This window comes from Roseateles puraquae, assembly GCF_002205845.1.
GTDB classification, from domain to species: Bacteria; Pseudomonadota; Gammaproteobacteria; order Burkholderiales; family Burkholderiaceae_C; genus Pelomonas; species Pelomonas puraquae.
Genome location: NZ_NISI01000010.1, coordinates 111679 through 168571 on the forward strand (window position 1 = coordinate 111679; position 56893 = coordinate 168571).

Below are 56893 nucleotides of genomic sequence, written 5' to 3' on the forward strand. Positions count from 1 at the left end.
CTCCCGGATCGTCACCAGGGCGTTCTCGGCCCACTCGCGGAAGTCCTGGAGCTCCCAGTAGGCCACCCTGCCGAGGTGCGGCATGGCGCCGTCTTTGGCATGCTTGGCCGGCGTCACGAGGACCGGATGGATCGATGCCCCGACGGCGGACGGGACGTGCTCACGCATCCAGTCGGGGTGAGATGCCGCCTGCCGGGCTTTGGTGGCATCGATGACGGAGGCATCGCCTTTGGCGTTCGCATGATCCTCGAACACCAACGCAAGGTTTCCAACGATCCACCAAGGATCCGGGGAAGCATCGCTCTCGCGCTTTCCGGCTGAGAAACCCAGATGCTCACCGAGCAGCACTTGCGCCTGCTCGAAGCCTTCGCCGGTCTTGAGGCCGTCGCGGATGTCTTTCTCCCGCGCCGTGAAGAGCCTGTTGTGGACCGTGCCCAGCTTGACCAGCTGAGCCTCCAACTGCTCGACCTGCAGCATCAGCGTGGTGTTGGCTTGGTCCGTCGCTGCCGTTGCAGGGGTGTTCGCCCGTGCCAGGTTGATCAGCCACGGAATGCCCATGGCGGCTTCCTTCGCCTTGCGGTACTGGGCGCGAGCGTGCGCTTCGAAGCCCTGTTCGCCGTCGGCTGCCGCCATGTCGGCCGAAGCCCCGGCGAGGTAGTGCCAAAGGGCCCGGTAGCCCCGCAGGCCGCTGTCGGTCAGGGCGCCGAGCACCTCGCGCGCTGCTTCGTAGGCCTTGACGTAGTCCTGGTTCCACACCGCCGTCTGCCAGGCGATCTCATCGCCAACGATGCTCGCCAGCTGGGTCATGGCCGGGAAGGACGCCTGTGTGGCGCCCTCGCGAGCTTCCAGGATGCTCTGGTTGGCATCTTCCCAGACCTCGTCGTGCCGCAGGAAGATGTCGAAGTTGTCGAGGATGTCCTGGGTCTTGACCCCGGTCGACTGGTCGACCCCGAACTCCAGCTCCGCCTGAAGCTCGGGATGGAAGAAGCTGCGGCGCTTCCGATCGGTAAGGTAGGTCGGCAGATCCTCCCCCGTCACGACGACGGCGGAATAGTCGTTGAGTCCGCGTGTGCATCGGCCGATCGCCTGCATGACGCGTGTCTGGACCCGCTCGTTGAACAGCAGGGCCGCCCCCATGCGGTTCATGAGGAACCGCTCTTGCAGGTTCGTGGCTCGCGGCAGACCCTCAACGAAGAGGAGCCGACAGTCATCGTCGGGGAAGTCGATGCCGTCATAGCGGTTCGCGACCACGGCCACCGCTTGCTTGGCCGTGGTGAACGCGGTCTTGCCAGCTTCGAGCTCGGCGGCCGTGATCACCGGAAACTTTAGGCTCTTCGTGACGTCGGCTGCGATTTCATCGGCGTCAACCTGGCTGGGCGTGAGCACCAAGCTGCGCCCGGCCCGGCGCATCATCTCGTGGCGCAGGTTGAGCACCTCGGATTCCTCCAGCGATTTCTCCGGGAAGATGAAGAACCGCCGACCGATGCCTTGACGCTCCCACCCCTCAGGGATTGGAAGCCGTTTGATCTTGGGCCGGCCGGTCAGCCGCTCGAGGTCGCCGCCGGCGCCAAGCGTTGCCGACATGAAGATCCGCTGCTTCGCGTTGGCGAAAGGGGCATGGGACCACGTCGGAGGAATCAACGGCCTGAGCAGGATCTCCGATGAGGAGACGTAGAGCTGGCATGCGTGGATGTGGCTGCCGAGCATCCGCCAGGCGAAGCGCTGGTCAGCTTCGGCGATGTTTTCCGCGATCGCGGTACGCAGCTCGTCGCTGATCTCCAGCAGCTTGTCGGTCGGGATCTTGTCAACCCACGTCGCATCGTCGACGCTTCGCCAAGTCCCCGTCAGGCGCCCATAGTCAGAGGCTGTCAGACAGGTCTTGAGCACGCTGGCCACCGCATTGAACAGCGTCTCATCCTCTTCTTCGAAGCGAGAAATCCGCAGGGTCCATTGACTGGCGATGTAGTTCTCCGCCGCGTGGGCGTCGTCCACGATGATGATGTCAGGATCTTCGAAGAAGGGGTTGACGTTGAACAGGCTGCTGTACGTTGTGATGGCCACTCGCTCGCCGTCCTGGTAGGCCGTCTTCGCCTCAGGCGTGTAGTTCTTGACCTTGCCCGTGAAGGCCTGAACCGTCAGCCCGTACTTCGCGAGGCCTTCCTCCGCCACCTGGTTGACCAACTGCCGCGTGGGGCAGAGGTAGACCACTCGCTCCTGGAACTTGCGCCTGCGCCACTCAGCCAACAGCAACCCGACCAGCGTCTTGCCACTGCCCGTGGGCAGTTGGAGCGCGACATCCGAGGCGTTCAACGCCTGAGCGACGTAGTTGCGCAAGACCTGCCCTTGATGGTCATACAGGCTGGCATGTTTGCGCCGAGGAAGGTCGCGAAAGAGCCGGTCGGGACTCTCCGGTACGGCGGCGTGTGTCGTGGGCTTCTTGAAGGCCATGTTTTCGGATCGGGTTGGCCGGATCTCTGCCGATGCGGCTGTCGGGCTGCCTCCGCGGCGCGGCGGCAGGGAACTTTGCCACGCGCAGAAGACCAAACGACCGCCCGGACGCCTGCTTGGTGAGGTGAGAAATACCGCCGGAGCGGTGGTGAAAGAGATCTCGGCCGAAGCCGCCAGCACCGTTGGCGGCCGGCTCGGTGCCGGGGACGAAGAAGGGTCTTCGAAGAATGAGCAGCACATGGAGCTGCGTTGGTGCCACTACAGTAGACCTGAGGCAAGGTCATCGATCGCCTACTCTCGAATGACGCCCCCTGTCTTCAGTACCGAACCGCCTCGGACCGGCACCGGCATGGCTACCCGGCTGGCGAAGGACTTCGGCTCGTTCGCGGACCTGTCCGCCGTCTACGAAGTCGACAAGGACTACCGCATCGTCCTGGAACACCGGCCCGCAAGCATGACGGCGGTCATCGCACCGCATGGCGGTGGCATCGAGGCGTACACCTCGGACATCGCCCGGCAGATCGCCGGCCAGGACTTCAGCTACTACCTCTTCGAAGGGCTGCTCAAGGCGGGGAACTTCGCGGCGTTGCATCTGTCGAGCCATCGTTTCGACGAGGCGAGCTGCCTCGAGCTCTTGAGCGGCTGCGACCACGTGGTCGCCATCCATGGCTGTGGGCATGAAGGCGAGCGCGTATTGCTAGGAGGCCGGGATGCGGAGCTGCGCCGAGCGATCGGCGACTCGTTGAGGGAAGCCGGCCTAGTCTGCGAGGATGCCCCTGACGGCCTGGACGCGATGGATGCAAACAACATCTGCAATCGGGGCCGCACCGGGGCCGGTGTGCAGTTCGAGCTGACCTTGGCGCTGCGTCGGTCACCACGGCGCGAGCTCCTCATTCGAGCGGTCCGCAGTGTCCTGCAGCGCGCCTCTTGACGCAGTACTTCAACGAAAAGGATCTGCATGACATAGAGCGACTCGGCGGAATTCTTCGCGTTCCTGAACGAGCGCGATCCGCCTGTGGTGGGGGTGGAAGGCAGCGTCCACGTTTTGTCGTGGCGTGCCGTGAGGACGGCATCCAGCGACCTGCACCTGATGCTGATGCGCGAAGGCGGCGCGGTCCGCAATACCTCGGCAGTGGCTTTCGTGGATGCCGGCCGGCGCGCGCTCGTGACGTCTTCGGGCGCCTATGTGCTGCACGGCCCACCCGAGGCTGAGCCGGTCACCAAGGACATGCTGCTGGCCAACGCCGCTCGGATCGGACTTGCAGATGCCGAGGACGTGAGTGAGGCTCTTTGGTCCGAACTGTGCAGTGCTCGTGCGGTGGGCCGTAGTCCCAGCTGATCAGGAGCCTGCCTACGCCCGGGCTTGAGGGCCCGGTCTACCGGGCCGGCCGGTCCGCTATGCCTTGGCCGTGATGCCAGGCACTGCGGCGCGAGACGACGGAGTCAGGCACTGGTCCGGCGCGGCGAGAGCGCTCGCCAAGGTTTGGGCCAACGCAGCATCGCGATGGCGGACGGTGGCGACATGGGCGCCCCGCATCGGACGGATAAGGCGAGCGGTGCTGCGCATGCGCGCCGCATCGGCAAGCACGATCTGTAGGTTGATGCAGGCGTCGATCGACGTCTGCGGCTCATCGAACCAGATGACCATGAGCCCCGTACTGATCGGTTGGGGGTCCGACGCTCCGTTCCGCGGCAATGGCACCCGCCTCTCAAGATCCACGAGATAGCGGATGTGAGGCCTGCCACTGGAATCGACGGCGCTCAGCCTGACACAGATGCCATGCTTGGTGCGCCGACAGTCCGGGTCGCGGTAAAGCCAAGTGCGAAGCTCTCCGTCCACTTTCGCTGGCAGCTTGAAGACGACGGGTTTGTCGGCGCCGGCCACGCCGGAGTACGGGTCCCAGAAGTCGAGGCTCACTTCGACGTCGCCATCGATGACGATCTTCTTCGGTGAGTGAAGGAGGAGGTCGCGGAATTTCAGCAGCTGGTCGTCAAAGGGTGTCTCCACTTCCTCCGTCCCCGAAGCGTCCGCCCCGGGATCGAGCGTCTCGTCGCCCACGATCTTGCCTTTGATGGCTCCGCCACGGGGAAGTGGCCGCCCCTTGATGGCAGTCCAGGGGCCTCGGGAAATGCGGCGCCTGGTCCGCTTCTTCTGCTCCACCGGATCGCCGTCGATGGGCTTTCGAACCTCGACGTCCAGCAGATTCGGGAAGCGTGCCTTGAGCGCCGCGACGGCCGGAATCTCCGCGGCCCCGGGGCTCCACCCCCCGGGTGTTTCTTTTACCTCGACATCGCCGGTCGGAGCGATGCCGCTGCCGCCGTTCGGGGGCGGCGGTTCCGGCGGCGGCTCGTCCGTGTCGTCGTACTGCGTGACCGTCCTGATGCGGCGTCCACCCTCACGGTAGATTTCCAGGGCGCTCCAGTCCTGTGCGAGGTCGACCGAGAGGATGTGAGTCAACAACAGGTAGTCGCCGACCTGCCGGAAAAGCCCGCTCACCTGCAAAGGTCTGGCGAAAGGCGGCCAGACGTCAAAAGGGATCGGCGCCCGGGGCTGGTGCATCCGGGACGCGGTGATGGCCTTGAAGATCTGCTGTCCGATGTCGATGGCGTCGGGCTCTTTGAGCAGCGCCGCCAGATAAAGGGCCTCGTCATCGGTCCACTGGCGCCGCACCTCGATCCGGACGGGATCTGCGTGCAGGTCGCTGTTTGCCGGGTTGTAGAGGTGCATCTCGGGGTTGTGCAGGTGATCCGAGGTGACAGCGTTGATCAGCGTCGTGGAGATGCCCCAGAAAAACAGGAACAGGGTCGCGGACGGGATCAGAACCTCAGGCATGCCGGCCGTCGCCTTGACCCGGATGAGCTGCGAGTTGTACTCGGGCGTCTGCGCCAGCGTCGCAGTGAACCGAGAGAGGTTCAGGGCCGCCCGGTCGATCCTCGACGTGTTCCCTGGACTGAGATCGAGGGTCACGGTTTGCCGCACCAGCTTGTCTGATGCAGTGGCCGGCCTGATCAACCCGCTGTCTCCATCCATGTGTGCCCCGAGGTGAAGCAGGTGCATGTGCGCCAGCGAAACCAGACGCCGTTCTACGCGCTGCTCCGCTCGAGGCACGTCCGTCAGCAGGAAGTAGGTATGGATGCCCAGTACAGACGCCGCTTCGGCCATTTCCGCGAGCTTGCCAAACCACAGGACCAGCCAGCGGCCGGAAGGAAGATGAAGCGGGAGTCGGTGCGTTCTTGCCAAGGTCCGGTAATGCATGCGCCGACAGCAGGCGCTCCAGTGCGTGCCAACTCTCTCACGCACGATTCGACGATCCGGCCAACAAAATCACGGATGCGCCCGGGCCGCATGCTGACTCGCTCAGAAGTGGCGGTGACGCAACGAGCCGGAGGAATGGCAAGGCGGCGGATCATCGCGCGACAAGACCTGACCCCTAACGCCGACGCTGACAGCCGGCTTGGCCCAACGGCATCGTCAAAAGAAGCACGCCATCGAGCCGATGGGATCGGTGAGCCTCCACAGGTCTAAGTCGCAACTTGACCTGAAGGTCGCAACTGAACGCTCGTTGACCTGTCCGGCGGCGCGCGATTATCGAGAATTACCAACAATTATTGGATCGTTTCCTCGCAAATATTGTTCCCATCTAGCGTTTAACTGACAACTTCGCAAATAGCGAACCTGTTGTCAACCTTCCTTGGGCAGGTCGGCCGGGGCGAGGTTCACGGTGATGCGCTTGTTGGCAGGAAACGAGAGGCCGCTGTTCTGCAGGGCGGCCCGCACCCGCTCGCGGGCTTCCTTGACCTCGGTGTCGGCCAGGCCCACCACGGTAAAGGTCAAGCAATATGTGCCCTGCCATGCGCACGGGTCGATTCGTCGCCCACTAATGGCCCGGCTCACGCCGGGTTTTCCACATTCCAACCAGGGCCGGAGTCGGGGCGCAGTGCATCGGGGTTGCTTACGCCTCGCCTCCGGCGCCGCCTCACGGCGGCTTCCACACCTCCAGGCCCATCTGGATCAGCCGGTTATCCAGGCCTGCAGGGGTGCTTTTGTCGCGCCCGCACGGGTACTGGGCGGCGCAGCGAGTGGGGCCTGCCGTGTACCAAAAGCCAGAGCGCGCTGGAGGTGCAGGCGGAGGGGCGCCGAGGGTGCCGGACGCCCAAGGCCCGCCCGTTACAAGATGTGACAACGCCGAACCCTGCGGTTGTCACCGATGGGGAAGGAGTTTCACCGCCGGTGAAATTGATTCGCTCGAATGGTGAATACTTCTCACCAATAGGAAACTGCTATGGGCGAAGGATATTCACCAGCAGTGAAGAAAGCTCTCCACAGGCGATATTCGGGATGCTCGCGAAGTGCAAGTAACTCTGGGCATGAGGGCCCCTTGAATAAATCGCGTGTTTAGGCGGTGTATACAGGGGGTGCTCGGCGGGCGAGCGATCCGCCAAGTATCAGCTCGAGAATCCACGCAAAGGTTATGCACAGCAGCCCGCGGGGCGATATTCGCCAGCTCAATAGATTCCTTCAATAGTGAAGGTCCTTCCGGCAGTGAGTAGTATGCGCCGGCAGTGTTGGGGCTCCACCCTCGGTGGCGGGCGTCCACCGGCGGTGACGACTCTTCGCCCTCGGTGACGCTTGTGCGCTCCGCGTCCAGGCCCATCACCGCGAGTGAAATCGCAGCGCTCGATCCAGGCCCCACGGCCCGTAATCGCGCACCCTCGGTGCCACGCGCGCGTAGCAAAAGCCAGGCATCCAGGCCCGCGTGTAGCAATGGCCAGGCGCCCCGCAGGCGTGTAGCAAAAGCCAGGGCTCAGCGCTTCAAGTGGACATGGCCGGGCCGGGCCTAGCGGCCCAATGCGTAGGGGTCCTGAGGCTCAGTTTGTGGAGCCGAGCTGGCGCTCCAGCTGCAGGCGGTGTGCGCGTGCGCCGGGGGGGTGGTGGCGGGCACCACTTGGTTCGAGCTGCAGGCCGGGCACATGAGCTTCGCCTTGCCGATGCCCATCCTTCGCCCGATGGAATACAGCAGCCGGATGCCGGCGCTACGCCATGAACGCATAGCGCACACAGCCCAACCCCCCTCCCAGCGCAGAGCCGAGAGGAGTGGACCTCTGGTACACGACAGCCCGGCGGGCAGCGCAGATGGCGCCGCGCCAGCAGCAAAAGCGGCGCCACGCATGAGCCCAGATGGGCTTGCCGGGACCGCCTGCGAGACGCCACCCGAGGGGCTATGCACCGCTTCAGATCGCGGCTGCAAGGGCCTACTGCGCGCGAGATTTGGGCTCCGGCTTGAGGGGCGCAGGGGCTCAAACTGGCGGCTCGAAGAGGCGTCCAGCGGGCCTTGAGGGTGCACATCGGAGAGGTGTCTCAGCTGCGTTTCGAGGGGGCGAAGGGCTCCGACGAGCCGCCGCGAGGGCACCGGGAGAGATGGCTTTGGTTCGATCCAGCAGGGGCAAACCAGGGCGCCGCGCGGATGGTTCAGACACGTAGGTGTGCGGCGTAGCCAGAGTCGCTATGGCGGGACGCGGGGCCTGCCGGGCAAGGGAGATTTTGAAGCTGAGCACGCTTGGCAGCCCGTAGGGTAGTCGACCTCTCCGACGTTTGAGTAGAGTCATTCAGCCTGCCTCAGCTCTCCGACCTCTTGGGCGCGCGCAGATTGACAGTTAGGCAGAAGCCAGGCAATCGCCGGTTTCCGCCCTGATGCTGGCGCTCTGCAGCGCAACGCTGAATGCCTGGTATTCGCTCGATTGCACGACGGCGGCTGGAGCGTTTTTTCTTGCGTGCGGCGCCACCAGCCGTCTTTACTCGCGGCGACGCCGGCAGCTACTCCACATGCTCCACCGGCGTCTCCACCGGCGTGTACGTTGCCTGCTCCATAGGCTGCACCAGCTGGCGCCTACAACTGTGCTCTGTCAGCTGACGTGCATCTACCCGTGGCGGGCTCCGTCGCCGTCGCCATCGCCCGTCGAAATGTCAATACCAACCTGAGGACTGCAACCGCTTCAGTCACCAGCGCCAGACACGCGACATGCGCGAGTTGATGCACGGGTCGATAGCCTGCTGCGCATAACAGGTCAGGCATGCAAGCGTATCGTTCCTACCGGTGGGCACTCGTGGCAAGATTGGTACTTCAGCCAGACGAGTGGCATAGCTGTGGTCTAGGGTTAAGTACCGTTGACCGTCGGCGAAAAACACTGTACATAGATACAGCACTCCCGCGCGTCAGCTGCCAACGCCCCGGCGCGTACAACGCCGATTCGTTGGGGAGGGCGAACACGGGGCGGCGTAAGTGCGTCGTCGGATATGAGAACGAGAAATCTCCGCGCGACGGACATGCAAGCATTCCGATTTGTCGACCTCTTTGCAGGCCTGGGTGGTTTCCATCTGGCGCTCGCCCGCATGGGCGGCCAATGCGTCTTCGCGGCCGAATGGAAAGAACACCTGCGTGACCTGTACCTGAAGAATCACGGCCTAAGGCCCGCAGGCGACATCACGCAGGTTCATCCCAATGAAGTGCCTGACCATGATGTGCTGACGGCTGGGTTCCCCTGCCAGCCGTTTTCGAAGGCTGGCGAGCAACTCGGTTTCGAGTGCACCGAGCAGGGTAATCTGTTCTTCAACGTCGCAGCGATTCTCAAGGCAAAGAAGCCTAGATTCTTCATCCTCGAGAACGTCCCAAACTTGCTTAAGCACGATGAGGGTCGAACCTGGGAGGAAATCCAGAAAATCCTAGGACCTGGGGACGAAGGGCTTGGCTATAACATCCGTGCGGAACGACTGTCGCCTCACCAGTTCGGCATTCCGCAGATTCGGGAGCGCGTTTACATCGTCGGCTCTCTACTGCCGCTTGACGACTTTGCCTGGCCCATTACCAGCAAAGACGAGACCAACATCGACACTGTGCTTGACGAAAGCCCGAGCGATGCCAAGCAGCTGTCGGCACAGGTTAAAGAGTGCCTCGAAGTCTGGGACGAGTTCTTGAAGGCTTGCCCGGAGAACGTCGAGTTACCGTACTTCCCGTTGTGGTCTATGGAATGGGGTGCCACCTACCCCTACGAGACGACCACCCCGCATGCGCTACGGACGATTTACGGCAAGGACGGCCTGGTTGGTTTCAAGGGCAGCCACGGAAGCAAGGTCGGCACGTTCAAAACGCTGGAGGGGCGCTGGGAAGCCCTACCTAGTCATGCGCGGAGCGCAGACATGACCTTTCCCAAGTGGAAGCAGGACTTCATTCGGCAAAACCGACAGTTCTATGAGGACAACAGGGCCTGGATCGACCCCTGGCTACCGAAGATATTGAAGTTCCCATCAAGCCTTCAAAAGTTCGAGTGGAACGTCAAGGGCGGCAACCGCAACATCTGGGACTACGTCATCCAGTTTCGTGCATCCGGCGTGCGCGTAAAGCGGCGCACCACCGCGCCGAGCTTGATCGCCATGACAGACACGCAGGTACCCATCATCGGCTGGCAACGGCGCTACATGACTCCGCGCGAGTGCGCGCGACTTCAAAGCATGGACGGCCTCAAAGCGTTACCGTACTCGCGAGGCCGGTCACGGCCTGCAAGCTACCCATCGGTATGCCCCCATCAACCAATACTTCAGCCAGAGCGCCGGAACGTTGAACGACCGCGACCACTGCTTCTCAGACCGTATCAGCCTGCAGTTGCGTCGATTCGACTTGGGGACGCAGCAACGGACCCAGACGGCCGCCGACATCCATGACGTAACTTGGTTTGCCCTCAATGTGCCCGAGAAGCTGCGCAAGTCACTGCTCATCGAGGAGCGTTGATTGAGCCTGTTCGCTTCATTCCAAGCGTTGCCGTTGGCGACGTCTGCTATCGAATTCTCAGCATTGCCCCTGCCCGGCCCGAGAGGAGACTTCCTGGCCAAGGCAGGCGACGGTGGCCCGGTGTTCCTTTTGAAGGACTCAAGCCCCGCGAGCTACTCGCCAGCCATCGAACTCAAGCACGTCTACGTGCAGTTTCACAGCACATGCCGGGTGACCGCGGACAGCGGCGCGGTCGAAGGCCAATTCGCGGTCATCTCGTGCGATGCCAGCGTTTCTGAACTCCATGAAGTATTCATCCGCTGCCTCGCCGCTGCCATCGAGCAGTTACCCATCAACGCGGCAACGGCGGACCTGCAACGATGCCTTCAGTCGCTCCTTGACCTGTTTCGTGCCCTGGGTCGGCCCAGCAATCGTGAAGTAACGGGCCTCTGGGCCGAACTCTTCGTCATTGCACGGAGCAAGAACATCGCCCAGGCCCTCCGTACCTGGCATGCAGACCAGTTCGAACGCTTCGATTTCTCCTGGCCTTCAGGGTGCCTTGAAGTGAAAGCCGCCGTCAGCGAGTTGCGACAGCACGAGTTCGCACTTGAGCAACTGATGCCGCCACTTGGCGGGGCCGGATATGTCGCCTCAGTGCTCTTGCAGAACCAAAGTGGTGGCGTCGGGGTCGTCGACCTGGCTAACGAGATAGAAGCCGGGGTCGCCGGCGAGCCCCTCCTGCGACAAAAGCTCTGGGAGAGCATCGCCGCCGCGCTCGGGAGCGACTTCTCAGAGCGCCTGGACCGTCGGTTCGACCCGTCGTATGCCGAACGCAGCCTGGTCGTCTTTGCGATGGCTGACCTGCCAGCGCCCGATCAGCCTGGTGACGCCCGCATTACCGCCGTCCGTTTTCGCGCTGACCTTTCGACGGTGGCCAGTTCGCTGGGCAGCAGCGGCAGAGCTGTTCTCGATTCTCTGTTCAACTAGGGGTTGGTAGCAGCATCTGCGGGTTGGCGCATGCAACCTTGCCATCACATGCCTCAAGCAGCGTCAGCTGCGGCCACCAGTTCTGCCACGGACCGCGGGACGCGCGCCCATTCGTCGCTCCACCGACTCGCGCAACGAAGCCCGGGCCGATGTATTCAACTACATCGAGATGTTCTGCAACCCCAGGCCGCGTCACGACACGGCCGGCGACACTTTGCCGGTCGAGTTCAAACGACGTCATTCCCATCGGCTCACGGGTGTCTAGGAAACCCGGGGCGATTCGTTTGGCGTCCGCGCCTTCCATTCCGCTCACTGACAAAGTTTCGGGTTGCACGGCCGCACGAACTCCCGCCTCGGGGGGCGCGGCTGAGGCAGTGGTTCGATTGGGGGCTTAGGCGGAGGCGGTGCAGCAATTCCTTTATCAAGGAATGACACTTGCATACGATCCTCCAGCATGTTTCGCTGCGCAGCGCAAAGCGGGCTATTCGGCGCCTCCACTTTGCAATTAGCGGCTCTAAGTGGCTCGAAGCGATTGTTCAGCGCCCACGTCACTGCGCCTTGCTTGTACTTTGCTAACGCGGCGTGCGAGGCGCCCGAGACAATGTCCTTCCGAAGGTCCGGAGCGTTCATAGAAGCGGCCATCGCGTCTAGTTCGTCTATACCGCCCCTTTCAAGCGGAAAGCTAGACGCCCATTGATAATATTCATCAACGACGCGCTGGTAGTCAACGGCCTCAAGGTAATTGAACAGCGTCGGTGACTTTTTGGAGGGCACCTGATCGGCAACGTCTAGTTGCCCGCGCAGCGCCTGAGCGGGTACTGTGCCAGGACTCAATGCGTCAATATAGGCAGAATACGCCTTGTCGCCGTATTGCAAGGAAGCCGTTCGCCGTATTTTGCTGCCAATTTGCGCTGGGCTAATGTTCTTCGAGTTGCAGCCACTAAAATTGGTGACGCAATCCCGGATGAGCGTGCCAATTGACGACACGCGCAGCGCCATTTGATCATTAACTCTATAAAACTCATTCCAGTCAGCGTAATATATATTGTAATACTTTCCACTCTCTGATATTGCGCGGAGATGCTTTGATTGGAGATCACGCAGTCGATTAAGAAAACCGGACAGCTCCTCAATTTTTGCGGCCGTCGCCCGAATGTCGAATTCTCTTTCGGCCGGCCAATCTGCCAAGTTCGCGTAACTTTGAACCGTCATTGCATAGTAGTATGGTTTGAAATTGGGCGTGCCGCCGTAATCTTGGAAGCGTTTGATAAATTCCGCCACGCTAACAGCAGGCCTTTGTTGAACGTCCGCGCCAATCTCTCTCGAGTTAATGTCAACAGCCTCAGCAGTCGACGCTGCAAGTGTCTTTTCGCTGATAGACAAGGAGCCGGTTGCTAACGCACCCCCTCCGCTGATGCTGGCGTCAAACGCTTTCTTTTCAGACTGAGACGTCCAGTTGTAGTTAATTTTTCCCACTTGGCGACCGCCGGCTTCCATACTCACTATGTATCCGTCGCCGCACATTTGCCTGAAAGACTGCAATCCTTTTTCTCTTAACGTCTTAATAGCTTTTCTGGACAGCCGCACTTCACTGCCTGTCAATACGCCGTCATCCGGCGTATTTATTTGAACGCTATCGTAGTAAAAAGTAACTCGCTTCTCGGCAAGGACATAGCTTCGCTTTCCATCGAAAGAAAACTCTTGACTATAAGAGGCTGATGCATTCGCAGTTGCGGCCAAGCCGTTGTAAGACGCGCTCAAGCTACCACTGAGCATTTGCATCAGCGAATTTGTGTCTTCCACAAGATAATATCGAGCCTGGGATGCAATTGCGCGATCTTCCTTTGTGCGCGTCGATCTAGCATTTTCCAAACATACGCTGGGAACAACAGTTCCTGTAATCAAGTTGTATCCGTAGCCTGGCCGCGCATTGGGGACATAGTCAACGTCAAAACTAGTCCTGACCGCCGTTTGCGCCAAACAACTTGACGCAATTAACAAAGCAGACAATCCAAACATTGATATTTTCAAAGGAACTCCTCTGCTGGCCTGCAGATCGGTCGCGGCCTCGATAGCATTGTTGTGCTGGCAAACCGCGCCAGGCGTTCGGTTTCGCGACGTTCGCAAAAGTGGCGCAAATCCACTGGCGTTGAATTAATGAACGACAACTACGTCAGCGGCACAAGCGAATAAAAGTACCGTCGTCGGCTTGCCGTTCAAACTTGCAGTATGCGAGTACGCCCAAATGAATTTTTGGGCTCCGCTTTTGTCCTTACTAACACGCTCAAACACCGAAACATTGCCGCCCGGCGCAACGGTGCCTGCAATGTTCGCCAACGATAAGCGACCTGCGTCACCCTGCGCGTTCAACAGCTGAATCATCACGTCTGCCGTAATGCCGACCCACGCCTGCGGAACGAAGGCGCCGACAAATGTCGAGAACCAGCCTGGAACGGATTTAGTGGCGTTATCGTTGAGAGCGTTCTTTAAGAATGTCGCCTGAGACGCGTTGAGCACAGATGTTGCAGCCACCAGAGGCTTGTCCACAGTCAGCGATGTCACCTGCGCCGGCGTAAGCCTCTTCGAGAAGTTGCCGTTAGCGACTGTTGAGCCGATCTTTGTTAGCGCGGGGCTGTAGGCTGGCTTAAACATCACCTCGAGGCCCCTTACTTGCTCATCTGTTAGAGGTCCGCCGCAACTGAAGTCGGCGTGCGCGGACGAGACGCAGATAGCTCCAGCGATGAGCATTCCCAGCGATGTTCGGGTCACTCGTCTCTCCTTGAACCTGAATTTTCTTGCCCAACTAGTCGGCGCACGGTCCATGTTGACCACAATAGACCGCGTGCGCAAGTTCTCTCGCAAGGTCGTAGTCAAAGTCAACGCCGATGGGTGACCGGCGAGTCTCAGTGCTACGTTGATCGACACACCGCACTCATGCGGGCACGCCAGCGGGATAGGGAAGATGGCGGCAACACAGGGCCACGGCAATCCAAATTGGACGCGGGATGAAACCATCCTCGCCCTGAATCTGTACCTCAGCGTCGGCGGGCAGGTGCCCGGACCAGACGACCCGAAGGTGATTGCTCTTTCTGAACGGCTGCGAGCCCTTCCCGTACATCGTGAGGCCGTCAAGCGCGATACCTTCAGGAACCCGGCCGGTGTCGCCTTCAAGCTCCAGAACATCCGCCAGGTCGCTACCGGCAGCGGATTGGGCAACGTGTCGGCGATGGACCGGAGCACCTGGGAGGAGTTCGGGGGCTCGCCACTGCTGGTTCAGCGCATGGCGAATGCCATCGCAGATCAGGTGGCATCAGGCGAGGCAGTGGAAGCCGAAATCACGGCAGTGGCCGATGACGAGGAGTTCGCGGAAGGGCGGGTTTTGACGGCGCTGCACCGACGGCGAGAACGGGTGCCGAAGCTCCGCGGCTTGCTCATCACAAAACGCAGGGCTGAGGGTCGGTTGACATGCGAATGCTGCGGCGCTGGGCCATGGTCTGGTCACCCGGAGATGGCGCTGGCGGGTTTTGAGGCCCACCACGTCACGCCCCTCGCGGAATACAAGCCGGGCGCCGTGACCCGATTGCGGGACCTCGCGCTGCTGTGCGCTACCTGCCATCGGCTCATCCATCGCGCCATCAATGTAGAGCGTCGATGGGTGTTCCCGGCTCAACTGAGCGAGATGCTGGGTATGCCTTCGTAGCCGATGCGCCGTGCACTTCTGTTGGTTGCGGCGTTGGCCTGGTCCTTCAACGGGATCGCCCAGGAGGTTGCCGGCCGGGTCGTGGGTGTCCACGATGGCGACACCATCACGCTCCTGACCCCGGACAAGAAGCAATTGCAAGTCCGCCTCGCTGACATCGACGCTCCCGAGCTGGGCCAACCGTTCGGCCAAGCTGCTAAGCGCGAGTTGTCGTCGCTGTGCTTCAACCAGCAGGCAAAAGTGCAGACTCGCGCTGTGGACGTGTACGGGCGGACCGTGGGCTTGTTGTCGTGCCAGGGGCGAGATGCGTCTCGGCTGATGGTTGAACACGGCATGGCCTGGGTATATCGAACCTACCTCAAGCGCCCTGAATTGGTCCCGCTGGAGGAGGCCGCGAAAGGCTCTCACGCTGGCCTTTGGGCCGAGGCAGCAACGCCGCCGTGGGAGTACCGCAAGCAGATCAAGGCTGCGGCAGCAGCAAGCGCGACATCACCAACCGAGAGGCCGGCTCAGACTGTTCACACAGGGCCTCGGGGTGGCAAATACGTCATCAACTCGGCGGGGCACAAGGAGTATTTGTCGGGGCACAGGTAGTTCTGCACGTCCTCGGACAGGCGCCGCTCAACACAGCGACCGCACGGACGCTGCCAAGGGCTGCCTTCAGTGACCTCAAGTAACGCTGGCTTCACTTCAGACACCTTCTCAGGCAACCTGCTCATGAAACCACATTTCGAGAACTACTTCATTGACCGCGCCTCGCTATTGGGCGAGGTATTGTTCTATCACCTAACCCTCGAAGCGTTGTTAACGGAGATAATTAGGCGAAGTCCGAACGCCCCGGCAGAATCCAAGCTAGGCAAGCTAATGTTTGCCAAGAAGGCGGACGAGTGCTTGAGATTGGGGAAGCTGAGTAAAGAGCTCCACACTGCAGTTATGGCGCTGAACAGGGTTCGCAATAAATACGCGCATGAACTTGGGTTCGAAATCTCGTTTGATGCCGCGCTGGCACTTGCCAAACTCTGCGGAGAGGCTGGTGCAGACTTTACTGACGGCGTAGACGGATGCACTGCTGCTGAAGCCAAGACCCTTGGATACGACACTTTCAGCCTTCTGAATGAGACCTTTCGAAACACCTTCTTCGAGGTCGCATGCTATCAAGGCGAAGACGAGTGGCTCGAGTTCACGTCATGACGGAACTGGCTAATGCCATACCCTCGCTCGAGCTGACCCGCTTCGGCAACCCACCTTGACGCGATGAGGGTCAGCGCAGCTTGCGGACGACCGCGGTCCAGGCTAGTCGCTGGCGCCAGCACCCACTGCACTTCACCTACTCTTTACAAAGCAAGATCGGCGCTTGCCACAGGGCGTTTTGCGGAGATGTCAGTTGTCGGGCCCCAAATGGGGCTGCGGCGAGGCTATATCTAAAGATGGGGCCTGCAGTAGTCCCCTGCCGGGGAGGCCCGGCCCTCCCACCCTCTCCAGAATTGTCATGTTGTTCAGGAAGCTCTTTCCGTCGTTCTTCACCGGCGAAACCGGCAGCGCTCTGCGCGTTGCAGGCGGGCCGGATGCATTGCTCGTTGGTGCGTATCTCGTTGCAGGACCGCTAACAAACTACCTTGGCCTGTATCGGTTGCCACTGGCCGTCATTGCCGAGGACTTGAGCCTCACCATGGACCAGGTGCTTGAAGCCATGGCCCACGCGGAAGCCGTGGGCTTTGCACGGTACGACCACGCGGCGCGTGTCGTTTGGGTGGTGAAAATGGCGCAGTACCAAGTCGCCGCATTGACCAAAGAGAGCGATGGCCGAGTGAAGCAAGTCCGAAAGGACTTCGCCGCACTGCCCAAGCACTGCGCATTCCTCGACGAGTTCTACGCCATGTACGGCGAGAGGCTGATGCTGGACCCCGCCGAGCACCAAGCGACCTACGCACCGACAACGACGACGGCAAGGACGGCTGCTCACAGCATGGGGCGCGCCGTGCCACGCAAGCACCTTCAGAAGGCGCCCCGAGCGCCACAGGCAAAGCCTCAAGCTCCGACCAGTTCGCTGGCGGCGGTGGAGTTGCACACCCTCGCGGATGCGGCTGCAACTCCGCCGGATGGACAAGCGCAAGCCCCCGAGCTCCCGAGTGCCTCCGTCGCTCAGGGCCCTGAGAAGGCCACACGCCCTGCCATGCACGGCGTCGCCGAGTACACGCAGGCGCTGAAGATGTTGATGGGGCTACGCGAAGTGTGCCGTGACCAATACCCTGCAACTGGCGATGACCGGGCGAGCGCCTGCGCTGCGTGGATCAGGGGCGAGGCTGGCCCATACAAAGCGGCCGACTTGCTTCATCGCGCCATGGTCGTGGACGACCTGGACCTGTCCGAGGCCTGCGTGATGGTCCACGGCGCGCATCACTTCACCGCTGCTGACGAAGCGGCGTAGCCGCGACCTGCAACTGAGTGCATAGCGCAAGGCTCCTGCACCACTACTGCCAGGACTACAGGCCTTGCTGCGGTTAATTCTCCGAAAGGCGCCGGACACACCTCACGCGGCTGCTTTCGCGAAGCGGCGGAGCTTTGATTCGGCACACCAAGCTGCGGCGCTTGTCGCAGGACGTCGCAGCGTCCTGCATTGGTCGGAAGTAGGGCGGCCTCGTCCCCTCTGCGCCGCGTCGTACGTGAGTGACTGCCCCTGGAAGGCCGCCTGAAGTGGCGCCGCGTCCTGCTCCGTAGGGCGTCCTCTGTCAGCCAAGTTGGAGGTACGGATGTACCTTTGGATGTAGGCCAGCGAGTTCGGGGTGTTTCGCCAGCAGGCGATCCGGCCAGGTGAGGTTCAGAAAGAAGTCTCGCGCTAGCTCCAGGTTGGGGTTTGCTGTCTGACATCGCAGGCCCAGGTCTTCGAGTGCGCTGCACAGAGCGGACGCGCGTTCGATCTTGTCGACCGCTTGTTCGTGGTACAGCGCTTGAATCTCGTCGAGCGCCTGGGACACTGTCAGCCCCGTCCCCGGTACTTTCAACAACAAGATCGCCCGCCTCAGGCGCTCAGCCTCGACCGCACCCGGCAGTTGCGCGCCAGTCACCACAGGCGTAGGCGCATCGACGTTCGATAGCCCACCCTCGATCACTTGGAAAACGCCCGCTTTCCTTGCGGGTTTTGATGTGCTTGAGCTCATGGGGCCAGCTTAACGCGGCGCAGGGCGCTGACTATCAGGCGCCCGCTCGTGCTTGAGTAATTGGCCGCACTACAGGCCTTCCTGTGCTCGCTTCCGAAGACGCGCTGCGTACGCCGCCACGCGGCGGTCGTCGCGAAGCGGGCGGGTTATTGATGGCGCCGCGATACCACACCGCCAGCCCATCCCACTCGAAAAAACACCTCGACGCTGCGGTGCCGAGGGTGCGTGCGAGCAGGCGGCCGGCCTCGCCGTACGGCATCTCGCAAGTCTGCGCATTACCACACCATCGAGCTGACCATTGCCAGGCTTGACAACAAAACGCATACTCACCCTATGCACCCCGACGAATTCACCTCGTTCGACGCCTCATTTCCGACCTACGACGACTGTTTCAACAGCGCCGGCGGCTACCACTACGACCTGCACGACGACTGCGCGGTCGATCCATTTCTTGAGTCGTTCGATTACGGCACAACGGACTTGCAGGCCATTGCCATCAGGAACGCGCGCGAGGCGGGTGAGCAGATACAGGCGCAGGCGCTGGCTGCAATGCAGGTGGACGAGCAGGCGGCCGCGGTGTCGTGGGTGCAGGCCGTGGTGCGGGGTCCAGAGCCTGCCTACTTCGCTGGCGCGCCGGCGGTCATCAAGGGGCCCGAGCGCTGGACGCTGGCGACGCAACTGTCGACTGCGCTTGCGGCGGAGATTGGCTACCAGCTAGACGAAAGGGATGACGACTGCTGGCATCACCCCAGCGACCGCGAGTGGAAGCACCTGCCGACGGATCGCATCTACGCATACAACGCCGCCTACGAGCGCTTCTGCAAGCTGGTGGGCAAGAAGCTGCCGGCAGCCGCCCCGCTCAGCGAGGACGAGCTATACGAGGCCGAAGTGCATGCGCAGATGCTGAGGACTGAGCGCGAGCTTGAGCCGTCTGCGGTAGAGCGGATGTTGGGCTGGGTGCGGCTCAAGCGTGCGCAACTGCTCCACTGATGTTCAGTGGGCGCCGTGGGTGGCGCGCATGTAGTAGACGACCTCAAGGTACTCAGGTCGCGTGCCCGCAAGAGCTAAAGCCACCTGGTACGGCTGCCCATATTTAACGTGGCGGCGCATGGGATCGGCGCCCGCGTCGAGTAGGTCGTAAATCAGTTCAGGGTCGGCCCGCAGCTGCAGCGCGGCGTCGAGCTGACTGATTGAATCAGCGACGATGACGTGCGTGCTGGTGTGGCCCAGGCGCCTGCCCGTTGGGTTGGGCACGAGACGGTAGCCCGTCTCAGCCAAGCGCTCGCGCATCTCTTTCGCTGACCGCAGCTGATGCGGGGGCTTGAGCTCCAGCAGCTCGTCCACGTAATGCAGCAGCGCTCTGCCAGTAGGACACATCGACTCGTCCTCGACCTGCACGAGCACCGTGCCGTCCTCTTCGCGCAGCGTTGTCACCCAGCAGCCGCCGACTCGCTCTTCATGCACCTCGAAGCTGATCAGCCAGGGGAGAGTGCCCAGGTAGGGGCTCTTAGCTGCCTTTTTCGATTGTCCCGGCACGCACAGCGCCGATGAACGCCGCCAGTGCCCCTTGCTTCAGGTTGCGCTGCTTGAAGGCGGACACGCCTAAGTCTCTGAAGTTTTGAGCTGAGAGATGCAGCTTGTTGACCTTGGCGTACCGCTCCGCCATCTCGACCTGGCGACGCAGGCTATCTCCGTGTTGCTGCTTCTTGTTGCTGAAGCGTACGTAGGAATAGGCGGTTGGGCGGGCTGGCTCAATCATCCATGGACCTTCTAAGAAGGTGCCATTATCGCTCCAGCTTTGTGAAGGAGGGCAGCCCGTTGGCCAAATGGACTTCGACGGTCACCGGCGCGGCGGCGAGGCCGTCGAGCGCACGGGAATGGACGGTGGCAAGGCTCATCGCCGCACGGTAGGCGTGCCTGCGGAGGGCCGTCCAGCGGCCACCTGCAGCCCTCCCGCGTGCGGTTTTCACGCCCTGCACTGCGGCGGTGCGCGGCCGCCGAGATTGGTGCGCCAGATTGGTGCATTGGGTTCCGGGCTGGCTGCCGCCGGCCCAGATTCGTGCAAACGCCGGCCCGGGCGCTTGGCACGGAAGCTGCAATTCCCCGGCAGACCGTCCTTTTCCAACACTTGATTGAGGAGATTCGCCATGAAGTTGTCCCCTTCGCTGCTCGTTCTGGCCATGGCTGCCGTCGTCCTGCCGGCCGCTGCCGACGAGCCGGCGCCGGACCCGCTGTCGTTCAACATCGGCGCGGTGTCTGAGTACCGCTACCGTGGCATCTCCCAAACGCGCCTGAAGCCGGCCCTGCAAGGCGGCATCGACTACGCCGACCCGAGCGGCTTCTACGTCGGCACCTGGGCCTCGACGATCAAGTGGATCAAGGACGCCGGTGGCGACGCCCAGGTCGAGATCGACCTGTACGGCGGCTACAAGACCGAGATCTCCAAGGGCCTGACCCTGGACGTCGGCCTGCTGCAGTACTACTACCCCAGCAACAAGCTCAACCCCAGCGCGAACACGCTGGAGGTGTACGGCGCCCTGAGCTTTGGCCCCGTGACGGCCAAGTATTCGCAGAGCACGACCAACCTGTTCGGCTTTGCCGACAGCAAGAACTCGGGCTACTTCGACGTGACGGCCAACTTCGACCTCGGCGACGGCATGACCCTGACGCCGCACGTCGGTCACCAGACTGTCAAGCGCAACTCGGCCGCGTCCTACACCGACTACTCGCTGACCCTGGCCAAGGACTTTTCCGGCCTGGTGGTCAGCGGCGCCGTCATCGGCACCGATGCCAGCAAGACGGCCTATGCCAGCCCGGTCAACGGCAAGTTCATGGGCAAGACCATGCTGGTCGTCGGCCTGAAGAAGACCTTCTAAAGCGCACTGGAGTTCGTCATGAAATTGATCACTGCCGTCATCAAGCCCTTCAAGCTCGACGAGGTGCGTGAGGCCCTCAGCGCCATCGGCGTGCAGGGGCTGACGGTCACCGAGGTCAAGGGCTTCGGTCGTCAGAAGGGCCACACCGAGCTGTACCGCGGTGCCGAGTACGTCGTGGACTTCCTGCCCAAGGTCAAGATCGAGGCGGCGGTCAATGACGACGTGGTCGAGCGCGTCATCGAAGCCATCGAGTCCTCCGCGCGCACCGGCAAGATCGGCGATGGCAAGGTGTTCGTGTCGCCGCTGGACCAGGTCGTTCGCATCCGCACCGGCGAGACCGGCAACGACGCGCTCTGAAGCGCGCTCATAACAACCGTTTGGAGAAACCTCAAATGAAGAAACTCCTCGCCGGCCTTGCGCTCGCCGCCGGCCTGCTCGCGCCAGCCGCCTGGGCCCAGGACCCAGCCTCGGCGCCGGCCTCCGCCGCTGTCACGGCCGTGGCTGACGCGCCCGCTTCCGCTCCGGCGGCTGACGCCGCAGCCTCGGCCCCGGCTGAGGCCGCCTCGGCCGCCGCCCCGGCCGTGCAGCCCAACAAGGGCGACACCTCCTGGATGATGCTGTCCACCCTGCTGGTCATCCTGATGACGGTGCCGGGTCTGGCCCTGTTCTACGGCGGCCTGGTGCGCAGCAAGAACATGCTGTCGGTGCTGATGCAGGTCATGGTCGGCTTCTCGCTGATCGTCGTGCTGTGGTTCCTGTACGGCTACAGCTTCGCGTTCACCGAAGGGGGAGCAGCGACCGGGAAGTTCATCGGCGGGACCGATCGTCTCTTCATGAAGGGCATCTGGGACAACGTCGCCGGTACCTTCGCCCTCGGCGCCACCTTCAGCAAGGGTGTGCCGATGTACGAGATCGTGTTCGCGGCCTTCCAGGCGACCTTCGCCGGCATCACTGCTTGCCTTATCGTCGGCGCCTTCGCCGAGCGCATCAAGTTCTCGGCCGTGCTTGCCTTCCTGACGCTGTGGTTCACCTTCAGCTACCTGCCCATCGCCCACATGGTGTGGTTCTGGGCCGGCCCGGATGCCTACACGGCTGCCGCCGTGGTGGATGAGACCAACGCCAAGGCGGGTCTGATCTGGCAGTGGGGCGCGCTGGACTTCGCGGGCGGTACCGTGGTGCACATCAACGCCGCCGTCGCCGGCCTCGTGGGTGCCTTCATGGTGGGCAAGCGCGTGGGCTACGGCAAGGAAGCCTTCACGCCGCACAGCCTGACGCTGACCATGGTCGGTGCCTCGCTGCTGTGGGTGGGCTGGTTCGGCTTCAACGCCGGCTCCGCCCTGGAAGCCAACGGCTTCGCCGCCCTGGCCTTCATCAACACCTTCGCCGCCACGGCCGCTGCCGTGCTGGCCTGGTGCATCGGTGAAGCCCTGCTCAAGGGCAAGGCCTCGATGCTGGGTGCTGCTTCGGGTGCCGTTGCCGGCCTCGTGGCGATCACCCCCGCTGCCGGCAACGTCGGCATCGGTGGTGGCCTGGTCATCGGCTTCATCGCCGGCTTCGCCTGCCTGTGGGGCGTGTCCGGCCTGAAGAAGCTGCTGGGTGCTGACGACTCGCTGGATGTCTTCGGCGTCCACGGCGTGGGCGGCATCATCGGCGCGCTGCTGACCGGCGTGTTCAACAGCCCCAACCTGGGCGGCCCGAGCGCCGTGGGTGACTGGGTCACGGCCGCCATGGTCGCCCCGGACGCCTACTCCATCGCCAGCCAGGTCTGGATCCAGGCCAAGGCGGTGCTGGTGACCATCGTCTGGTCGGGCGTGGTCTCGGTGGTGGCCTACAAGCTGGTCGACCTGACCATCGGCCTGCGCGTCACCGAAGAGGAAGAACGCGAAGGCCTGGACATCTCGTCGCACGGCGAGACGGCCTATCACAAGTGATCTGACGTGAGCGGCCGGCGCCTGCCGGTCCTCTTTCACGCAAAGCCGCCCCGCGCCACCTGGCCGGGGCGGCTTTTTCATGGGCGGGCGAGGCAGGCCGTTATGCTGGCCCGCCATGGATGTGATCACCCTGCTGTCGGCGGTGCTGGTCAATGCGCTGCTGATGCTGCTGGCGCTGGCGGTCAGCGTTGGCATCCGCGCCCGCGGTGGATTGCAGGCCTGGCAGCTGATGTTGCTCGGCCAGGCGCTCGGCTTCGGTCTGCTGATCGCGGCGACCCAGGTCTGGCCGCTGGTGATGGCCACGCTGGGGGTGATGGCGCTGAGCGGTTCGGCGTCGGCCATGGTGCTGACCTCCGCCCGTTTCCTGAGCCAGCCCGTGCCTCGTCGCGGCTTGTGGCTGCCGCCGCTGCTGCTGGGCATCGTGCACGTGTTCCTGTTCCCGGACCTGAAGCAGACCACCGGCGTCACCAATCTCACCATCAGCCTGCAGATCGGCTGGGCGAGCTGGCTGCTGCTCAACGGGGCGGGGCGGGTGCGCTGGCGCTGGCTGTGCGGCGTGGCGGCCCTGGCCAATGCGGTGTTGACCTTCGCCCGCGGCGTGCTGGTGCTGGGCTGGCCGGAGATCTACCCGCGCTTCCTGGTGCCGCACCCCATCAACATCTCCCACCTCATGCTGCTCAATGCCAGCCTGGTGCTGGGCACCATGGGCTTCTTGCTGGCGCACCGCGATGCCGCCGAGCAGGCGCTGGTGCGACTCGCCTCACTGGACACCCTCACCGGCCTGCTGAACCGGCGCGAATGGATGCAGCGCGCCGGCCGGGCGCTCGGCACCGCCTCCGAGGGGGCCGTGTTGCTGATGCTGGACCTGGACCATTTCAAGCGCATCAACGACGAGCGCGGTCATCCGGTGGGTGACGAGGTGCTCAAGCTGGCGGGGGAGGTGCTGCGCGGCGAATTGCGCGCCACCGACCTGATCGGCCGCTACGGCGGGGAGGAGTTCTGCCTGCTGCTGCGGCACTGTGACCCCGAGGCCTTTGGCCGGCTGGACGCCCGGCTGCACCAGGCCCTGCGGCGGCGCTGCGAGGCCAGCCTCGGCTTTGCCGTGGATTTCAGTGCCGGCGCAGTGCGGGTGCCACCAGGCGAGACCCTGTCCTCGGCCATCCAGCGCGCCGATGACCAGCTCTACCGCGCCAAGCATGCCGGCCGGGCCCAGACCTGCTGTGCCCCAGGCGTCTTGTGATCCTTTCGGCCGCCCCCAAGTGGGCGGTCGCCCAAGTTTGAGATCATTCGGTCATGGTTCCCCATCTGATCACCGCCCTGAACGGCCCCATCAATGAGCTGGAAGCTCGCGTCCTGGAATCCATGCCTGCTACCGAGCGCTGGTTCCGCCTCGAATGGATGGAGCACACGCCCACCTTCTACGCGTCGGTGGACCTGCGCAACGCCGGTTTCAAGCTGGCCCCCGTGGACACCAACCTCTTCCCCGGCGGCTTCAACCACCTGACCGCCCAGATGCTGCCCCAGGCCGTGCAGGCGGCCATGGCGGCCATCGAGAAGATCTGCCCCGAGGCGCGCAACCTGCTGGTCATTCCCGAAACCGGCGCGCGCTGCAGCTTCTACCTGGACAACCTCGCCACGCTGGCCCGCATCTTCACGCAGGCCGGCCTGAACGTGCGCTTCGGGACGCTGGACACCGCGATCACCGAGCCCACCGAGATGCCGCTGGCCAATGGCGAGCGCATCACGCTGGAGCCCCTGGTGCGCAAGCGCGGCCGCCTGATGCTCAAGGGCTTCGACCCTTGCACCATCCTGCTCAACAACGACCTCGCCGCCGGCACGCCGCCGCAGCTGATGGGCCTGCATGAGCAATACCTGCTGCCGCCGCTGCACGCCGGCTGGACGGTGCGCCGCAAGAGCCAGCACTTCCGCGCCTACGACGAAGTGGCCAAGCGCTTCGGCAAGCTGCTGGGCATGGACCCCTGGCTGATCACGCCGATGTTCCAGAGCGTCGACCTGAACGGCAAGTCCGGCCTGGAGGCGCTCCAGACCGCAGCCGACGCGCAGCTCACCAAGGTGCGCCGCAAGTACAAGGAATACGGCATCAACGAAAAGCCCTTCGTCATCATCAAGAGCGACGTGGGCAGTTACGGCCGGGGCGTATTGACGGTGCGTGACGCCAAGGACATTGAAAGCTTGGCCACCTCGCTGCCGGAGAACATCGGCCACGAGATCATCGTGCAGGAAGGCGTGCCCACGCACGAGCGGGTGCACGAGGCGGTGGCTGAGCCGGTCGTTTACACCATGGACCGCTACGTGGTCGGCGGCTACTACCGCGTGCATGCTCACCGCGGCATCGACGAGAACCTGAACGCCCCGGGTGCCAGCTATGTGCCCTTGGCCTTCGCCGAGTCGCCTCATCTGCCCCGCCCGGGCGAAAAGCCGGGTGTGAGCGCGCCCAACCGCTTCTACATGTACGGCGTCATCGGCCGGCTGGCGATGCTGGCGGCCAGCTACGAGCTCGAGGCGACCGACCCGCAGGCCGAAGCCGAGGCGGCCTGAGCACCGGCCGGCGCCCGCCGGCCGGTGCTCAGGGCTCGCCGGCGTTGGCTACGCGCGTCATCGCGCGGCGTCAAGCCTCGCTTACGTGGTTTTGCTGCACCGCACAAAACACCAAAACCGGGCGCAAAATCCCCACTTTCGATAACGCCACCCCAAGCCGGTGGCCACTGTGAAGTGAGTTCTTCCCACGCGGCCCGCAGCCCTTCGGCGATGGCGGGCTTGACCCTCGGGGCTCTGGGGGTCGTCTATGGCGACATCGGCACCAGCCCGCTGTACGCCCTCAAAGAAGTCTTCCATGGCGGGCATGTCGCCACGACGCCCGACAACATCCTCGGGGTGCTCTCCCTGCTGTTCTGGACGATGACGGTCATCGTCTCGATCAAGTACGTGCTGCTCATCCTGCGCGCGGACAACAACGGCGAGGGCGGTCTGATCGCGATGCTGGCCCTGGCCACCAATGCGGTGAACGACAAGCCCACGCTGCGCCGCTCGCTGATGATGGTGGGCCTGTTCGGCACCGCCATCTTCTTCGGCGATGCGGTCATCACGCCGGCCATGACGGTGCTGGGCGCCGTCGAGGGCATCGACGTCTACGAGCCGCAGTTGCACGACGCCATCCTGCCGCTGACCCTCATCGTCATGACGGGCCTGTTCGCCGTGCAGCGCTTCGGCACCAGCGGCATCGGCAAGGCCTTCGGGCCGGTCATGCTGGCCTGGTTCCTCGTGCTGGCGGCGCTGGGTGTGCCGCACATCATCGACAACCCGCATGTGCTCGTTGCGGTGAACCCGCTGTACGCGCTGCACTTCTGCCTGGAATACCGCTGGGTGGCGTTCGTGGCATTGGGCGCGGTGGTGCTGGTGGTGACCGGCGGCGAGGCGCTCTATGCCGACCTGGGCCACTTCGGCAAGAAGCCCATCCGCATCGCCTGGTATGGCGTGGTCATGCCTGCCCTGGTGCTGAACTACTTCGGCCAGGGCGCCATGCTGCTGGACAACCCCGAGGGCGTGAAGAACCCGTTCTTCCTGCTCGCCCCCGACTGGGCCGAGATCCCGCTCTTCCTGCTCGCCACCGCGGCGGCTATCGTGGCTTCGCAGGCCCTCATCACCGCAGCCTTCTCGGTCACCAAGCAGGCGATCCAGCTGGGCATCCTGCCGCGGCTGCGCATCCTGCACACCAGCGTGCGCGACACCGGCCAGATCTACGTTCCCTTCGTGAACTGGAGCCTGTACGTGCTCGTGATCGTGGCCGTGGTGTTCTTCGGCTCGTCGAGCAAGCTGGCCGGCGCTTACGGCGTGGCGGTCACGATCGACATGACCATCACCACCGTGATGACCTTCTTCGTCATCCGCTTCGGCTGGAAGTACCCGCTCGCGCTGTGCGTGGCGGCCACCGGCATCTTCTTCCTGATCGACGTGACCTTCCTCGCGTCCAACCTGCTGAAGATCGCCGCGGGCGGCTGGTTCCCGCTGCTGATCGGGATCGGCATGTTCACGCTCATGCTGACCTGGAAGCAGGGCCGCCGCCAGCTCTCGGCCAAGCTGCGCGAAGACGCCATCGAGCTCACGGCCTTCCTGGAGGCCGTCTTCATCAACCCGCCCACGCGCGTGGCCGGCACGGCGGTGTTCCTGTCGGCTGAAAAGGGCTCCACGCCCAACGCGCTGCTGCACAACCTCAAGCACAACAAGGTCCTGCACGAGCAGAACATCTTTGTCACCGTGAAGCACCACGAGGTGCCCTGGATCGGCTTCGACAAGCGCTGCGAGGTCGAGCCCCTGGGCAACCACTGCTGGCAGGTGGCCCTGCACTTCGGCTTCAAGAACGAACCCGACGTGCCCGAGGCGCTGGAGCTGCTGAAGAAGCACGGCGTGCAGCTCGAGGAGATGGAAACCAGCTACTTCCTGAGCCGCGACATCGTCATCCCGACCATCGGCTCCGGCATGGCCCTGTGGCGCGAGAAGCTCTTCGCCAGCATGCACCGCAATGCCGCGGCGGCGGCGGACTTCCTGCACCTGCCGACGAACCGCATCGTGGAGCTCGGCAGCAAGGTCGAGATCTGACGCCGCGCGCAAGGCCGTCGCCATGAGCTGGTCGCCGCGACGCAGCCGGGTGTGGATGGTCGCGGTGGCGCTCGCGCTGGCCAGCGGGGCGCTGAAGTGGTGGGTAGTCGAGGTGGCGCTGCAGCGATCGCCCGCCGGGCAGGGCAGCCGGGAGGCAGCGCCGTCGAAAGCGCCGGCAGCCTCAGCCTCAGGTCATCCGGCGAGTCGCGCGCAGGCGCTCCGCAGCGTCGCACCCACGGCCAGCGCGCCCACCCCGACGCTGTCACCGCGTGCCTTGCGCATGCAGGCCGACTGGTGCGGCTTCGGTGCCGCCGAGGCCAGCCGCGAGGACAGCGCCGGCCCAGCCTCGCCTGGTGAGCCGAGCGAACGGGCCCGAACAGACGGCGAGCAGGTCACGGCGCTTGCTCGTCAGCGGGTGCTGCAACGCTGGGCCGAGGCCCTGCGCCGGCGCGGTGATCCGCGTTCGCTGGCCCTGGCAGAGTGGATCGTTGCGCTCGACGGCGAGCCACGGGCCGATCTGGCGCGCAGCGCGATGCGGCTGCAGGCACTCGCCAGCGCCTCCACCGATCCGATGGTGACCGTGCTGGCGCTCGGCCGGCCCTGTGAGCCCGGTGTATGCCGGAACGTCGAGACCTCGCAATGGTCGCGGCTGGAGCCCGAGAACGTGCAGGCCTGGCTGGCGCTGACGGGGGCGCCGGGCCACGCGCCGGAATACCTGCTGGAGCGCATGGCCACGGTGGGCCGCTATTCGCGCAACTACCAGCAGGAGGTGGGGGAGCTGCTGCTGAGCGTCCTCCAGTTCGAGATGCCCGGGCTTGAAAACCAGGCGGAATCGGAGTTGCTCCTGAGCATGAGCGCGAGCTGGTCGCTGCCGGCATTTGCGCCCTTGACGGCCACCTGCCGCCGCCCGGAGGCAGATGCGCTGACGCGGTCCCGGTGTGAAGCCGTGGCGGCGCTGCTCTGGTCGCAGGGCAGTACGCTGGAGAGAGCCATCGCCCTGAGCGTGGCGGGCAGCGTGGTGCCGAAGTCCGCCGGCCAGCGCCGTCTCTGGGAGTCCCGCGCGACGGAGTACGAGGCCGTGCGCTTCCACAGCGAAGGCGGCCTGTTCCGCTTGCTCGACGGCGTGGTTGACAAACTGGCGGCCGGGCAGCCCTGCGATGCGTTGCCTCTCACGCGCCAATGGGCACGGGCGTCCGTTGAACGCAGCGACTGGGACCGTGCGCGTGCTGAGCTGCAGGCCAGCGGCGCCGACCTGGCTGATCTGTCCAGGCAGTGGCGCAACAAGGAGGGGCGCTCCGCGCTGGAGCGGCCACGACGGACAGGGGCGGCGGCGTCGTCACCGGGCTGACGGCGTTGCAGCCGTCGATGACGAGGCGGGAGATCAGAAAGGAAAACGGCCCCGCAGGGCCGTCGTTCAGGGCGCGTCGGGCGCTCAGATCGTCGAGACGAACTGCTCCTTGGCGCGGCGCACCTTCTTCAGGTTCACGAGCCAATCGCCGTCCGGCTGGCGGTAGCCCAGCGGCAGCAGCAGCACCGAGCGCAGGCCGCGGGCCTTCAGGTCGAGGATCTCGTCGACCTTCGCGGGGTCGAAGCCTTCCATCGGCGTCGCGTCGACCTGCTCTTCGGCGGCAGCAATCAGCGCGGTGCCCAGGCCGATGTAGGCCTGGCGGGCGGCGTGCTGGAAGTTCTCTTCGGCGCTGCGCTGCGGGTAGACCGACAGCAGCTTCTGGCGGTAGGCCTCCCAGCCTTCGTTCTTGAAGCCGCGCACGTCGTTCGTCAGGTCGAACATCTGGTTGATGCGCTCGGCGGTGTAGTTGTCCCAGGCGGCAAACACCAGCAGGTGCGAGGCATCGGTGACCTGGGCCTGGTTCCAGGCGTGCTCGCGGATGCGCTGGCGCAGGGCCGGGTCCTGCACGAGCAGCACTTCATAAGGCTGAAGACCGCTGGAGGTGGCGGTGAGGCGGACGGCTTCCAGGATGCGGTCGAGCTTGTCCTGCGGCACCGGCAGGGCGGGGTTCATCTTCTTGGTGGCGTAGCGCCACTGCAGCTTGTCGATCAGGGTGGTCATGGGAGACACAAAAACGCAAAGGGGCGGCATGGTGCCAAGCCCCCGCCTGCGTCGCAGCGGGCCGCGCGCAAGGCCTTGGCGCGGCCCGGTTTTCAAGGCGGTCAGAAGCTCAGGCGGGCACGGGCGTAGTAGTAGGCGCCGTTGAAGCCGATGGGCGACAACACGTCGTACGGGAAGTTGCCGAAGTAGCTGATGTCGGCGATGGAGCGCGTCGGGTATTTGTCGGTGGCGTTCACCGCACCGAAGCTCAGGTTCAGCGCACGGCTCACCTGTACCTGGGCTTCCAGGTCCAGCTGCCAGACGGCGGCATAGGTCTGCGTCGGCACGAAGCCGTCGCCGAAGTCGAACACGCGGGTCGTGCTGCCGTGGCGCGTGGCGCGCGCTTGCAGCCCCCAGATGCCGCCCTGCCAGTTGGCGCTCAGGATGTGGCGCTGGCGCGGCGAGGCGTCGGTCAGGGTGTTGATCTCTTCCAGGCCGACGCTGTCGCCGCCGCGCACCGTGGTGCGGTTGAACGAGGCCGTCCAGCCCAGGCGCAGCTCGCCGCCCAGCGCAGCGCCGCGCCACTGGGTGACGAGATCAGCGCCGCGGGTGCGGGTGTCCAGTGCATTGGTGAAGAAGTTGACGCCATCGATGCCCGTGGCGCCGAACTTGGCCGCGAGTTCGTCGGCCAGGCCGTCACGGCTGATGCGTTGCGACAGCGTGATGCGGTTCTTCACGCGGATGGCGTAGGCGTCCAGCGTGGTTGACCAGTCCCTGCTCGGTTGCCAGCTCAGGCCCAGACTCGCGTTGCGCGAGGTCTCGGCCTTCAGGTCCTGCGCGCCCAGGTAGCGGGCAATCGGGTGGTCCACCGGCAGCGTGCGCACCTGGCTGAGTGCGCCGCCGTCGCCGCGGTCGGTCACGGTGAAGGCAAAGCCCTGCTGGGCCAGCGACGGCGCGCGGAAGTTGCTCGACACCGCACCGCGCAGCGCCAGCGTGCGGTCCAGCGCGAGGCGGGTCGAGAGCTTGGCGGTGGTCGCGCTGCCGAAGTCGCTGTAGTGGTCGTGCCGCAGCGCGAGATTGCCTTGCCAGTCGCGGGTCAGGTCGGCGCTGAGGTCGAGGTAGGCGCCCACGACGTTGCGGTGCCGCGTCGTCGCGTCGCCCGCCTGCAGGCCCGGGCCGGCCTGGGCGCCGGCCGGTGCGTCGAAGCTGCCGACCGCGTACGAGGCGGCGTCGCCCGCGCCGGTCACGAAGCCGTCGCGGCGCACGTCCAGCCCGGCGGCCAGCGTCAGCGGCCGGGCCAGGCCGGCCACGGCGAGCTCGCGGCTCAGGTCCAGCGTCACACCGGTCAGGCGGCTGCCGAAGTCAGCCAGGTGGAACTCCCGCGGGCTGGCCGCGCCGAGCGACGCATTGATCGTGCGCCGCACGCCGTAGTCGAAGTCGTTGCGGCCGTGGTTCAGGGCCAGGTCCACATCCCAATCGGCCCACTGGGTCTTGAGGCCTGCCACGAGCTGCAGGTCGCGGTTGTCGCCGGTGGTCTGCGGCCGGTAGCCATTGGGGTAGACGGCCTTCACGTTGGCGCTGCTGTCCGGGTAGCGGAAGTAGGCCGCACCCAGCGTGCGCCGCTGCTGCCAGGTGCCGAAGGCGTAGGCGCGCGTGCCGGGCTGCAGGTCGGCGGCGGCGTTGAACCAGGTCTGCCACTGGTGGGTGGCCGGCTCGCCCGGCGCGTAGTTGCGCTGGCCTGCGGTGGCGAGGTTGGCGGGCGTCTGGTCTTCCCACGGCGGCAGCTCGTCCAGGCCGGCGCGGTTGGTGGGGTTGCGGTGCAGGCCCTCCAGGCCGGCGCGCAGGAAGCCGTTGCCGGCCAGCGCCCAGCCGTGGGTCAGGCTCGCCGATTGCGTCTGGCCATCGGTGATGCGCTCGCCGGTCGGGGCGAACTTCGTGTGGAAGGCGCCCACCTCGGTGGCCAGCTCGCCACCGGCCTTGCGCTCGTCCAGGATGATGTTGACCACGCCGGCGATGGCGTCCGAGCCGTACTGCGCGCCGGCACCGTCGCGCAGCACCTCGATGCGGGCCACGGCCGACAGCGGGATGGTGTTGAAGTCCACCGGGTTGGTGCCCTTGCCGGTCTTGGACTCCAGGTTCACCACCGCCGAGGTGTTGCGGCGCTTGCCGTTCACCAGCACCAACACCTGGTCGGGCGACAGGCCGCGCAGCTGGGCGGCGCGCACATGGTCACCGCCGCCGGAGTTGGACTGGCGCGGGAAGTTGAAGGCGGGGAGCAGTGCCTGCAGGGCGGCGGCCAGGTTGCCGTCGGGGCCGGCAGCGCGCAGCAGTTCGTCGCGGCCCAGCACGTCCACCGGCACGGCGGTGTCGGCCAGCGTGCGGTCCTTGGCGCGGGTGCCGGTCACGACGACGGCATCCAACGCGGTGGTCTGGGCGACGGCGGCGGTGGTGAGCAGGGCTTGCGAGGCGGCGAGGGCGATGAGGCGGAGCGTGGGCATGCGAGCAGCGGGCAAGAAGCGGGGGCCATGAGCCTACGGCCTTCGACGTGCCAGGCTTCAGACATGTTGCGCATATGCAAATGCTGACGCGACCTGGACTAGCATCGCGCGCTTCGCCGACACCGCCCGCCATGTCCACCACACCAGCCCAACCCGAACGCCGCCTCGATGTGCGGCATGCCGGCGCGCTGTGCGTGGGCATGGTGATCGGCGCCGGCATCTTCAAGACCTCGCCGCTGGCGGCCCAGGCCCTGGGTGACCCCACCCAGCTGCTGCTGGCCTGGGCGCTGGGCGGCGTGTTGTCGCTGATCGGCGGGCTGTGCTTCGCCGAGCTGGCGGCGGCCTTCCCCGACACCGGCGGCGACTACCACTTCCTGCGCCGCGCCTACGGCCACCGGCTGGGCTTTCTCTTTGCGTGGTCGCGTTTCGCGGTCATCCACACCGGGTCGATGGCGCTGCTGGGCTTCGTCTTCGGCGACTACCTCGCGCAGGTGGTGGACCTCACGCCCTGGCTCGGTCCGCACGCCAGTGCGTTGATGGCCGCGGCCCTCATCGTCGGGCTGACGGCGCTGAACCTGCTCGGCGTGCGCGTGGGCCTGGGCACGCAGCTCGGGTTGAGTGCTGCCGTGCTGCTCGGTCTGGTGCTGCTGGGCCTGGGTGCCGGCGCCCAGGTGCTGGCCGGGGTGCCGCCGGCCACCGTGCCGCCCGCGTCACCGGGCAGTGACTGGGGCCTGGCGCTGGTGTTCGTCTTCCTGGCCTATGGCGGCTGGAGCGACGCGGCCACGCTGTCGGCCGAGATGCGTGACCCCGAACGCGGCATCCGCCGCGCGCTGCTGCTGGGGCTGGGCCTGGTGATGGGCCTGTACCTGCTGGCCAACTGGGCCTACCTGCGGGTGCTCGGCGTCGCCGGGCTGGCCGCGAGCGACGCGCCGGCCGCAGCCCTGATGCGCATCGCGTTCGGGCCAGTGGCGGAGCTGGTGATGGTGGGTGTGGTCACGCTCACGGCCTTGTCGGTCATGAATGCATTGCTCATCGCGGGCCCGCGCACCACCTATGCCGCTGCCCGCGACCTGGCCACCGAATGGCACCTCGCCCGATGGAACCATGCCCGCGGCACCCCCACCGGCGCGGTGCTGGCCACGGCAGCGGTGGCCCTGCTGCTGGTGGCCTTTGGCGACCTCACGCGCGGAGGCTTCTCGACCATGGTGGACTACCTCTCGCCGGTCTACTGGTTCTTCATGACGCTCAGCGCGCTGGCCGTCATTGTGCTGCGCCACCGCGAGCCCGACCGGCCGCGGCCGGTGCGCGTGCCGCTCTACCCGTGGCTGCCGTTGCTGTTCGCAGCCAGCAGCGCCTATGTGCTGTGGTCCAGCGTGGTGTACGTCAAGGCAGGCGCCGTGGTGGGCGTGGGGGTGCTGGCTGTGGGCGCGGCCCTGCTGTGGGGCCATGGCCGCTGGCGTCAGCAGATCTCGCGCTGATCGATCTCGGTGCCGCGCACGTGCACCAGCTGGCCGCGCTCGATGGCCGTCCAGGCCTGGGCATCGTCGCCCAGGGGCTCGGAGGCAATCGCCCAACCGCCGCGCTGGGGCTTGAGGTAGAGGCTGGGCGGCTTGTGGTCGCTGGCCCAGCGGACGGCCCAGAGCTGCTCGCCGTCGGCCAGGGCCGCCGAGAAGCGCAGTGGCGTGGTCACGCCGCGGTCTTCCATTTCGTCGGCGGTGTCGTGCAGCACCTGGCAGATGGCGTCCTCCACCGCTGCGCCGGCCCGCACCCGGGCCATGATGAGCAGGAAGAGCAGCTCCGAGTCGGTCGAGCCGCGCCGCTCGTCGTAGAGCTCGTCGGGTAACTGGGCCTCCAGCCGGCGGCGCACGCGGGCGAAGTCACCCACCTGGCCGTTGTGGATGAACAGAAAGCGCCCGAGCGTGAACGGGTGGCAGTTCAGCCGTGACACCCCGCCGCCGGTGGCGGCACGCACATGCGCCATGAAGAGGTGCGAGCGCACATTGGCGCACAGGGCCAGCAGGTTGTCGTCGCTCCAGGCCGGCATCACCTCGCGGTAGACGCCGGGCGTCTCGCGCTCGCCATACCAGCCGATGCCGAAGCCGTCGCCGTTGGTCACCGCCTTGGCCTCGGCGGCCTGCAGGCTCTGGCGCACCAGCGAGTGGCGCGGCTTGCAGACCAGGTCTTCCAGAAAGATCGATTCACCCGAATACGCCAGGAAGCGGCACATCCCTCACCCTCGTTCCCATGTTCCTCACGGCTATGCTGGCCGCATGAGGCGTTTGCTGCAAGACTTTTCTCCCGCCACGGTGGTGGCAGGCTTCGTGGCGGTGCTGGTGGGCTACACCAGTTCGGTCGCCATCATCTTCCAGGCCACCGTGGCCCTGGGCGCCACCCCGGCTCAGACGGCTTCCTGGCTGTGGGCCCTCGGCCTGGGCATGGGCTTGACCAGCCTGGGCCTGAGCCTGTGGACGCGCCAGCCGGTGCTGACCGCCTGGTCCACCCCGGGCGCGGCCCTGCTGGCCTCCGCGGCGGGCGTGGAGATGCCCGAGGCCACCGGCGCCTTCATCGTTTGCGGCCTGCTCATCACGCTGGCGGGCGCCACCGGCTGGTTCGAGAAGCTGATGGATCGCATCCCCGTGGCCATCGCCTCGGCGCTGCTCGCGGGCGTGCTGGCGCGCTTCGGGCTGGATGCCGTGGGCAGCGCCAAGACGGCACCGGTGCTGGTGCTGGTGATGGCGGCTGTCTTCCTGGCCGGTCGGCGCTGGTGGCCGCGCTATGCCGTGCCCGGCGTGCTGGTGGCGGGCGTGGCGGTGGCCCTGGCGCAGGGGCGCTTGAGCTTCCTGGGCGTGGACACCTCGCAGCTCATCGCGCTGCCGGTCTGGACCACGCCGCAGTTCACCTGGCATGCCGCCATCGGCGTGGCGCTGCCGCTGTTCATCGTGACCATGGCCTCGCAGAACCTGCCGGGCGTGGCCGCGCAGCGTGCCAGCGGCTACCAGACGCCGGTGTCGGCCAGCATCGCCGTGACGGGCGCGGCCACGACGCTGCTGGCGCCCTTCGGCGGCTATGCCTTCAACCTGGCCGCCATCACCGCCGCCATCTGCATGGGCCGCGAGGCGCATGAAGACCCGGCGCGACGCTACACCGCCAGCGTCGCGGCCGGTGTGTTCTATGTGCTGTTGGGCCTGGCGGGCGGCGCGGTGGCCGTGCTGCTGTCGGCCTTCCCGCGTGAGCTGGTGGCGGCCATCGCCGGCCTGGCGCTGCTGGGCACCATCGCCGGCGCGCTGGCTGCCGGGCTCAAGGACGAGGCGCATCGCGATGCGGCCATCCTGACCTTCCTCGTCTGCCTGTCGGGCATCAGCGCCTTCGGCATCGGGGCGGCCTTCTGGGGCGTGGTGGCCGGTGGCGTGGCCACGGTCGTGGCCCGGTGGCGGCGTTCGCAGCATTGATGCAGCCCTGACGCGGCAAGCCGGCGGCCCCTGTGCAACACTGCCCGGATTGCACGGGCCAGACCACCATGAAGCTGCTATTCGTTGCCGACCCCCTCGACACCTTCAAGACCTACAAAGACTCCACCTTCGCCATGATGCGCGAGGCCGCCCGGCGCGGCCATGTCATCCTGGCCTGCGAGCCGCAGCAGCTCGTCTGGGTGCGCGGCAGCCGCGTGACCGCGCGGCGTGCCGTCGAGATCACGCTGACCGGCGATGCCGACGACTGGTACACCGTGGCCGCCACGGCGGACGTCGCGCTGGCGGATGTCGACGCGGTGCTGATGCGCAAGGACCCACCGTTCGACAGCGAGTTCTTCTACGCCACCCACCTGCTCAGCCAGGCCGAGCGCGAAGGCGCCCGCGTCTTCAACAAGCCCAGCGCGCTGCGCGAGCACCCCGAGAAGCTCGCCATCCTGGAGTTCCCGCAATTCATCTCGCCCACCGTCGTCACGCGGGACCCGGCCGAGATCCGCGCCTTCCATGCCGAGCACCGCGACATCATCCTCAAGCCCCTGGACGGCATGGGCGGCATGGGCATCTTCCGCGTGAAGGACGACGGCCTGAACCTGGGCAGCATCATCGAGACCCTGAACCAGGGCGGCGCGCAGACCGTGATGGTGCAGCGCTTCATCCCGGCCATTTCGGAGGGCGACAAGCGCATCCTGATCATCGGCGGCAAGCCGGTGCCGCACTGCCTGGCCCGCATCCCGCAAGGCGGTGAGGTGCGCGGCAACCTGGCGGCCGGCGGCAAGGGCGTGGCCCGGCCGCTGACCGCGCGCGACCGCGAAATCGCCGAGTACCTCGGTCCCATCCTCGCCGCCCGCGGCCTGCTGCTGGTGGGCCTGGACGTCATTGGCGAGAACGTCACCGAGATCAACGTCACCAGCCCGACCTGCTTCCAGGAGATCACCGACCAGAGCGGGTTCGACGTGGCCCGGATGTTCGTCGATGCGCTGGAGGAGGCCCTGGCATGAAGCGTCGTGACTTTGCCGCCTTCGCGCTGACGCCGTTGGCCCTGCCCGCCTGGGCCAAGCCCGCTGCGAAGCCCTCGGCGTTTGCCGCACTGGCCGACCGCTTTCTCGAAGCCCTGTGGCAACTCGACCCCGACGCCGCCGTGGCCGCCGGGCGCTTCGAGTTCGCCGGGCGCCTGACACTGCCGAGCGCGGCGCAGCGCCAGCGCGTGCAGGCGTTTGCCCGGTCCTGGCTGCGCCGCTTCGAGGCGGTGCCCGAGGCGTCGCTGTCGGTCAGCGACCGCATCGACCGGGCGCTGTTGATCGCCAAGCTGCAGAGCGACCTGTGGCGGCTGGAGGTGCTCAAGGAATGGTCGTGGAACCCCGCCGAGCACAACCCTGCCGCGCCGCTGGACCTGCTGCTCAGCACCGAATACGCGCCGCTGCCGCAACGCCTGCGCGCGCTGATGCCGCGGGTGGCGGGGCTGCCGGCCTTCTACCGGGCGGCGCAAGCCAGCCTCACGGGCGTCACGCGGGAGCACACCGAGCTCGCCATCCAGCAGGCGCCGGGTGTGCTGGGCGTGCTGGACGACATCGCCGGCCGCGCAGCCGAGGCCGGCCAGGCGGCGGCCTGGCAGGCGCCGCTGGCGGCCGCGCGCACGTCGGTCAATGGCTACGTGGCCTATCTCAAGACCCTGCAGCCGACGCGCGGCTACCGGCTTGGGGCGGCGCTGTACGAGCCCAAGTTCCAACACGACATCCAGTCGGCCCGCAGCGCCCGCGAGACCTATGAGCTGGCCCAGCAGCGCCGCGAAGAGGTGCTGGCCAGCATGCAGGCGCAGGCCGTGCAGCTGTGGCCGACGGTCATCGGCAGCGAGCCCATGCCGGCCGACCGCTTCGCCGTCATCGGCCGCGTCATCGACAAGCTCAGCGAGCGGCATGTGGCGCGCGAGCGCTTTGTCGACGAGATCCGTGCGCAGATCCCGCAGCTCGAGGCCTGGGTGCGCGACCACGACCTGCTCAGCCAGGACGCCAGCAAGCCCCTGGCCGTGCGTGAAACCCCCGAGTACCAGCGCGGCGTGGCCGGCGCCAGCATCGAGGCCCCCGGCCCCTACCGCCCGCAAGACAAGACCTACTACAACGTCACGCCGCTGACCGACCTGACGCCTGAGCAGGCCGAGAGCTCGCTGCGCGAGTACAACCACTGGATCCTGCAGATCCTCAACATCCACGAGGCGATTCCCGGCCACTACACGCAGCTGGTGCATGCCAACCGCACGCCCAGCAAGGTCAAGGCGCTGTTCGGCAATGGCGCCATGGTCGAGGGCTGGGCCGTGTATGGCGAGCGCATGATGATCGAGAGCGGCTACGGCGCCTCGCCCGAGATGACGCTGATGTGGGGCAAGTGGCACCTGCGCTCGGTCACCAACACCGTGCTCGACTACAGCGTGCACGTGCTCGGCATGTCTGAGGCCGATGCGCTGGACCTGCTGGTGCGCCAGGCCTTCCAGACCGAGCGCGAGGCCAAGGAGAAGTGGCGCCGCGTGCAACTGACCTCGGTGCAGCTGACCAGCTACTTCAGCGGCTACAGCGAGATCTTCGCGCTGCGCGAGCAGCTCAAGGCCCGGCCGGGCTTCCAGCTCAAGGCCTTCCATGAGCGGTTCCTCAGCTACGGCAGCGCGCCAGTGCGGCTGATTGCCGCGGAGATGCTGAAGGCCTGATCAGCGCGGTGGCGTGCTGCCCGTGCGGGCCTTCATACCCTGGCTGAAGGCCTCGCTGGTCAGCACCTCCTCCGCCTGCCTCACCACCTGCGCGCCGAGCGGTGACTTGGCGCAGGCCACATGGCCCTCGCGCGTGGGCCCCTGCTCCTGCAAGGGCAGCAGGTTGGTCTCGGCCAGATCCAGACCCGCCTCGCGATGGAGCTGCTGGGGCTCGAAGGGCATCACCAGCAGGCCGTCGATGCGGCCGCGCTGCAGCATCTGCATCAGGTTGAGCGTCGGGTTCTGGCTGGTGACCTTGTTGACACGTCCCTCGGGCTGGGCGTCCAGCAGCTCGTCCAGCGCCGCCCCATAGGCGCGGCCCTCGGCCAGGCCGAAGCGCGTGGCGGGTTGCTGCAGCCAGGCCTTGAGCGACACCCGGCCTTGCGCATCCAGCAGCGGGCGCCAGCGTTCGGCATCGGCCCGGCGCACCATCAGCACCGGCGTGGCATGGATGGGGAAGGGCCTGGAAAAGTGCAGATAGGTCTCGCGGTCCGCGTTCTTCAGCATGCCGAGCACGCAGGCATTGGGCAGCTGCTGCAAGCTGGCCTCCAAGCGCTTGGGCGGCAGGGCCACGATCAGGTGCTTCAGGCCCGGCAGGCGCGGAATCAGCACCTCGCGCAGCAGCCGGTCCAGCACACCCTGGCCCTGGCGTGGGCCTTGCGTGATGTAGAGCGGCGGCAGCTCATACACCAGCCACTGCACCTCGGGCTGCGTGGCCGGCTGGGCCAGGCTGGGGCTCGCCCAGCCGGCAAGCGCAGCAAGGGCCATAGCCAGGCCGACTGCGGCAAAGGGGTGAGGGCGGGGGCGCATCGTGGGTGACCTGCCGGCATCCTAGACCTGCCAGATCACGCTCGCTTCCCACGGGCCAGCCGGGCGGCTGGCGCGTGCATTAATGCACGCCCGTTGCGTCAGGCGCCCTGCACGCGGTGGCCGGCGGCGGCCTTGTAGCTGTTGATCTCGCGGGCCACCTCGGCGGGGTCGATGACATCCTCCAGCCGCGTGAAGCCCTCAGGCGCCAGCGCCTCCACCCGGTCGAGGATGGCGTCCAGCCCCTCACGCCGGTTCATTGCGACGATGCGGGCGCATTGCGGCCGGCGCTCGTTCTCGTAGGCGGCCAGGGCGGTGTCCAGGTCGGCGCTGCCGGCCAGCGCATCGGCCAGCGCCTGCGCGTCCATGATGGCCTGCGTGGCGCCGTTGGAGCCGATGGGCACCATCGGGTGCGCCGCATCGCCCAGCAGGGTGGAGCGGCCCAGCTGCCAGCGGGGCAGGGGGTCGCGGTCCACCATGGGCCACTCCAGCATCTGCTCGGCGCGGGTGATGAGGCCGGGCACGTCCAGCCAGTCGAAGCGCCAGCGGCCGAAGGTGGGCATGAGGTCCTCCAGGCGGCCGGCGCGGCTCCAGTCGGCACGGTCGGGCGCGGTGAGGCCGGGTACAGGCTCGCGCACGCGGCGGTCGGCAATCCAGTTGATCAGCTGCAGCCCGTCTGCCCGCGGCGCGCCGATGGGGTAGACGACGAACTTGGCCTGGCTGTAGCCGGCCTGCACCATGGTGCGGCCGTCCAGGAAGGGAGGCGCCCAGGTGGTGCCGCGCCACATCATCACGCCGCGCCAGCAGGGCGGACCTTCATTGGGGGCGAGGCGCCGGCGCAGCGCGGAGTGAATGCCGTCAGCGCCGATGACGAGGTCGGCGGTCATCTCCCGCGGGCCGTCGGCCGTCTCGATTTCGGCCACCGCGCGGCGGCCCTCGTCGCGCACATTGACCACGCGCTGGCCGCTGATCACCGTCAGCTTCGCCGCCGCCTCGGCCCACAGCCGCATCTGCAACTGGCCGCGATGGATGCTGAACTGCGGGTGCTCGTAGCCGCCGCCCAGGCCGCGCGGGTCGCGGTAGATGGCCTGGCCATGCCGGTTGGCGAACACCAACGCCGTGGTTTCGACCGCCATCTCGCGCAGCGCTGGCAGCAGGCCCAGGCTGCTCAGCACGCCTACCGCATGCGGCAGCAGGTTGATGCCCACGCCCAGCGGCTTGGGTTCGCGCACCGCTTCAAGCACGGTCACGTCGTGGCCGCGCGCTTGCAGCATCAAGGCCGCCGTCAAGCCGCCGATGCCGCCACCCGAAATGATGATCTGCATCAACTCAGGGTATGCGAGATTGTTGCAGTAGGCAACCAAACCTACCCTGACCCCGTGACCAAGACCGACAGCCCCGATCCCGAAGGCCTGATGCTGCCCGTGCCGGGCGTGGACTACGGGCTGCTCGACCAGCTGCTGGGCTACGCGCTGCGCCGCGCGCAGAACGCGCTGTACCTGGACTTCTACCGGGCCACGGCCGATTGGGACGTCAGCCCGCAGCGCTTCGCGGCGCTGGTGCTCATTGCCCGCAACCCCGGCATGCGCCAGGGCCTGCTCGGCCAGGCCATGGGCCTGCACCGCAGCGGCGCGCTGCGCCTGACCGACTGGCTCACGGCCAAGGGCTGGGCCGAGCGCCGCGACACCCCGGGCGACGCACGCGCCTGGGGCCTGTATCTCACCGCCACCGGCAGGCGCCGCCTCGCCAAGCTGGAGGCGGCCGTTGCCGAACATGACCGTGCCCTGCTGGCCGCCCTGGGCGAGCAGGGCCCGGCGCTCAAGGCCGGGCTGGAACGCCTGGCCTGGGCCGCCACCGCGCAGAGCACCGCCCCCGACAACAACCCCAGGAGACAAGCCCCATGATCGACCGCCGCCACCTCCTTGCCGCCTTTGCGGCCCTGCCACTTGCCGCCCGCGCCCAGGGCCAGCCACCGCGCATCCTGGTCGGTTTCCCGGCCGGCGGATCGGTGGACACCACCGCCCGGCGCTTCGCGGAATTCAGCCGCGGCAAGCTGGCCGAGACGGTCATCGTCGAGCAGAAGGTCGGCGCTGGCGGGCGCATCGCCATCGCCGGCCTGAAGGACGCCGCCCCCGACGGCCAGACGCTGCTCATCAGCCCGTCGTCGATGTTCACCATCTATCCGCACGCCTACCGCAAGCTGGCCTACAACCCCGCAACGGACGCCATCCCCGTGGCGCCGCTGGCGCTGTCCACCTGCGGCTTCGGCGTTGGTCCCATGGTGCCGGCCAGCGTCAAGACCCTCACCCAGTTCGCCGACTGGGCCAAGGCCAACCCCGACAAGGCGGCCTACGCCTCACCCGCAGCCGGCGCCATGCCGCACTTCCTGGGCAACCAGTTCGAGCATGCAGCCGGCCTCAAGCTCACGCACGCGCCCTACCGCGGCGCCGCCCCCGGCATGCAGGACCTGATGGGCGGCCAGATCGCGTCGGGCTGCTTCTCCATCGGCGACTTCCTGCCCCACCTGCCCAGCGGCCGGGTGCGCCTGCTGGGTGTCACCGACAAGGCCCGGTCGCGCTTCGCGCCTGACGTGCCCACGTTCGAGGAGCAGGGCTTCAAGGGCATCGTCGGCGTGGAGAGCTACGGGCTGTTCGTGCCCGCGAAGACCCCGCAGGCCGTGGTCGACAAGCTGGCCGACATCGCCCGCGCGGCGGTGCGCGAGCCCAGCGTCGTCGAGGCCCTGGCCAAGCTGGGCTTCGAGCCGCTGAGCCTCGCACCCGCCGATTACGCCAAGCGGCTGGTGGCCGAGCGGGAGTACTGGGGCCCGGTGGTCAAGGCCTCCGGCTTCTCGTCGGACGACTGAGCCTCAGCTCCGGTTCACCGACACGCCGCCGTCCACCAGCATGGCGGCGCCCGTCATGAACGAGGACGCGCCCGACAGCAGGAAGAGCGCCGCCCGCGCGATCTCATCCGGCTCGGCCAGGCGCTTGAGGGCATGCAGGCCGGCCACGGCGGCCAGGCCCTCCGGCGTGGGGTTCATCTGGCGGCCCATGGCGGTGTCGGTGCCGCCGGGCAGTAGCGCATTCACGCGCAGGCCGCGCGGCCCGAACTCGGTCGCCAGCGCCTGCACCAGGCCCACCACCCCAGCCTTGCTGGCGGCATAGGCCGCAGCCCCCGGAAAGCCCGCCGTGTGGCCGACGAAGGTGCCCGTGAACACCAGGCTGCCCGCGCCCGCGGCCAGCAGCGCCGGGATCTGCGCCTTCGCCGCCAGGAAGGCGGCGGTGAGGTTGGTGCGCAGCGTGGCCTCCCAGGCTTCGAGCGCGACCTCCGGCGTGGGCCCGAGCGCGCCCAGCGAGCCGGCGTTGTTGAAGGCGGCGTCCAACTGGCCGAAGCGCTGCACCGCGAGCTCGACGAGCCGGTGGGCATGGCCTTCGTCGCCCACGTCGCCGGCCAGCACGGCCGCCCGGCCGCCGCGGTCGTGAATGGTCTGGGCCAGGGCCTGCAAGGGGGCGGCCTGGCGGGCGGTGAGCACGAGGTGTGCGCCCTCGGCGGCAGCGAGTAGGGCCGTCGCGCGGCCGATGCCGGCACTGGCGCCGGTGATGAGCAGGGTCTTGCCTTGCAGGGGCATGGTGTCGGTCGGGGAGTGATGCGTGAGCCGCACTCTGCATGGCACCGGTGAGGGCGTCGCGCTGGTTTCGGACCTGCAAATCTCGCCCTCGTCCCGGCGGGGGCTGGGCCGCAGGGGCTAGCATGGCGGCCCTTGTAGGAGCCCCCCGCATGCCCTTGCGCACGCCGGTCGTTCGCTGGAGCGGCCTCTTTGCTGTTGTTCTCCCTGCGGCGCTCGCGGCCAGCCTGGCACTCGCCCCGGCGGCTGCGCAGGCCGCCGACCTGACCCGGCTGCAGACGCTGCTCATCGAGCAGCACTACGTCAGCGCCCGCCCCGAGCTGGAGGCCCTGCTGCGCAAGCCCGCGCCGGACGCCGTCGAGCGGGCGCTCATCTACCCCTGGCTCTTCGCCCGCGATGACGGCGCCGCCATCGACCGACGCACGCGCGGCGTACTGCAAGACGAACGGGCCGAGGCTGTCGACCTGCTCGCCGCCGGCCGCCTGGCGCTGGACCTGCGCGACTTCGACCGTGCCCTGGCCTGCTTCGAGCGCGCGCTGGCCCGGGCCAGCCAACCCGCCGAGCGTGCCCAGGCGTTGCGCGGACTGGGCCAGCGGCATTACCAGCTGCGCGAGTTCGATGCCTCGCTGCGCAGGCTCGAAGAGAGCCTTGCGGCCGAGCGCACCGCCGACGGCCTCTCGGCCCTGGCCGAGACGCTGATCCGCCTGGGCCGCACCGATGACGCCATCGCGGCGGCCGAAGGCGCGCTCGCGCTGAATCGCCATCACGAGATGGCGCACTACCTGCTCGGCAACGGCTACGCCCGAGAGAACTACAGCCAGCTCGCCAACCGGCTCGGCCCTCGCTTCGGGCCGCTGATGGCTGACGTGCGGCGTGCGTCCGATGCCTTCGACCGCGGCGACTTCGATGGCGCACTGCGGCTGAGTCTGGCGGTGCTCGAGCGTTGCCCGCAGTTGGGCCGCGCGCATGCGATCGCCGCCAAGGCGCTGGAGTCGCAGCGGCTGCGCATCGACGTGCACCGGGCCGAGGCGGAGCGCCGCTTTGCGACCACGCCCATGCCGGTGGTGCCGGGCATCGAGCGCTATGTGCTGAACTGGCGCGATCTCTCGCCGCGCCATCGCAAGCGGGTCGCGATGTCGATCGCCCCGTGGAAGGCCTTCATCCCGGTGCTGGTGGCGGGTGGCGCCACGCACTACATCAAGCCGATGTGGATGCGACTGTCTGAAACCCCGCAGGCCCAGGCGCTGAAAGATGCGCGCATCGACTACGACTCGCGGCTGTGGGACGACGTGCGCGGCATGGGCGGGCATTTCACCGTCACCGGCATCGAGGACGTCGAGCGCAGCATCTTCGACAAGTACAACACCGTGCTCCACGAGCTGACGCACCAGGTGCATGGCGTGCTGACGGCCGACCAGTCGCGCGAGATCGAGGCGCTGTACCAGCAGGCCAAGGCGCGGGATGCCGCGACGCGTCAGGGCTTCCTGTCGCGCTACGCCGGCGGGTCGGTGTGGGAGTACTTCGCCGAGGGCGCCAATGCCGAGAGTTCGCCCAGGCGCGATGCCTACGACGGTCGCGAGATCGTGCGGGAGCGGCTGATCGCCATCGACCCCGCGCTGCGCGCCGCCGTGCAGCGCTTCTTCGCGCAGCGCGACACGCGCGCGAGCCTGCCGATCGCGCTCGTCAATGCTGGCAACCAGAAGCTGGAGGAGGGCCAGCTGTCGGCCGCCCGGCCACTGTTCGCCCGGGCGCTACGCCTGGCGCCGCAGGACGAGCGCGCACTGGCGGCTCAGCTCAACGCGCTGGCCATCGCGGGTGATGCCACGGCGGTGGCCCAACTGGCCGAGCAGGCGCTGGCGGCCCATCCGCGCAGCGGCAGCTTGCGGGTGGGCGTGGCCGATGCGCTGTGGCACACCGGCCGGCCGCTGGCCACGGACGTGCTGCCCGCACTCATGCGCGACCGCGACGTGCTGCAGGGCGAAGACCGCTTCCGCGTTGACCTCGCGCGCGCTGACCATCACCGGCGCCTGGGCCAGGTGCCCGAGGCGCTGGCGGCCTACGACGCGGTGCTGGCCTACCAGGGCGACCAGCCCGAGGCCCTGTGGGGCCGGGCCGCCACGCTGGCCCTGGCCGCGCGTTGGGACGAGGCCTTCGCGCAGTACGACGCCGTGCTGCGCCTGCGCACCGGGCTCGTGCCGTTGCGCCGCGACTACGCGCTGGACCTGCTGCGCGCCGGTCGCCTGGATGCGGCACGAGGCCAGATCAAAGAGGCCCTGCTGCTCGATCCCGCCGACCCCGACTTGCTCGCCTTGCAGGCCTGGCTGGCGCTGGCCACGGGTGACGCCGAAGCCGCGCGCCGCGGCAGCGCCGCCGCGCTGGCCCAGGGCCCGTGGAGCGACCTGGCCGCCATCGTGCAGGCCGCCGCCTTGCGGGCCCTGGGCCAGGCCGAGGCGTCGCAGGCCGTCATCGCGCCGGTGCGCGAGCGCATCGCCCGGGGCACGCCGCCGCAGTACCTGTACCGGCCGGAGAAATCGGCCTGGTACTCGGTGCATGAACTGCCGGCCAGCGAACGCCAGGTGTTGGCGCAGTTGCTGCCATGAGAGCGATCAGGGCGATGCGCACCTGGCGCCGGCTGGAGGCCGCACATCTGAACGGGCTGTCCGTGGCGCTGGGCGTCACGGCCACGCATCTCGCGGTGGGCGGACTGTTCGGCGAGACAGCGGGCCTTGCGGCGGTGGGCGGGGCCGTCTGCGCCAGCCTCACCGACCTGCCCAACCCGCCGCAGCGCGTGCTGCCACGGGTGCTGCCGGCGGCGGGCGCGGCGGCGCTGGTCACCTTGCTGGTGGGGCTGACCGACGGCTCGTTGCCGTGGACGGTCGCTGTCATTGCGATGGTCACTTTCGTGTCGCTGATGACGCTGGCCTGGGGGCTGCGCGCCGGCCCGCTGTCGTTCTCTCCGGTGCTGGCCATGGTGTTCGCCATGGCCTGGGACCGCACGGCCGGCGCCACCTCGCCCTGGGTGCATGCGATGTGGGTGGGACTGGGCGGCCTGGTCTACGCCGGCTGGGCGCGCGCGGCGGCGGTGGTGTTGCGCCATCGGCTGCGCGAGCTGGCCCTGGCGCAGGCCCTGCGGGCCACCGTGCAACGGCTGCGTTCGCGGGCCCAGCGCATCGCGCTGGCAGTGAGCCCCGACGAGGCCCGCATCCGCGCCTCGATTGCCGACGACGTGCAGCTGGCCGACGCGCTGCAGGCGGCGCGCGACCAGGTGTTTGCCGCCCGCCGCTCGCCGCGCAGCCGCCGCCAGACGGACCTCGTGCTCGGCCTCATCGAGCTGCGCGACCTGCTGCTGGCCAGCCGGCTCGACACCGAGCTGCTCGGCCAGGACTTCCCCGGCCGCCAGTGGCGCGCCGCGCTGGCCGACACATTGCGCCATCTCGCTGACGTGCTGGCGGCGCTGGCCGACACGCTGGTGTCGGGCGCACCGCTGCCGGAGGTGTCAGCGGATGCCTGGCGGGCGCAACTGGCGTCGCGGCTGGCTGACGTGAGCGCGCCGCCCGGTGACTCGCGGGTGCATGTGGTGTCGGCCCTGCAGTCGCGCCTGGGGCACATGCTCGATGACGTCTCGGCCATGGTGGCGCGCCAGGCGGCGGGCGACAATCCTGACACGCCCTGGACGCCGGAGCGACTCGCGCCGTTCGTCTCGCCCGAGGGCTGGCCGCTGGCGGCGCTCAAGCCTCACCTGACGCTGCAGTCCGGCGTCATGCGGCATGCGCTGCGCTCGGCCCTGGCCCTGTCGCTGGCCTACACGCTGGGCGCCTTCCTGCCGTGGTCAGCCCACCCTTTCTGGCTGATGCTGAGTGTGGCCGTGGTGCTGCGCGGCAACCTGGAGCAGACGATCTCGCGGCGCAACGAGCGGATCATCGGCACGGTGCAGGGCTGCCTGCTGGTGATGCTGCTGGCGCACGTGGAGTGGGTGCCGCTGTTGAGCCTGTGCTTCATTGCCGCGGTGGGGACGGCGCATGCCTACGTCAACCGTCGTTACCGCGTGGCCGCCACGGCCGCCACGCTGATGGCCCTGCTGCAGCCGCTGATGCTCGCGCCCGGCAGCAACCCCGCCATCGTCGAGCGTCTGGCCGACACGGTGCTCGGTGCCATCCTGGCCTGGCTGTTCAGCTTCGTGCTGCCGTCCTGGGAGCGCGCCGCCGTGCCACGCCTGGCCGAGCAGCTGCGTGCTGCACTGGCCCGGCATGCCGGCAACATGCTGCGCTGGCAGCCGGGTGCTGACGAACAACTCGCTCAGCGCCTGAGCCGGCAGCAGGCCTATACCGCGCTGGCGGCGTTGGCGGCCGCGGCCCAGCGCACGCGGGTCGAGCCCGAGAGCGTGCGGCTGCCCGAGGCCGAGATCGAATCAGCGCTCAGCCATGGCTACCGCCTGATGGCCCTGCTGGGCGCGGTGCAGCACCAGGTGCAGCGGCGCGTCGACCGGCTCGACGCCAGCCGCGCCGAGCCCGCGCTGGCCCAGGCCCGCGAGGCCTGCGTGCAGGCGCTGCAAGGCGATACCCTCGTGGCTGCCTTGCCCCCCGAACCGCCCGACGCCGATGCCGGTGCCTGGCCCGAGCATGTCGGCCAGCACGACGTCACACCCTGGTTGCTGCGCCGCCTGCGGCTGTGCCGCAGCGAGGCGCGCGAACTTGTCATCGCCCTCCATCAACTTCATTCCCCCACAGGAGCACACCCATGAGCATCCAGACCCGCGCTGCCGTCGCCTGGAAGGCCGGCGCACCGCTGACCATTGAAACCCTGGACCTGGAGGGCCCGCGCGACGGCGAGGTGCTCGTCGAGGTCAAGGCCACCGGCATCTGCCACACCGACGAATACACGTTGTCGGGCGCCGACCCCGAAGGCCTCTTCCCCGCCGTGCTGGGGCACGAAGGCGCCGGTGTCGTGCTGGAGAGCAAGGTGCCCTGGCTCAAGCCGGGCGACCACGTCATCCCGCTCTACACGCCGGAATGCCGCGAGTGCAAGTTCTGCCTGAGCCGCAAGACCAACCTCTGCCAGGCCATCCGCGCCACGCAGGGCAAGGGCCTGATGCCCAACGGCACCTCGCGCTTCAGCCTCAACGGCGAGCCGGTCTTCCACTACATGGGCACCAGCACCTTTTCCAACCACATCGTGGTGCCGGGCATCGCGCTGGCCAAGATCCGGCCGGATGCGCCGTTCGACAAGGTCTGCTACATCGGCTGCGGCGTGACCACCGGTGTCGGTGCGGTGCTGTTCACCGCCAAGGTCGAGGCGGGCGCCACGGTGGTGGTGTTCGGCCTCGGCGGCATCGGCCTGAACGTGATCCAGGGCGCCAAGATGGTGGGCGCCGGCCGCATCATCGGCGTCGACATCAACCCCGGCCGCGAGGCCATGGCACGCCGCTTCGGCATGACCGACTTCGTGAACCCCAAGGACGTGGCCAACGTGGTCGACCACATCATCCAGATGACCGACGGCGGCGCCGACTACTCCTTCGAGTGCGTGGGCAACGTGCAGCTGATGCGCCAGGCGCTGGAGTGCACCCACAAGGGCTGGGGCCGCAGCATCATCATCGGCGTGGCTCCGGCGGGTGCCGAGATCTCCACCCGCCCCTTCCAACTCGTCACGGGCCGCAAGTGGGAAGGCTCGGCCTTCGGCGGCGCCCGCGGCCGCACCGACGTGCCCAAGATCGTCGACTGGTACATGGAAGGCAAGGTCAACATCGACGAGCTGATCACGCACAAGCTCAAGCTCGAGCAGATCAACGAGGGCTTCGAGCTGATGCGCCGCGGCGAGTCGATCCGCGCGGTGGTGGAGTTCTGACAGGGCCCGGCAGGCGCCTCGTCGACCAGGCGCCACTTGCAGTGACAGGCGGCCGAAAAGGCCCGGCTGCAGGTTGGCCTTGATCGGCGCCGGCTGGCACCAGAGGCTCGGGTCTGCTGTGCGCCGACTCGTCAGCCGGGCGCGCTCGCCAGTGCCTCCAGGCCAGGCCGGCTGCGAGGCAGCGAGACGGTGAAGGTCGCGCCGCGCCCGAGGCCCTCGCTGGCGGCCGAGACGGTGCCTGCATGCAGCCGAACCACCTGCTTCACAAGGGCCAGGCCCAAGCCCAGGCCGGACTGCTGCTGACGGCCCGCTGGCGCCTGGACGAAGGGTTCGAAGACCGCTTCGAGCTGATCGGCCTCGATGCCGGCGCCTTGGTCCCTGACCTGGACCTCATATGAGTTTTCGCGGGGCTCGGCTTGAATGACCACCTGACTGCCTTCGTCGCTGAACTTGATGGCGTTTGTGATGAGGTTGCAGAAGACCTGCACGAGACGACTCGTATCGGCGTCGAGCTTCATGTCCTCGCTGGGCAGTCGGAGCTCCAGGTGGATGTGCTTCTGCTGGGCAAGCTCGGCAGACACTTCCCGTGAGGCTTGCAGGATGGTCTTCAGGTCGGCGTCTGTCCGGTTGAGCTCGACCAGATCGGCGCGAATGCGATTGAGGTCCATCAGGTCGCTGACCAGCCGCGACATCAGGGTCGTCTGCCGCCGCATGGCAGCGATGGTCCGCTGCACGGCTGCAGGCGGATCTTGCAGCTTCTCCAGCAACGTCACGCCCGCCGAGAACGTCATCAGCGGGTTGCGCAGTTCATGGGCGACTGTGGCCAGCATGTGATCCTTCTGCCGGTCGTGCGTTTCGAGAGTGCGCTGGTGGCGCTCGATCTCGGAGATGTCGCGGGTGACCCCCAGCACCGACTTCACGACCTCCCGGCTGACGTCAAACTCCGGCACCAGCGTGGCAGCAAAGACTGCGCCTTCATACGTGAACCGCAAGGAAACGGTGCGCGCTTCCAGGAACACGGTTTCCAGCGCCTGCTCCCACGGGGCGCAAAGTTCGGCTGGCATGCCCAGCTCGCGGTTGGTCTTGCCGATGAAGTCCGAGGTGGGGCGGCCGGTGAGGCGTTCGATGGCGGCGCTGACGAACAAATGCCTGTAACTGCGATCGAAGCGGGTGAGCACGTCGGGCGAGTTGCTGGTGAGTTCTCGCAAATCACGCTCTCGCTCCGCAGCCAGTTGCCGGGAGCGGCGCAGCAGGTGCAGCACGATGCAGTCCACCAGCAGGATGGAACTGAAGAAGCTCAGGGCAATCATGTCGCCCGTGGCCAGACCGGTGAGGGTGGGCTGGCTGTGTGGAATGAAGGAAACGTAGGCCGCGACGACGCTCAGTGCAGCGCAGAGCAAACCCGGCCCCAGACCGAAGAAGTACGCGGCCAGCATGACCGCAGGGAAGAAGGTGAGGAATGGAAAGCCTTGCGGCGGCAGACTGCCGACCAGCGCGAAACGACCAACGTAAGCCAGCGCCCACAGCCCGAAGCTGGCGAGGTAGCCCGATACGGTCGACAGGGTCTGCTGCCGATGTGCCGACAACAGGGCACGCGATGTTCTGGCTGGGCGCAGGTGGCGCTCCTTGGACGTGGTTATGCGGCCCTGGTGCAGCAGGCCGCCGACAGGGGCGAAAGTTTACTGACGCTTGCATGTCGGCCCCCACCCGGGCCTAGGGGGGCCGAGCCTGGCGCTCAAAGGGCGCGTCAGCTCGCAGCGCTCAAGCCCACGCGCTCATGCTGGCCTGGCGCGCGTTCTGCGGCTCCGTTGCCTCGGTGGGCTGGCCAGGGGCATCGCGAACATCGCCCGACTCCAGGACGCCGCCCGCGGGTGGGAGGGCGCCCTGCTCGGCTTGGCTCGGAAAGGTCGAGACATACCCCAGCGCCAGGACCAGCGTCGCTGTGAGCAACAACGTCACGGTGAGCTTGTGCAAAGACATGGTGGCAGGTGGCGTGGGCAAATCGGGCCTGTCACCATGGTGCGCGAGTGCTGCACCGGGCGGTGTAGGACGGTACCCCGGCATCGCGATCGCGCCGTCCCGTGCTGCTCCGTGCGAACCGCCGGCAGCTGCTCATGTCGCCTGCAGCACCTCGAACTGCAAGCGGTGGGGCTCGATCTCCGTGGAGATGTCATCTCCCACGCACTTGCCCAGCAGGGCCCGCCCGAGCGGTGCGTCCGCACTGATCACCTGGATCGGCTGGCCCCTGCATTCCAGCTTCATGCTGCCCCCAGGTGGACCGAGAAACACCCACTGCCGCCGATCCTGGGCGTCGACAAGGCAGACGGCTGCACCGACCTGAATGCCGAGGGTGTCGTCGTGCGCGCGCGGCCGGAACTGCTGCCACGCCGCGATGGCCTGCCGGATGGCTTCGGCCCGTCGCGCCTGGCCGGTGGCCAGGTAGGCAGCCTCCAGCCCCAGCGTGTCGTACTTGTTCTCGGCGATGTTCTCTTCGTGGGTCGCCGTCTCGTGGGCGGTGAGTGCTGCCTGCTCGGTCAGCAGCAGGTCGGCGGCGAGTCGTTCCAGCACTTGCTGCTGGAGCCAGCGTTTGTCCATGGGAATATTGTCTGAGCAGGAGAGCAAGGTGCCCACGCTCAACTGCCGCGGCAGGAGGTGCGCCTGCCGCGGCGCCCTGCCGTCAATGAAAGTCTTCCTCGCGCTGATGGCGCGCACCGATCACGAGCACCAGCTGGGGCGAGCGGATGTCGAAGCGAAGCACGTACCCCGTGCTGCCGAACGGAATGATGAGTTCCCGCAGGGTCGATCGGACTCCGACCTTGCGGTAGCTGTAAGGCGTCGTCGACAAATGACTCAACGCGACCTGTCGAATGACGTTGATCGCTTCTTCGGCCACGTCGAGTTCTTCGAGCGTTTCAGCGCGATCGAGCGGGAAGTCGTACAGCCGTATCAGATCGTCTTCAGCACTTTGCGTGAATTCAACGACGTAGCTCATCCGCCAAGTTGCTTGCGGCGCTTGGCCAGCCGAGATTCGAGCTTGCCGATGACCTGCGCTGCAGGGATGGACCTGCCGGTGCGCTCATAGTCAGCCAGAGACGCTGCGCATCGCGAGGCGAAGTCTGTCTGGACCTGCCGGTACTCGACTGCGTTGCGTACCGCCACTTCAACGAAGTCGGTCAGCGTCTCGCCTGGGCGAAGCACCGCATCGAGCCCGGCCCGCAGTTCTGCTTCGACACGCACTTGAGGAATGACCGCAGTTTTCATGGCGGCATCGTAGTGCAGATGCACTACGAACTCAACCGATGAACCCGTGGCGAGTTCGTCCTGACGGCATGCGGCGAATCGCCATGGCTGAGTTGCCGGTCGATCGGGCGCGTGGCGCAGCGGTCAACGCGCCGTGCGATAAGGCTCCGCCGCCGGCAGGAAGTCCTGCTCGCGCATGGCGCCGGCCACCCAGTCTTCCACGGCGGGGTGGGCGAGGAGGGCGTCGCGGTAGGCGGCGGCAGCGTCGGACACCGGCAGGCTGAAGCGGCTCAACCGGATCGCCACGGGCGCGAAGAAGGCGTCCACCGCGCCAAATTCGCCGAACAGGAAGGGGCCGCCGCTGGCGGCGAGGGCCTCGCGCCAGGCTGCGTCCAGGCGCGTGACGTCGGCGCGCAAGGCCTCGTCGTCGGCCCACAGCGTCTGGCCGACCTCCGGCAGGAAGGCCTCGATGTTCATCGGGCAGACCGTGCGCAGCTGCGTGAAGCCGGCATGCATCTCGGCGCAGAGGCTGCGAGCGCGTGCACGGGCCTGGCGGTCGCGCGGCCAGATGGCGTGGTCGGGGTAGGCGTCGGCGATGAATTCGGTGATGGCGAGCGAGTCCCAGACCGCAAAGCCGTCATCGTCCACCAGCACCGGCAGCTTGCCCGCGGGGCTCACGCCGGCCAGTTCCTGCCGCCAGGCGGCGCCGGGCGTGAAGTCCAGCCGCAGCATCACCTCGTCATGAGGAATGCCGAACGCCCCCAGCAGCACACCACTGCGCATGGACCAGGACGAGTAGTTCTTGTTGCCGATGTAGAGCTTCATGGGGCCTTTCTGCTTCAGAGGGCCGAGCCTAATCGTCAGTGGCGGCTCAAGTGTTGAGCAATTCGCAAGGGATCAATGCCGCGCGCGCCAGGCATCCAGCCGCGCCACGCCCATGCCGGGGGCCAGGTAGGTGGGCAGCACGGCCTCCAGCGTGGCAGGCGTGATGCCCAGCTCGGCCAGGCCCGGATGCTGGCCGCTGGCCACGTTGGGCACGGTCAGCGAGGCGAGGTTGTCGCGCGAGAGCAGGGGTTCGCCGGGCAGGCATTCCATGGCCAGCGCCTGCAATGTGGCCAGCGGCCCGGGCAAGGGCAGCACCGGGCGCGGGTGCCCCACGCAACGCCCCGCCAGGCGCACCAGTTCCGCCAGCGTCAGCACGCGCGGGCCGGCCACGTCGTAGACCTGGCCAATGGCTTCACGGCGCAGCAGCACCTGCACCAGGGCGGCGGCCAGGTCCTGCACCCACACCGGTTGCAGCCGGGCATCGGCACCACCGAGCGGCATCAGCGGGAACAGCCGCTGCAGGTCGGCAAAGAGGTTGATGCTGCGATCACCCGCGCCAAAGACCAGCGAGGGCCGCACGCGGGTGAGGGCCAGGCCTTGCGTCTTCGCGGCCGCTTCGAGCACCGCCTCGCCCGCCGCCTTGCTGCGCAGGTAGCGCGAGGGCGCCTGCGCCGACACGCCCAGGGCGCTCACATGCACCAGCCGCTGCACGCCCGTGGCCTGCATGGCGGCGGCGATGCGGCGGGGCAGTTCCACATGGACGCGCTCGAACGCGGCTTCGCTGCCCTGCAGGATGGCGATCAGGTTGACCACCGCATCATGGCCGGGCAGCAGGCGGGGCAGGTCGTTGAAGACGTCGGCCTGCAGCACGGTGACGCCGGGCAGCGGCTGCACGGCTTGCGCATGCCGCAGCCGCCGCGTGGGCACGGTGATGCGCACGCCGGCGCCGAGCTGGCGGGTCAACTGCTCGCACAGCGCGCGGCCGACGAAGCCGCTGCCGCCGAGCACCAGGACGGAAAGGCTCATGACTTGTTGTCTCCCACCGCCGCAGGCGGCACATCGCTGACATCGCCGCGCGCTCCGGCGGGGCCGACGCTGGCGCCCAGCCGCTCGCGCAGCGACGTGGCCGGCAGGCCCAGCACCTGCGCATAGACGGCACCGCCCAGCAGCACCTTGCGGACGTAGTCGCGGGTTTCGTTGAAGGGGATGTTCTCGGCCCAGACGGCGGCGTCAAGCACCGGGCCGTCACGCCAGCGCGCGGGCCGGCCAGGGCCGGCGTTGTAGGCCGCCGCAGCCAGGGCCTGGGCGCCGTCGAAGCGGTCGAGCACCAGCTTGAGGTACTGCGTGCCGATGCGCAGGTTGAAATCGCGGTCGTGCATGCGCTCGGCGTTGTAGTCCAGGCCCACCTTGCGGGCCGTCCACTTGGCCGTGGCGGGCATGACCTGCATCAGGCCGGCGGCGCCCACGTGCGAGCGGGCATCCAGCACGAAGCGCGATTCCTGGCGGATGAGGCCATAGACATAGGCCGCATCGACGCCGGCCACCTGGGCTTCGCGCAGCAGCTCGGCGCGGTGCGGCTGGGGGTAGCGCTGGGCGATGTCGATCTCGTTGCGCGTGCGCTCGCTGGTGTTGATGCAGCGGTCCCACACCTCGCGGTCGCAGGCCTCCTGGGCGGCCGCGAGCAGCGCGCGGTCGTTCATGCCGCGCAGCGAGAAGTTCCATTCGCGCACGCCTTCGCTGCGCAGGCCCAGGTCGATCAGCTGCAGCGCACGCATGAGGCCCGCATGGCCGCGGGCGGCGCGACGCTCTTCGGCCGTCAGCGGTGCGGGAGCGGGCGGCAGCGGCGTGGGCAGGGCGAGGTCTTCCGCGGCGAGGCGCCCGAAGAAGTTCAGCGTGGCGCCGGGCGTGCCGGTGGCCAGCGCGGTGAGCTGGGCGCGAGCCGCGGGGCCGTCGCCCTGCATGCGCGTGGCGCGGGCCTTCCAGTAGACCCAGGCCGGGTCGCGCTGCTCGGTGGGCGTCATGCGCTCGATGGCGCGCAGGGCCAGCGCGGGTGATTTGGCGCGCAGCGCAGCCCGGGCCGCCCAGGCCAGGGATTCATCAGTCCACGGCAGGTCGGGCGCCAGCTTCTCGGCGCGCTCAAAAGCGGCGGTGGCATCGTCCTGCAGCCGCAGGGCTTCCTGGCGGCCGATCTGCACCCAGAGCCAGGCCTGCAGTTCGTTGGGCAGGCGGCTCCATTTGTCGCGCAGCAGGTCGGCGGCCTGGTCGGGGTCGTTGCCGGCCACGCGGGCCAGGGCCAGGGTCGTCAGTTCGGCTTCGGCGCGTGGTGAGGTGCGCGCCTTGCGGGTGAGGTAGCGGCCGGCGTTGTCCTGCAGCTCGGCGAGCTTCTGGTCGAGCAGCTTGGTGCCCAGCAGCGCGACCGCCTGGCGCGCGGCCCGCGGGCGTGATTGCTCGGTAGCCAGGCGCGCCTTGGCCCAGAGCGTGTCGGGCTTGAAGACGCCGGCATCCACCATCGTGCTGGCCAGCTGCTGGCAGCCGTCGTCGCCATCCTTCTGGGCGAACCAGGCGGCACGCGCGGTGTCGGCCGAGACCTTGCTGCCGGCGAGGTGGTCGGCGAGCAGCGCGTAGCAGGCGACCTCGCGGTCGTCGCGCATCTGGTAGCTGGCATGGTCGCGGCGGAAGTTGGCCCAGTCGCGGCGGCGGCCGAGCTCCAGCAGCCAGTCGTTGCGCAGCCGGTCTTCCACATAACTGCCCGGGTAGCGGGTATAGAAGGCGTCCATCTCCGGCTGGCGCACTTCGGCCAGGCGGGCGTTCAGTTCAAAGTAGTCGACCCAGCCGGCCAGCGCATGGCCCTGGCTGCGCGCGGTGTCGGCCAGGCTCGCCAGGCGCTTGCGGTCACGCTTGACCCAGGCCTCGCGGGCCTGCACGGCGAGGTCGGGCGCGTTGGCGGGCGTGCCGGCAGGCGTCTGTGCGCTGCCCGCGGCCGGCAGCAGGGTCACGCACAGCAGCAGCCGGGCGGCCACCTGCATCGGCCGGCGGCCCAAGACATCCAAAATCGCCCACTGCTTCACCACCACTGCACTCCTTGCCATGACCAGCCCCAGCCCCGACCGCGCCGCCCTGCGCCGTGAACTGCTGGCCGCGCGCCGCACCTTTGCGGCCTCGCCGGCCTTTGCCGCAGCCCAGGCGGCGCTGGACGCACCGCTGCGCGACCTGCTGGCCCAGCTGGAACCGGAACTGCTCGGGGTCTACTGGCCTCTGCCTGGGGAATTTAACCCAGGGGCGCTGCCCTACGCGCGTGCTTTGCCATTCGCGCGGCGTGAGCCGGCACAAATGAACTTCCGGCGCTGGGACGGTGAGCCGCCCGCGGCCCAGGACGAATGCGGCATCGCCACCGCCGGCGGTGCGGTGGCCGTGCCCGACGTGGTGCTGGTGCCTTGTGTGGGCTTCACCCGCGAGGGCTTCCGGCTGGGCTATGGTGGGGGCTACTTCGACCGCTTTCTGGCGGCCCATCCCGGGGTGACCACCGTGGGGCTGGCCTGGAGCGGCAGCGAGGCCCGCTTCGAGGTGCAGGCGCACGACCTGCCGCTCACCCTCATCCTGACCGAGCGCGAGCTGATCGCGCCCTGATCCACAGAAAGGCCTCCGCACGATGCACGACGGCATGACCCTGATCTCCACGCTGGCCGCGGCCTTCGGCCTGGCGCTGGTGCTGGGCCTGCTCGCCCAGTGGGCTCGGCTGCCGGCGCTGGTGGGCTATCTGCTGGCCGGCGTGTTGATCGGGCCGTACACGCCCGGCTTCGTGGGCGACCTGCATCTGGCGCAGCAGCTGTCGGAGGTAGGCGTGATGCTGCTGATGTTCGGGGTGGGCCTGCACTTCTCGGTGAGTGATCTGATGTCGGTCAAGGGCATCGCGCTGCCGGGCGCCATCGTGCAGATGGCGGCGGCCACTGGCATGGGCGCGGGGCTCGCGCATGGGTGGTGGGGTTGGGAGCTGGGTGCGGCGCTCGTGTTCGGCCTGGCGCTGTCAGTGGCCAGCACGGTGGTGCTGCTGCGGGCGCTGGAGGCGCGCGAGCTGCTGCACACCGGCAACGGGCGTATCGCGGTGGGCTGGCTGGTGGTGGAAGACCTGGCCATGGTGCTGGCGCTGGTGCTCATCCCCGCGCTGGGCCGCCGCGGCGAGGGGGGCGGGGCCGAGCTTGCCTGGACGATTGCCAAGACGCTGGTCGCCGTGGCCGGGTTCGTGGCGGTGATGCTGGTGGCCGGCCGGCGCCTGCTGCCCTGGCTGCTGTGGCAGGTCAACCGCACGGGTTCGCGCGAGCTGTTCAC

General features: G+C 67.1%; 48 protein-coding genes and 3 pseudogenes (2 of these 51 running past the window's edge). 28 read left to right on the forward strand and 23 right to left on the reverse strand.

From position 1 onward, the window contains the following. Positions 1-2448, reverse strand: the 5' portion of a protein-coding gene (locus CDO81_RS20730) for a DEAD/DEAH box helicase (protein ID WP_088485145.1). Its footprint begins 147 nt before the window's first position; only the first 2448 of its 2595 coding nucleotides appear in the window; it begins with the start codon at positions 2446-2448; its stop codon lies off the left edge, out of view. Here CDO81_RS20730 and CDO81_RS20735 point away from each other — a divergent pair. Both CDO81_RS20735 and CDO81_RS20740 read left to right on the forward strand, forming a co-directional pair. Beyond that, a complete protein-coding gene (locus tag CDO81_RS20735; protein ID WP_144397334.1) occupies positions 2429-3379 on the forward strand; it encodes a poly-gamma-glutamate hydrolase family protein in 951 nt (316 codons plus the stop codon). The two genes, CDO81_RS20730 and CDO81_RS20735, sit on opposite strands and share 20 nt — an antisense overlap. 159 nt (positions 3380-3538) lie before the next feature. After that, positions 3539-3787, forward strand: coding sequence for a hypothetical protein (locus tag CDO81_RS20740; RefSeq protein ID WP_088485147.1), 249 nt, complete (start codon positions 3539-3541; stop codon positions 3785-3787). Positions 3788-3844: 57 nt separating this feature from the next. Here the strand turns inward: CDO81_RS20740 and CDO81_RS20745 are convergent, their stop codons facing one another. Together CDO81_RS20745 and CDO81_RS20750 are read right to left on the reverse strand one after the other, a co-directional pair. Continuing rightward, the gene (locus CDO81_RS20745) at positions 3845-5704 is read right to left on the reverse strand and encodes a hypothetical protein (protein WP_144397335.1); all 1860 of its coding nucleotides are present in this window, start codon (positions 5702-5704) and stop codon (positions 3845-3847) included. A 432-nt stretch (positions 5705-6136) separates the two neighbouring features. Continuing rightward, positions 6137-6331 (reverse strand): annotated as a pseudogene (locus CDO81_RS20750) (magnesium chelatase domain-containing protein); the annotation flags it as partial. A gap of 2442 nt (positions 6332-8773) precedes the next feature. Between CDO81_RS20750 and CDO81_RS20755 the strand changes: the two are divergent. From CDO81_RS20755 to CDO81_RS29315, 3 genes and pseudogenes are all read left to right on the forward strand, one after another. Further along, entirely contained in the window at positions 8774-10165 is a 1392-nt protein-coding gene (locus tag CDO81_RS20755) for a DNA cytosine methyltransferase (protein ID WP_088485149.1), read from the forward strand. 67 nt (positions 10166-10232) lie between these two features. Next, positions 10233-11198, forward strand: coding sequence for a PD-(D/E)XK motif protein (locus tag CDO81_RS20760; RefSeq protein WP_088485150.1), 966 nt, complete (start codon positions 10233-10235; stop codon positions 11196-11198). 112 nt (positions 11199-11310) lie between these two features. Further along, positions 11311-11463: pseudogene (locus CDO81_RS29315) on the forward strand (IS3 family transposase); the annotation flags it as partial. 44 nt (positions 11464-11507) lie between these two features. Here the strand turns inward: CDO81_RS29315 and CDO81_RS27765 are convergent. Together CDO81_RS27765 and CDO81_RS27770 are read right to left on the reverse strand one after the other, a co-directional pair. After that, positions 11508-13217: a hypothetical protein gene (locus CDO81_RS27765; RefSeq protein WP_144397336.1), complete on the reverse strand. Its 1710-nt coding sequence runs from the start codon at positions 13215-13217 to the stop codon at positions 11508-11510. A gap of 135 nt (positions 13218-13352) precedes the next feature. Next, on the reverse strand, positions 13353-13967 hold the full coding sequence (locus CDO81_RS27770) for a hypothetical protein (protein WP_144397337.1): 615 nt from the start codon (positions 13965-13967) through the stop codon (positions 13353-13355). Between the two features lie 193 nt (positions 13968-14160). Here CDO81_RS27770 and CDO81_RS20765 point away from each other — a divergent pair, with 193 nt between their 5' ends. The 4 genes from CDO81_RS20765 (at position 14161) to CDO81_RS20780 (ending at position 17326) form a co-directional block, all read left to right on the forward strand. Continuing rightward, on the forward strand, positions 14161-14898 hold the full coding sequence (locus tag CDO81_RS20765; RefSeq protein ID WP_088485151.1) for an HNH endonuclease: 738 nt from the start codon (positions 14161-14163) through the stop codon (positions 14896-14898). Between the two features lie 3 nt (positions 14899-14901). Continuing rightward, positions 14902-15492 (forward strand): thermonuclease family protein, encoded by a 591-nt coding sequence (locus tag CDO81_RS20770; protein WP_088485152.1) that lies wholly within the window; start codon positions 14902-14904, stop codon positions 15490-15492. A gap of 123 nt (positions 15493-15615) precedes the next feature. After that, the gene (locus CDO81_RS20775; protein ID WP_088485153.1) at positions 15616-16089 is read left to right on the forward strand and encodes a hypothetical protein; all 474 of its coding nucleotides are present in this window, start codon (positions 15616-15618) and stop codon (positions 16087-16089) included. A 298-nt stretch (positions 16090-16387) separates the two neighbouring features. Then, a complete protein-coding gene (locus CDO81_RS20780) occupies positions 16388-17326 on the forward strand; it encodes a hypothetical protein (protein ID WP_088485154.1) in 939 nt (312 codons plus the stop codon). A 301-nt stretch (positions 17327-17627) separates the two neighbouring features. On the opposite strand, the gene CDO81_RS20785 is transcribed toward CDO81_RS20780, so the two are convergent. Then, on the reverse strand, positions 17628-18056 hold the full coding sequence (locus CDO81_RS20785) for a hypothetical protein (RefSeq protein WP_144397338.1): 429 nt from the start codon (positions 18054-18056) through the stop codon (positions 17628-17630). Positions 18057-18389: 333 nt separating this feature from the next. Here CDO81_RS20785 and CDO81_RS20790 point away from each other — a divergent pair, with 333 nt between their 5' ends. Next, entirely contained in the window at positions 18390-19046 is a 657-nt protein-coding gene (locus tag CDO81_RS20790; protein ID WP_088485156.1) for a hypothetical protein, read from the forward strand. Positions 19047-19049: 3 nt separating this feature from the next. On the opposite strand, the gene CDO81_RS20795 is transcribed toward CDO81_RS20790, so the two are convergent. The 3 genes and pseudogenes from CDO81_RS20795 to CDO81_RS29320 form a co-directional block, all read right to left on the reverse strand. Beyond that, positions 19050-19592, reverse strand: a complete 543-nt coding sequence (locus CDO81_RS20795) for a hypothetical protein (protein WP_158218369.1) — start codon at positions 19590-19592, stop codon at positions 19050-19052. Then, on the reverse strand, positions 19564-19815 hold the full coding sequence (locus tag CDO81_RS20800; protein WP_088485158.1) for a recombinase family protein: 252 nt from the start codon (positions 19813-19815) through the stop codon (positions 19564-19566). Before CDO81_RS20800 ends, CDO81_RS20795 begins: the two co-directional genes overlap by 29 nt. A 40-nt stretch (positions 19816-19855) precedes the next feature. Then, a pseudogene (locus tag CDO81_RS29320) lies at positions 19856-19954 on the reverse strand (magnesium chelatase domain-containing protein); the annotation flags it as partial. 249 nt (positions 19955-20203) lie between these two features. On the opposite strand from CDO81_RS29320, the gene CDO81_RS20810 reads away from it, so the two are divergent. From CDO81_RS20810 to CDO81_RS20840, 7 genes are all read left to right on the forward strand, one after another. Continuing rightward, positions 20204-20932: a TorF family putative porin gene (locus CDO81_RS20810; RefSeq protein ID WP_088485159.1), complete on the forward strand. Its 729-nt coding sequence runs from the start codon at positions 20204-20206 to the stop codon at positions 20930-20932. An 18-nt stretch (positions 20933-20950) separates the two neighbouring features. After that, positions 20951-21289, forward strand: coding sequence for a P-II family nitrogen regulator (gene glnK / locus CDO81_RS20815; RefSeq protein WP_088485160.1), 339 nt, complete (start codon positions 20951-20953; stop codon positions 21287-21289). A gap of 35 nt (positions 21290-21324) precedes the next feature. After that, positions 21325-22863: an ammonium transporter gene (locus CDO81_RS20820; RefSeq protein WP_088485161.1), complete on the forward strand. Its 1539-nt coding sequence runs from the start codon at positions 21325-21327 to the stop codon at positions 22861-22863. 115 nt (positions 22864-22978) lie between these two features. Next, complete coding sequence (locus tag CDO81_RS20825; RefSeq protein WP_158218370.1) at positions 22979-24103, forward strand: GGDEF domain-containing protein; 1125 nt, start codon at positions 22979-22981, stop codon at positions 24101-24103. Positions 24104-24156: 53 nt separating this feature from the next. Beyond that, complete coding sequence (gshA, locus tag CDO81_RS20830; RefSeq protein ID WP_088485163.1) at positions 24157-25422, forward strand: glutamate--cysteine ligase; 1266 nt, start codon at positions 24157-24159, stop codon at positions 25420-25422. Positions 25423-25632: 210 nt separating this feature from the next. Continuing rightward, the gene (locus CDO81_RS20835) at positions 25633-27480 is read left to right on the forward strand and encodes a potassium transporter Kup (protein ID WP_088485164.1); all 1848 of its coding nucleotides are present in this window, start codon (positions 25633-25635) and stop codon (positions 27478-27480) included. Positions 27481-27502: 22 nt separating this feature from the next. Beyond that, positions 27503-28828 (forward strand): hypothetical protein, encoded by a 1326-nt coding sequence (locus tag CDO81_RS20840; protein ID WP_088485165.1) that lies wholly within the window; start codon positions 27503-27505, stop codon positions 28826-28828. Between the two features lie 84 nt (positions 28829-28912). Here CDO81_RS20840 and CDO81_RS20845 read toward each other — a convergent pair whose 3' ends face one another. Both CDO81_RS20845 and CDO81_RS20850 read right to left on the reverse strand, forming a co-directional pair. Next, positions 28913-29548: an NAD(P)H-dependent oxidoreductase gene (locus CDO81_RS20845; protein WP_088485166.1), complete on the reverse strand. Its 636-nt coding sequence runs from the start codon at positions 29546-29548 to the stop codon at positions 28913-28915. A 101-nt stretch (positions 29549-29649) separates the two neighbouring features. Then, positions 29650-32025 carry a TonB-dependent receptor plug domain-containing protein gene (locus tag CDO81_RS20850; RefSeq protein WP_088485167.1) on the reverse strand — a complete coding sequence of 792 codons (2376 nt, stop codon included), beginning with the start codon at positions 32023-32025 and terminating at the stop codon, positions 29650-29652. Positions 32026-32156: 131 nt separating this feature from the next. On the opposite strand from CDO81_RS20850, the gene CDO81_RS20855 reads away from it, so the two are divergent. Beyond that, complete coding sequence (locus tag CDO81_RS20855; protein WP_088485168.1) at positions 32157-33503, forward strand: APC family permease; 1347 nt, start codon at positions 32157-32159, stop codon at positions 33501-33503. Here CDO81_RS20855 and CDO81_RS20860 read toward each other — a convergent pair. Continuing rightward, positions 33485-34252, reverse strand: a complete 768-nt coding sequence (locus CDO81_RS20860) for a class II glutamine amidotransferase (protein ID WP_088485169.1) — start codon at positions 34250-34252, stop codon at positions 33485-33487. The two genes, CDO81_RS20855 and CDO81_RS20860, sit on opposite strands and share 19 nt — an antisense overlap. 43 nt (positions 34253-34295) lie before the next feature. On the opposite strand from CDO81_RS20860, the gene CDO81_RS20865 reads away from it, so the two are divergent. From CDO81_RS20865 to CDO81_RS20875, 3 genes are all read left to right on the forward strand, one after another. Continuing rightward, positions 34296-35474, forward strand: coding sequence for a benzoate/H(+) symporter BenE family transporter (locus CDO81_RS20865; RefSeq protein ID WP_088485170.1), 1179 nt, complete (start codon positions 34296-34298; stop codon positions 35472-35474). A 68-nt stretch (positions 35475-35542) separates the two neighbouring features. Beyond that, on the forward strand, positions 35543-36490 hold the full coding sequence (gene gshB, locus CDO81_RS20870) for a glutathione synthase (protein WP_088485171.1): 948 nt from the start codon (positions 35543-35545) through the stop codon (positions 36488-36490). Next, the gene (locus CDO81_RS20875) at positions 36487-38187 is read left to right on the forward strand and encodes a DUF885 domain-containing protein (protein WP_088485172.1); all 1701 of its coding nucleotides are present in this window, start codon (positions 36487-36489) and stop codon (positions 38185-38187) included. Before gshB ends, CDO81_RS20875 begins: the two co-directional genes overlap by 4 nt. Here the strand turns inward: CDO81_RS20875 and CDO81_RS20880 are convergent, their stop codons facing one another. Then, positions 38188-39036 (reverse strand): TIGR02285 family protein, encoded by an 849-nt coding sequence (locus CDO81_RS20880; protein WP_088485173.1) that lies wholly within the window; start codon positions 39034-39036, stop codon positions 38188-38190. It lies immediately after the preceding gene. A gap of 98 nt (positions 39037-39134) precedes the next feature. Beyond that, entirely contained in the window at positions 39135-40358 is a 1224-nt protein-coding gene (locus CDO81_RS20885) for a flavin-dependent oxidoreductase (protein ID WP_088485174.1), read from the reverse strand. 54 nt (positions 40359-40412) lie between these two features. On the opposite strand from CDO81_RS20885, the gene CDO81_RS20890 reads away from it, so the two are divergent. Continuing rightward, the gene (locus tag CDO81_RS20890; protein WP_088485175.1) at positions 40413-40937 is read left to right on the forward strand and encodes a MarR family winged helix-turn-helix transcriptional regulator; all 525 of its coding nucleotides are present in this window, start codon (positions 40413-40415) and stop codon (positions 40935-40937) included. Beyond that, positions 40934-41896 (forward strand): Bug family tripartite tricarboxylate transporter substrate binding protein, encoded by a 963-nt coding sequence (locus tag CDO81_RS20895; RefSeq protein WP_088485176.1) that lies wholly within the window; start codon positions 40934-40936, stop codon positions 41894-41896. Before CDO81_RS20890 ends, CDO81_RS20895 begins: the two co-directional genes overlap by 4 nt. Before the next feature lie 3 nt (positions 41897-41899). Here CDO81_RS20895 and CDO81_RS20900 read toward each other — a convergent pair whose 3' ends face one another. Next, entirely contained in the window at positions 41900-42661 is a 762-nt protein-coding gene (locus CDO81_RS20900; protein WP_088485177.1) for an SDR family oxidoreductase, read from the reverse strand. A gap of 149 nt (positions 42662-42810) precedes the next feature. Between CDO81_RS20900 and CDO81_RS20905 the strand changes: the two genes are divergently transcribed. From CDO81_RS20905 to CDO81_RS20915, 3 genes are read left to right on the forward strand one after another with little or no spacing between them, the layout of a single operon-like run. Beyond that, positions 42811-45258 (forward strand): tetratricopeptide repeat protein, encoded by a 2448-nt coding sequence (locus CDO81_RS20905; protein WP_158218371.1) that lies wholly within the window; start codon positions 42811-42813, stop codon positions 45256-45258. Positions 45259-45272: 14 nt separating this feature from the next. Continuing rightward, positions 45273-47399 (forward strand): FUSC family protein, encoded by a 2127-nt coding sequence (locus CDO81_RS20910; RefSeq protein WP_158218372.1) that lies wholly within the window; start codon positions 45273-45275, stop codon positions 47397-47399. A gap of 2 nt (positions 47400-47401) precedes the next feature. After that, positions 47402-48502: an S-(hydroxymethyl)glutathione dehydrogenase/class III alcohol dehydrogenase gene (locus tag CDO81_RS20915; protein WP_088485287.1), complete on the forward strand. Its 1101-nt coding sequence runs from the start codon at positions 47402-47404 to the stop codon at positions 48500-48502. A gap of 131 nt (positions 48503-48633) precedes the next feature. Here CDO81_RS20915 and CDO81_RS20920 read toward each other — a convergent pair whose 3' ends face one another. From CDO81_RS20920 to CDO81_RS20955, 8 genes are all read right to left on the reverse strand, one after another. Next, complete coding sequence (locus tag CDO81_RS20920) at positions 48634-50088, reverse strand: ATP-binding protein (RefSeq protein WP_088485180.1); 1455 nt, start codon at positions 50086-50088, stop codon at positions 48634-48636. A 175-nt stretch (positions 50089-50263) separates the two neighbouring features. Continuing rightward, positions 50264-50482, reverse strand: coding sequence for a hypothetical protein (locus CDO81_RS20925; RefSeq protein WP_088485181.1), 219 nt, complete (start codon positions 50480-50482; stop codon positions 50264-50266). A gap of 132 nt (positions 50483-50614) precedes the next feature. After that, positions 50615-51097: a GreA/GreB family elongation factor gene (locus CDO81_RS20930; protein WP_088485182.1), complete on the reverse strand. Its 483-nt coding sequence runs from the start codon at positions 51095-51097 to the stop codon at positions 50615-50617. An 82-nt stretch (positions 51098-51179) separates the two neighbouring features. Continuing rightward, the gene (locus CDO81_RS20935) at positions 51180-51494 is read right to left on the reverse strand and encodes a type II toxin-antitoxin system RelE/ParE family toxin (protein WP_088485183.1); all 315 of its coding nucleotides are present in this window, start codon (positions 51492-51494) and stop codon (positions 51180-51182) included. Continuing rightward, on the reverse strand, positions 51491-51787 hold the full coding sequence (locus CDO81_RS20940; protein ID WP_241517083.1) for a YlcI/YnfO family protein: 297 nt from the start codon (positions 51785-51787) through the stop codon (positions 51491-51493). Before CDO81_RS20940 ends, CDO81_RS20935 begins: the two co-directional genes overlap by 4 nt. Positions 51788-51886: 99 nt before the next feature. Further along, positions 51887-52567 carry a glutathione S-transferase gene (locus tag CDO81_RS20945; RefSeq protein ID WP_088485184.1) on the reverse strand — a complete coding sequence of 227 codons (681 nt, stop codon included), beginning with the start codon at positions 52565-52567 and terminating at the stop codon, positions 51887-51889. Between the two features lie 72 nt (positions 52568-52639). Next, a complete protein-coding gene (locus tag CDO81_RS20950) occupies positions 52640-53593 on the reverse strand; it encodes a complex I NDUFA9 subunit family protein (protein ID WP_088485185.1) in 954 nt (317 codons plus the stop codon). Next, a complete protein-coding gene (locus CDO81_RS20955; RefSeq protein WP_088485186.1) occupies positions 53590-55656 on the reverse strand; it encodes a lytic transglycosylase domain-containing protein in 2067 nt (688 codons plus the stop codon). The genes CDO81_RS20950 and CDO81_RS20955 overlap by 4 nt, the downstream gene beginning before the upstream one ends. Between CDO81_RS20955 and CDO81_RS20960 the strand changes: the two genes are divergently transcribed. Then, a complete protein-coding gene (locus CDO81_RS20960; RefSeq protein ID WP_088485187.1) occupies positions 55655-56194 on the forward strand; it encodes a 5-formyltetrahydrofolate cyclo-ligase in 540 nt (179 codons plus the stop codon). The genes CDO81_RS20955 and CDO81_RS20960 overlap by 2 nt on opposite strands. 22 nt (positions 56195-56216) lie before the next feature. Beyond that, positions 56217-56893, forward strand: the 5' end (the start) of a protein-coding gene (locus CDO81_RS20965) for a cation:proton antiporter domain-containing protein (protein ID WP_088485188.1). 1009 nt of this gene lie beyond the right edge of the window; only the first 677 of its 1686 coding nucleotides appear in the window; the start codon lies at positions 56217-56219; the stop codon falls past the right edge of the window.

Excerpts from the sequence above, each read along its gene's own strand:
- CDO81_RS20745 (WP_144397335.1), bottom strand. The coding sequence starts at position 5,704 with ATGCATTACCGGACCTTGGCAAGAACGCACCGACTCCCGCTTCATCTT.
- gshB (WP_088485171.1), top strand. The coding sequence starts at position 35,543 with ATGAAGCTGCTATTCGTTGCCGACCCCCTCGACACCTTCAAGACCTAC.
- CDO81_RS20900 (WP_088485177.1), bottom strand. The coding sequence starts at position 42,661 with ATGCCCCTGCAAGGCAAGACCCTGCTCATCACCGGCGCCAGTGCCGGC.
- CDO81_RS20860 (WP_088485169.1), bottom strand. The coding sequence starts at position 34,252 with ATGTGCCGCTTCCTGGCGTATTCGGGTGAATCGATCTTTCTGGAAGAC.
- CDO81_RS20905 (WP_158218371.1), top strand. The coding sequence starts at position 42,811 with ATGCCCTTGCGCACGCCGGTCGTTCGCTGGAGCGGCCTCTTTGCTGTT.
- CDO81_RS20785 (WP_144397338.1), bottom strand. The coding sequence starts at position 18,056 with ATGAGCTCAAGCACATCAAAACCCGCAAGGAAAGCGGGCGTTTTCCAA.
- CDO81_RS20845 (WP_088485166.1), bottom strand. The coding sequence starts at position 29,548 with ATGACCACCCTGATCGACAAGCTGCAGTGGCGCTACGCCACCAAGAAG.
- CDO81_RS20855 (WP_088485168.1), top strand. The coding sequence starts at position 32,157 with ATGTCCACCACACCAGCCCAACCCGAACGCCGCCTCGATGTGCGGCAT.
- glnK (WP_088485160.1), top strand. The coding sequence starts at position 20,951 with ATGAAATTGATCACTGCCGTCATCAAGCCCTTCAAGCTCGACGAGGTG.
- CDO81_RS20775 (WP_088485153.1), top strand. The coding sequence starts at position 15,616 with ATGAAACCACATTTCGAGAACTACTTCATTGACCGCGCCTCGCTATTG.
- CDO81_RS20955 (WP_088485186.1), bottom strand. The coding sequence starts at position 55,656 with ATGGCAAGGAGTGCAGTGGTGGTGAAGCAGTGGGCGATTTTGGATGTC.
- CDO81_RS20925 (WP_088485181.1), bottom strand. The coding sequence starts at position 50,482 with ATGTCTTTGCACAAGCTCACCGTGACGTTGTTGCTCACAGCGACGCTG.
- CDO81_RS20945 (WP_088485184.1), bottom strand. The coding sequence starts at position 52,567 with ATGAAGCTCTACATCGGCAACAAGAACTACTCGTCCTGGTCCATGCGC.
- CDO81_RS20840 (WP_088485165.1), top strand. The coding sequence starts at position 27,503 with ATGAGCTGGTCGCCGCGACGCAGCCGGGTGTGGATGGTCGCGGTGGCG.
- CDO81_RS20880 (WP_088485173.1), bottom strand. The coding sequence starts at position 39,036 with ATGCGCCCCCGCCCTCACCCCTTTGCCGCAGTCGGCCTGGCTATGGCC.
- CDO81_RS20820 (WP_088485161.1), top strand. The coding sequence starts at position 21,325 with ATGAAGAAACTCCTCGCCGGCCTTGCGCTCGCCGCCGGCCTGCTCGCG.
- CDO81_RS20895 (WP_088485176.1), top strand. The coding sequence starts at position 40,934 with ATGATCGACCGCCGCCACCTCCTTGCCGCCTTTGCGGCCCTGCCACTT.
- CDO81_RS20960 (WP_088485187.1), top strand. The coding sequence starts at position 55,655 with ATGACCAGCCCCAGCCCCGACCGCGCCGCCCTGCGCCGTGAACTGCTG.
- CDO81_RS20810 (WP_088485159.1), top strand. The coding sequence starts at position 20,204 with ATGAAGTTGTCCCCTTCGCTGCTCGTTCTGGCCATGGCTGCCGTCGTC.
- CDO81_RS20800 (WP_088485158.1), bottom strand. The coding sequence starts at position 19,815 with ATGATTGAGCCAGCCCGCCCAACCGCCTATTCCTACGTACGCTTCAGC.
- CDO81_RS20865 (WP_088485170.1), top strand. The coding sequence starts at position 34,296 with ATGAGGCGTTTGCTGCAAGACTTTTCTCCCGCCACGGTGGTGGCAGGC.
- CDO81_RS20875 (WP_088485172.1), top strand. The coding sequence starts at position 36,487 with ATGAAGCGTCGTGACTTTGCCGCCTTCGCGCTGACGCCGTTGGCCCTG.
- CDO81_RS20780 (WP_088485154.1), top strand. The coding sequence starts at position 16,388 with ATGTTGTTCAGGAAGCTCTTTCCGTCGTTCTTCACCGGCGAAACCGGC.
- CDO81_RS20935 (WP_088485183.1), bottom strand. The coding sequence starts at position 51,494 with ATGAGCTACGTCGTTGAATTCACGCAAAGTGCTGAAGACGATCTGATA.
- gshA (WP_088485163.1), top strand. The coding sequence starts at position 24,157 with ATGGTTCCCCATCTGATCACCGCCCTGAACGGCCCCATCAATGAGCTG.
- CDO81_RS20825 (WP_158218370.1), top strand. The coding sequence starts at position 22,979 with ATGGATGTGATCACCCTGCTGTCGGCGGTGCTGGTCAATGCGCTGCTG.
- CDO81_RS20765 (WP_088485151.1), top strand. The coding sequence starts at position 14,161 with ATGGCGGCAACACAGGGCCACGGCAATCCAAATTGGACGCGGGATGAA.
- CDO81_RS20770 (WP_088485152.1), top strand. The coding sequence starts at position 14,902 with ATGCGCCGTGCACTTCTGTTGGTTGCGGCGTTGGCCTGGTCCTTCAAC.
- CDO81_RS20835 (WP_088485164.1), top strand. The coding sequence starts at position 25,633 with ATGGCGGGCTTGACCCTCGGGGCTCTGGGGGTCGTCTATGGCGACATC.
- CDO81_RS20790 (WP_088485156.1), top strand. The coding sequence starts at position 18,390 with ATGCACCCCGACGAATTCACCTCGTTCGACGCCTCATTTCCGACCTAC.
- CDO81_RS20950 (WP_088485185.1), bottom strand. The coding sequence starts at position 53,593 with ATGAGCCTTTCCGTCCTGGTGCTCGGCGGCAGCGGCTTCGTCGGCCGC.
- CDO81_RS20755 (WP_088485149.1), top strand. The coding sequence starts at position 8,774 with ATGCAAGCATTCCGATTTGTCGACCTCTTTGCAGGCCTGGGTGGTTTC.
- CDO81_RS20850 (WP_088485167.1), bottom strand. The coding sequence starts at position 32,025 with ATGCCCACGCTCCGCCTCATCGCCCTCGCCGCCTCGCAAGCCCTGCTC.
- CDO81_RS20910 (WP_158218372.1), top strand. The coding sequence starts at position 45,273 with ATGCGCACCTGGCGCCGGCTGGAGGCCGCACATCTGAACGGGCTGTCC.
- CDO81_RS20930 (WP_088485182.1), bottom strand. The coding sequence starts at position 51,097 with ATGGACAAACGCTGGCTCCAGCAGCAAGTGCTGGAACGACTCGCCGCC.
- CDO81_RS20885 (WP_088485174.1), bottom strand. The coding sequence starts at position 40,358 with ATGCAGATCATCATTTCGGGTGGCGGCATCGGCGGCTTGACGGCGGCC.
- CDO81_RS20740 (WP_088485147.1), top strand. The coding sequence starts at position 3,539 with ATGCTGATGCGCGAAGGCGGCGCGGTCCGCAATACCTCGGCAGTGGCT.
- CDO81_RS27765 (WP_144397336.1), bottom strand. The coding sequence starts at position 13,217 with ATGTTTGGATTGTCTGCTTTGTTAATTGCGTCAAGTTGTTTGGCGCAA.